Below are 57,671 nucleotides of genomic sequence, written 5' to 3'. Positions count from 1 at the left end.
GCCCGGTCAGGGTGACGTCGACGAGACGGCGGACGGCCGCCTGCGACGGCAGGCGCCCGGCGCCGGACAGGGCGTGCAGGCAGTAGTCGGCCAGCTCTGCGGGGGAGACGTCGTCGCGGACCGCACCGGCCGCGGCCGCCTCCGCGATGACGTCCCGTACCAGGCCGTGCAACTGCCGCTGGGCGTGGACGGCGTGCTGGTCGCCGTGGACGAAGGCGGCGATCTCGCCGTCCTGGCGCCGCTCGTGGGTGAGGTGGGCGTACCCGCGCAGGACCGCTTCGAGCCGGTGCGCGGGGCCGTCCGCGCTGTCGCGGGCGTGGGCGAGCCGGTCCAGGTGGACGGCGACATGGCGCTCGTGCCAGGCGATCAGGATCGACTGGACGTCGGGAAAGTACTTGTACAGCGTCGCGCGCCCGATCCCGGCCTCCTTCGCGATCTGTGACATCGTCACCGCCGCCAGGCCGTGCGCGTCCACCAGGGCCACGGTGGTCTCCAGGATGGCGTCCCGCACGGCGCGGCGGTGCGCGTCCATCGTCTCGTCCCACAGCTTCGGCATGCTCCAAGCATACGCAACGACGGACCCGTGACACTCTGCCTTGACATAGACAATGTGTATCGATAAGTCTGGAGGGGCCGATCCGTACGAAGAAGTGAGGTTCCCGTGTCCGTCGCCGCGCCACCCTGGGACATCGGCAGGCCCCGGCCCGCACTGCTCGCCCTCGCGGAGAGCGGGGCCCTGCGCGGCCGGGTGCTCGACGAGATCCGCGGCCGGCGCACCTCCCTGACCCGCCTCTGACGCGAAAGGAGCGGTCATGCCGACCGCTGAAGCCCGCCTGACGACCGACCGCGCGAGCCGCTACCTCGTCCAACTCTGCCGCCACCTCGGCCAGATGAACCATCCGACCCATCCGGGCCGCATGACCCACCGGCCACCCGGCGGCCACGGCGGAACACCGCCCGCGGCCCCGTACGTCGACCACACCGACACCCACGGCACCGTCCGCTTCCCTGACGGCCGGTGGACCCTCGACGCGACCGCGGACACCCTCACCCTGCGCGTCGACGCCACCGACGAGGCGGCCCTACGGCGCCTCCAGGATGCGATCGCCGCCCGTATCGAGACCATCGGCCGCCGCGACGGCCTCCAGGTGCGTTGGCAGCAGCCAACGGATGAGGGCACGCCGCCGCAGGTGCGGACCTAGCGAGCGCCGTCGGCTGCGGCGCGAGCGCGGGGGCGGTCGGACCGGAGGTCAGCCCTCGTGGCCCAGGCCGCGGTCGGGTGCGCTCATGTCACCCGTGCGGGGCAGGCCGTCGGCGATCCCGTAGCGCAGGTACACCGCGCCCTTCGGGGTGGCCGCGGGCGGCTGGAGGAGGGTGAGGTTCGCGGGCACCTCGCCGCCGTCGAACAGCTTCTTCCCGACGCCCAGCACGATCGGGTGGATCCACAGGTCGAGGCGGTCGAAGAGCTTCTCGCGCAGGAGCGTCTGCACCAGGTCCAGGCTCCCCACGACCTTCACCTGCTGGTGCCGGTCACGGATCTCGCGCACCGCGGCGGGGAGGTCCGGTCCGAGCTGGGTGGACCCGGCCCAGGGGAGGTCGGGCGTGCCGCGGGAGGCCACGTACTTGGGGATGCTGTTGAAGAGGACGCCGAACTCGTCGTCCTGGTGCGGCCAGTACGCGGCGAAGATGTCGTACGTCCGCCGGCCGAGCAGCAGGGCGTCGGTACCCTCGTACGCGGCCTGGATCTGCGCCCCGGCGACGTCGTCGATCAGCGGCGCCTGCCAGCCGCCGAACGGGAAGCCCTCCGGGTCCTCGTCCGGGCCGCCGGGCGCCTGCCCGACGAGGTCCAGGGTCGAGAACATTTCGATGTCGATGAGGCCCATGCCGTACTCCCGGAGAGTGGGTTTTTCTCGGTCGCACGGTAGACCGGCGCACGCCCCGGAACTCATCGGTGCCACGGCACGTCGTTCCGATTCCGTCGGCCGCCTCGCCCGGTACTACCCGTACTACAGGCGTACGGTCATCTCCACGGTCACCGCGTCCCCCGCCGAGATGCCCTGGGCCTTGCGGACGGCGCTCTTGACCGGCAGCAGGTAGCCGCCGTTCTTCGGGAAGAGCGACGTGGTGAAGACGGCGTCGCCGATGCGCGCCTCCACCGGCACGACCCCCCAGCCGTACGTGGCCATCGCCGCCACCTCGCGTACGTCCGCGGCCTGTTCGTCGGGCACGGGCACGAAGTAGAAGGGGGACGGGCCCCGCCACTCGATCACATGGCCTGCAAAGGTGATGTCCATGGAGCTAGCATCCCGTGCCATGGTGAGGCGGGGGCAGTGGGTGGGCGCTGTGGCGGGAGTGGCGGTACTGGCGGCGGTGTGCGCCTCGGGACCGGAACACGCGGCGGCCGCCCGTACGGCGTCGGATGCCGGCCCGTTACCGGCCGACCGCTACCGGTACACACCGGACGACTACCAACAATCCAAGCGGGCAACGGCGTTGCTGGTGCGGCAGTGCATGGCGAAGCGCGGCCACGCGGACTTCCCGCTCGATCCGCGCTACCCCATGGACCCCTTCTCCACCACCGCGGTCGGCACCGACTACGGCGTCCTCGACATGGACGCCGCCCGCCGCTGGGGTTACGGCTGGGACCCGGACAAGAACCTGGACATCCAGCCGAAGGGCCGGCGGATGACCTCGGCGGAGTACGCGGACTTTCCCGCCTGCAACGCCGAGGCGGACCAGCGGCTGATGCGCGGCATCGACGTCAAGCGGGACTGGCTCTACGCCACCACGCGGTCGATCGAGGTCGACAAGGCGGTCAAGCGGGACCCGCGCCTGCGCGCCGCCTGGAACACCTGGTCCCAGTGCCTGGCAGCCCAGGGATTCCCCCGCTACCCCGACCCCGTGGCGGCGTACACCGCCGGCGCCTGGCACCGGGAGAGCGACGGCAACACCCCTCATACGCAACGGGAGCGTGCCACCGCCGTCGCGGACGTCACCTGCAAGCGCCGCCACCACACGGTCGAGATCTGGCAGGACGTACAGGCGCGGCAGCAGACCGCCGACATCGCGGCGCACCGCGACCGCTACGACGCCGGGATGCGGGCGCTGCGCACCTATCGGGCGAACATCGACCAGGTGACGGAGCAGCTCGGCTAGGGCGTGATCCACAGGACATGCCCCAGGGTCCGCCCCAGCCGGTGGCCGGGGCGGAGTTACGATCGCCGGGTGTCCGATGTCGCGGCTGAGCGTGGGGGCGGTCTGCCCGTCACGATCGTGCGCGCCTGCCGCCGGGGGGAGTCGGGCGGGAGTCCGACCGCTGTGCTGGACGACGTACCGGGGATGAGTGACCGGGCGCGGTGCGCGGTGCCCACGCTGGCGGGAACCTCGCACGCCGTCTTCGTCTCGGGGGGTGAGGACGGCGGCGTGGCGATGCGCTTCTTCACCGCCGCCGGGGAACTGCCCGCGTGCGGGCACGGCACGGTCGCGGGTCTGGCGGTGCTGGCCGAGCGCGCCGGGGGCGGGGAGTTCCGTACGACCGTCCGCACGGCCGGGCGGGTGCTCACCGGACGGGCATCCCGGCCCCTCGGGCAACAGGGCGATTTCACGGCCGCGTTCGACCCCGGACCCGTCGAGCTGAGCGCACGCGCGGCGGCCGAACTCACCCCGGTCCTGGAGGCGTTGAAGCTCGGACCGGATCGTGCTCCCGCCGCGATGTGCGTGGCCTCGGTCGGGCGGCCCAGGCTGCTGGTCGAAGTGCCCACTCGGGCCGAACTGGCCGCTCTCGTACCGGACATGGAGCGGCTGCGCGCCGCCTGCGGCCAACTCCGGTTGCTGGGCTGCTACGTCTACAGCGCACCGGCCCCCGACGGGCGGGCCGCCGCGCGGATGTTCGCCCCCTCGATCAGTGTCCCGGAGGACATCGCCAACGCCAACAGCACGGCGTGCCTGGCCGCGTATCTCGCCCGGGTGAGCGGCGCGGCCCGTACCGTCGCGGTCGACATGGGCGACTCCCTGGGCGCGCCCGCCACCGTCACCGCGGCCGCCCACCCGACCGCGTCCGGCATCGCGGTCGAGGTGGGCGGGACGGCGGCGATCGACGGCGTCGTCCGCCTGCGGCCGTGACCCTGCGGGCCTGACGAGCCTGACGAACCTACAGGAGGACCCCCACGTCCACCGGCTCCGGGCATCGGCCAGGATGGGGCCATGTCGATGCCCGCCGATCTTGTGAGCCAACTGCGCGCCGGCGCCCGTGAGCGCCGCGCGACGCGCCCCCGCGGCCCTGAACTCGCGTCCGTGGAGGACCTGCAGGGCCCCGGGGGACTGCCGCTGCGCCGGTACCGGCCCGCTGACGGTCCCCGCCCGCTGGTGGTGTTCCTGCACGGCGGTGGGTTCGTCTTCTGCGACCTCGACACCCACGACCGCACCTGCCGCCGTATCGCCGCCGCCTGCGACGTCGACGTGCTGGCCGTCGACTACCGGCTCGCCCCCGAGCACCCCCATCCGGCCGCCGTCGAGGACGCGACCGCGGTCCTGCGCTGGGCGCGGCCCGCGGCCGTCGCCGGGGACAGCGCGGGCGGGCTGCTCGCCGCGGCGGCCTGTCTGGCGCTGCGCGACGAGGGCGGTCCGCTGCCGGCCGTCCAGGCCCTGATCTGCCCGAACACCGACCTGACGCTCGGCCGTCCGTCCGTCACGGAGAAGGGCACGGGGCACGGCCTGGAGGCCGCCGCCCTCGCGGCCTTCGTCGCGGCGTTCGTCCCCGACCCGGCCGACCGCCCCGCCGCCTCCCCCCTGCACGCCCCCGACCTGTCCGGCCTCCCCACCGCCCTGATCGTCACCGCCGAGCACGACCCCCTCCGCGACGAGGGCGACGCCTACGCCGACCGCCTCGCCGCCTCCGGCGTCACCGTCCGCCACCGCTGCGAACCCGGCCTCGAACACGGCTTCATCCAGGGCATGGACCTCACCGACCCCGCCGCGGCAGCCGCCCACGACCGCATCTTCGCCGACCTCCGCGACCTCATCCCCCGCTGACGCGCACCGCTTCCGTCCGCTTCCGTCCCCGTGCGGCAGGACCGCGGACCTGCGGCACCCTGTCGCGCGTGGCCGAGGGTCGAGCCGTAGGCTGCTGCACATGGCCGATCACCTGACACCCAGCGAAGCGTTCGCCCTGCTGATGGACGGCAACGGGCGGTTCACCGCCGCCGTTCCCGAGCACCCCAACCAGGACGCGGCGCGCCGTGCGCAGGTCGCGCCGGGACAGGACCCCTTCGCGGTGCTGTTCGGGTGCTCGGACTCGCGCCTCGCCGCGGAGATCATCTTCGACCGCGGGCTGGGCGACCTGTTCGTGGTGCGTACCGCCGGTCATGTCCTCGGTGGTGAGGTGCTCGGCAGCATCGAGTACGGCGTCAGCATCCTGGGCTGCCCGCTGGTCGTCGTGCTCGGCCACGACTCCTGCGGCGCCGTCGCGGCCGCACGGGCCGCCGTCGCCGACGGCACCACCGCCGACGGCTACGTCCGCGACGTGATCGAGAAGGTCACCCCCAGCGTGCTGGCCGCCAACGCCGCCGGGCGCACCGAGGACGCGGACTTCATCGCCGCGCAGATAGAGCACACCGTGGACCTGCTCATGGACCGCTCCCGCATCCTGGCCGAGGCCGTCGACGCGGGCCGCACAGCCGTGGTCGGCCTCGCCTACCGCCTCGTCGACGGCACCGCCCAGCTGGTCACCTCCCGCGGCCTGCAACTCCCGACCGCCACGGCCACCGCCACCGCGTCCTGACCCTCACCTTGTAGTCGACGTCTAGCCCGCGGCGGCCCGCTCAGTGCGGGCCGCCCCGCACCCGGATCGCCTATAAGAGAAACTTATGGATTCTCTCATGGCTCCTTGAATTGCTTTGAGAGGCTCGACCCCTGACCATTTCTTCACGGATGTCGGACGGTGAGGGAGCGCGGCGGTGAAGACGATCGGTCTGATCGGGGGCATGAGTTGGGAGTCGACGGCAGAGTACTACCGGCTGCTCAACGAACTCACCCGGGATCGGCTGGGCGGGCTGCACTCGGCCAAGTGCGTGCTGTACTCCGTGGACTTCGCCGAGATCGAGCAACTCCAGGTGCGGGGGAACTGGGCGGCAGCGGGGGACATCCTGGCCGGGGCCGCCCGCTCGCTGGAGCGTGCCGGTGCGGACATGGTGCTGATCTGCACCAACACCATGCACAAGGTCGCCGACCAGGTCGAAGCGGCGGTGTCGGTCCCGCTGCTGCACCTCGCCGACGCCACGGCGCACGCCGTACGCGCCGCGGGCGTCCGGCATGTCGGCCTGCTCGGCACCGCGTTCACGATGGAACAGGACTTCTACCGCGGCCGCCTGGAAGCGCGGGGCCTCGACGTGAGGGTGCCGGACGGCGAAGGGCGCGCGCTGGTGCACCGGGTGATCTACGAGGAGCTGTGCCTCGGCCGGGTGCGGGAGGAGTCCCGCGCGGCCTACCGGCGGATCATCCGGGAGCTCGTCGCCGGGGGAGCCGAAGGCGTCATCCTGGGCTGCACCGAGATCGAGCTTCTCATCGGCCCGGCCGACAGCCCGGTCCCGCTCTTCCCCACCGCCCGCCTCCACGCCGAGGCGGCCGTGGACGCGGCCCTGGCCTGAGCCCGGACCGACGACGGGCGGCCGCCTGCGGGATCAGCTGACACACGCCGCGACGGCGGCGGCGTAGACCCGCTCGGCCGCCGCGTGGCACTCCTGGCTCTGCCTGCTGAACCGCTCCAGGCAGACGCCGCTGTTGACCTCGATCACGGTCAGGTCGCCGCCGTCGGTGGCCACGATGTCGACCGACCCGAACACCAAGCCCAGGGATCGCATCGCGCGTCCTGCCAGGTCGCCGAGTGCGCCGCACAGATCCGGGTCCGTCAGCAGGACCGCGGTCGCCCCGAACTTGAGGTTGTGCCGCCATTCGGACGTGGAGCCCATGCTCCCGGGCTCCTTCGCGGCCCGGTCCGCGGGACGCTTCTCGAAGGCCAGCTCCAGCCGGTCGTCGAGGACGACGACCCGGTACTCGTGCCCGATGGGAACCCAGGGACAGACCGCCAGCGCCGTGTAGCGCGTCGTCAGGGAGGCGAGTACATCGGTCAACTCGAGCCGGGTGGAGGCCCGGTGGACGTCGCGGCCGCCGCTCGCGCTGAGCGGCTTGATCACCAGGGGGAGAGGGACGCCCGCGGCCGTCTCCGCCGCCCGACGGTCCGGGCGCGGGCGCAGCAGGCGGTGCGGCACGTTGGGCACGCCGTCGGATGTCAGCAGTACGGAGGCGGCCACCTTGTCCGTGGCGATCAGTGCCGACGCGGCGTCGTTGAGCGGGAAGTGGTAGCCGACGACAAGGCGCCGACGCCCGCCGTGGCGCAACTCCGCGACCCACTGGCCTGAATGCCACCGCAGTTCGGCACCGCTGAGAGCGGCCGCACGTTCCATGTGCGCCACGAAGTCCGGCCGGAACGGCTCGTTCGCGTCGGACGTGGAGATCAACGACACCTCTGTGGCGCCCATCCGGTTCGTCCTCCTCGCCCGCACCCGTGACTGTCCGGCACCCATGGTGCACGACTGGCCCCTCCCGGCAGGGCATTGCCCGGTGGTGACGCGAGGCGGGCGTCAACCGCGCGCAGCTCGTACGCGGTTGACGCCCGCCGGTGGCGGCCCGGGGAAGGTCAGGCCGGGGTGAGGGAAGGGTGAGGGAGGGGATGGGTCACAGGAAGTCGCCCGCGTGGTGGTGCCGGGTGGGGCGGCCGGAAGCCTGTTCCTGCAGCAGGGCGGTGATCTGGTTGACGTCGTTGAAGATGCTGAGGAAGGCGTCGAGGCTGGGGCTGCTGGCGCCGTTGACGCCGACGAAGAAGGTCAGCAGACGGCCGTCGTCGGTCTGGAGATAGCCCGCCTCGTTCTGGGCGGCGACCTCCAGCTCCTGGTTGAGCAGGTCTTCGCCGATGATGGTGCCGGGCTTCGCGAACACCTTGCCCTTGGCGGGGCAGTCGGTGGTGCAGGAGATGCCGTTCGAGCCGTCCACGCCCAGGATCGGGAGCAGCAGCCGGAAGGCCGTCGCCTTGGGGGTGCGCAGCCAGTAGTCGAGGATCTCGACGAGGCCGTTGGGGGTGATCCGGTCGGCCGCCGTGCCGCCGCGGCCGTCCGAGAGCTGAAACTGCTTCGGGTCGATGTGCGCGACGTTCGCGAGGAAGTCGTGCTCGACCGGGAACGCGTCGAAGCAGTTCTTGCTGCCGACCTCGACGGCCACGTTGCACAGCGCCAGGTTGGCGCCGAGGTTGTGGCTGACCTTGAGGATCAGCTTGGCGTACTGGCTGTACGGCGGGGAGACGTACGCGGCCACGCGCGGGGCGTTGCCGTACGAGGCGGGGAGCTGGTTCTGCGGGTTGGGGCCGGTCGGCCGCGCGGTGACGGTGACGCCGGCGCGGGCCAGCGCCTCGATCAGCGCGGTGCGGCCGAAGGCGTTGGGGTCCTGGATCGGGGAGACCTTCAGCAGCGGCTGCGAGCCCGCCGCGATGGTGCCCGAGAGGTGGATCTTGGTGCCGTCGGGCGAGGTGGTCACCGTGATCGAGGTGGTGCCGCCGGCGGCGACGGTCCGGACGCTGGAGGTCACCTGGTACGGCGCGACCTGGGGGCGCCAGAACAGCTTGGCCGCCTGGCCGGGCGTGGTCGGGGTGCTCAGCAGGTCGATGAGGTTGTCGTTGATGATCATCGGCACGGGCTGCGGGCTCAGGGTCGGGGGCGTGAACAGCCGCGGGTCGATGATGACGTTGCCGTTCACCCGGGTGATGCCCGAGGCGCGGACCTGCGCGGCGATCTGGTTGATGCCGGCGAGCGGGTTCTCGGGGGTGAGGGTGGCGCCGGGAAGCGCGGCCTCGGTGTGGTCGATGTCCGTGTAGTCCACCGAGCCGTCGGGCTTGGTGCGCCCGCCCATGGTCAGGTCGCCCTGGGCGACCAGATCGAGGTTGCCGCGCAGTGTCGAACCGCTGCGGCTGCCGGTCGCCCGCACGGGCGTGGTGAAGCGGTGGTTCCAGCCCAGGGTGTTGAGGGCGGTCGAGATGGTGGCGAGCTTGGTGGTCGAGCCCGGGACGAAGAACTGGTTCGCGAACTGGGAGTGGATCACCCGGCCGGTCGCCGGGTCCGTCTCCAGCACACCCCACTGCGCGTGCTCGTACCCGGGCTTGTGCATGATCGCCTCGATGGCGGGCCCGAGGTCGTCGTCGTGGGCCGCCGCCGTGGGCCCGGCCGCGGCCGTTCCCGCGAGGGCCAGGAGCGTGGTGCCCGCGGTGGCCAAGGCGTACAGCCGGGCACGGATCGTCCGTCTCATACGTACCGCCGATTCTGGTGTCGGGGAAGCGGGGTCGAAGAAGCCGGTGTCCGGGCCCCGATGTGCGGGGGACCGGCTCACCCATGGCCGCTCCAGGCGGCATCGTAGGGATGCAAACGGGACATATTGCCTTGTTGGTGGCGGGGAGTCAGCGCGTTCCGTGAACTTCATCCGGTCGGTGGAGCGCCAGGCCGGCGGTGGTGCCGATCGGCCCTGGCAATCGCGGGGCGCGTGCGTTTCCTACGGGGTGATGCTCAACGCAGGCTGAGCGCCGCATTAGCGCTTCCTAAAGGCGCCGTGGGCGGGCTTCCCCCTGCGAGGGGGAGTCCTAAGATCGTGATCGCCCGGCCGGACCGCGACCGTAGATGTGCAGGAACGGCGATCTTCCCCCGTCGCTCCGGGCCCGAAGCTCCCCGTCGATCCCGGAGGTTCGTTCCGTATGTCTGCCAGCAGCAGTTCGCCCTCGCCAGGGAGACCGCGGCACCGCGGACGGCACCGGTCGCGGCGCCGCGGGCCCGTCGTGGCGGCCCTGGCGGTATGCCTCGCCGGGGTCACCGCGGCGGCCGTCGCCGCGCAGCACGGCGGTGACCCCGCCACCGACCTGGCGGGACACGACTCCCCGGCGTCGACCGGCGCGCCGTTCACGGTCGCGATGAACGACGCGGGCAGCGCCGGTTCCGTACCGACGGCGACGACGCCCACGCGCTCCGCCGCGCCGTCGAGGACCGCGGTCCCGCACCCCGCGCGCCACACCAGCGCCCCCAAGAAGTCCAGCGGCCCGAGCCACGGAGCCACCGCCGGGACGGGCGGGACGGGCACATCGACGGGCGGCGGATCGGGCGGCGGCCCGGTGAACGGCGCGGCCATCGGGTACGACCCCTCGCGCGACTCGGCCGCCGACATCGCCACCGCGATGAAGCAGGCCAAGGCCGACGGCCGCGACGTCCTGCTCGACTTCGGCGCCACCTGGTGCGGCAACTGCCAGGCGATCGACCGCCTCTACGCGGAGTCGTCCGTCAAGAAGGTGCTGGCCGCCCACTACCACCTGGTCCAGATCGACATCGGCGAGAAGAACAACTCGACCAACATGAACCTCCTCAGCCGCTACGACTCCTCCGGCGGTTACGCGCTGCCGGTGATGATCGTGGTGACGCCCAGCGGGACCGTGCGCACGAACACCAACAAGACCGGCCTGCCCGAGCTGTCCACCGGCGGCTTCACCGCCTGGCTGAACACGTGGGCCTGACGATGGCCGCGATGCGGAATGCCGCGATTCGGCTACGGCTGTGGCTCGCGCGCCACCGCCCCGCCGCGGCAGCGCTGACCGCCGCCCTGGCGCTGGGTCTGACGGGGCTGAGCGGCGGCTGCTCCGCCGCCAAGCCGTCGGCCGACCCCTCGGCCCACCCGGCCGGCTCGCCCCAGCCCGCCACCGCCTCCTTCACCGACAGCGGGGTCACCGTCACCCTGCGGCTGGGCCCCTGGCACGCCGGGAGCAGCGTCCTCACCGCCGTCTTCGCGCCCGTACGCGCGGGCTTCCACCTCTACAGCACCTCGCTGCCGCCCAACGGCGTCGACGGCGTCGGCCGCCCCACCGCGATCCAGGTCTCGGGCGCTCTCGCCGCCCAGGGGCAGCTGACCGCCCACGCCGCCACCCGCGCACTCACCCTCACCGGCAGCACGAAGCCTGTGCCCGTCTACCCCGACGGCCCGGTCACCACCACCCTGACGCTCCGTCACCAGAGCGCCGGCCCGGCGGTCGTGGAGGTCAGCTACGCGGCGTGCAGCGTCCGCGAAGGCTGCCTGTTCCCGGTCTCCGGCCACCCCGTACGCCTCAGCGTCACCGACACAGGCGCCACCTTCAGCCCGGCGCCCTGACCGTACGACCGCCTGGTTGTACGACTGCTCCGTGGCCTGCCTGACCCCAGCCGCCTCCCCGGGCATACGCGCAGGGTCCCCGCGGTGGCGGGGACCCTGGCTGTATGACGATGCGGAGGGAGATCAGGCGACGGTGGTGTTCACTTCGCCGGCGCCGCTGTTCGACAGCCACTGGGACCACGACAGGTTGTAGTCCGCGTAGCCGTTGTCGCCGTCGGCCTTGCCGCGCGGGGAGCCGGTGATCGTGACGGGGTCGCCCTGCTTGACGTAGTTGAAGTACCAGATGGCGTCCGCCTTCGACAGGTGCACACAGCCGTGGGAGCCGTAGCTGTGGCCGGGGTACGGGTCACCGTCCGAGTAGTGGATGTACGTGCCCGAGTTGGTCAGGTGGACGTCCCACGGCAGGGTCAGGTCGTAGAAGTTCGGGTTCTTCTTGTCGCAGGTGATGTGGACGCTGCAGGACTTCATCCGGACCTTGGCCTGCTTGTCGATGACTGCCATCGTGCCGTCCCACGAGGGGAAGTCGGGGCTGCCCGCGTCGATCGGGAAGTTCTTGACCACCGTGCCGTTGTGCGTGACCTGCATGGTGTGGTGGGTCACCGACACCTTGGTCTCGTTGTCGTCGCCGATGGTGAACGAGTGGTGGTAGTCGTGCGTGCCGTAGCGGCCGTTGCCGTCGGTGACGTTCGTCAGCGCGGCGTCGATCGACACCTTGGTGCCCGGCTTCCAGTAGTGCTCCGGGCGGAAGTCCACGCGGGTGCTGCTGAACCAGTGCCAGGCGCCGGTGGTCGGCACCGAGGTCGTGATCTTCAGATGCTTCTCGATGGTGGCGCGCCCGGATATCGCCACCGGCTTGCTGAAGAGCACCGAGACCGGCATCACCACACCCACCGTCGTACCGTTGGCCGGCGTGATCGTGTTCAGCAGCATCGGCGGACCGGACGGCGTGGTCGGCTTCGGGCTGGCACTCGCCGACTTCGAGGGCGCGACGCTGCCGCCCTTCCCCGCGTCGCTGGGCGCGGGTGCCGCCCCCGAGGCCGAGGGGCCGCAGGCGCTCGTCGCCGCAGCCACGGCGGTCGCCACCAGCGCCAAACCAATCCCGACCCTGACCCGGCCCATGAGTACTCCACTCGTCTCGTCAACACGTTCCGACAACGGTGACGCTGGTGCGATCATGGCGGTTCCGCGAGCTTGTACCAAATCCGATGATGTGAGCAGCGGCACCTATGTGACGCGCCCGGACGGCCCCGGCAGCGGCCGGAAGCGCGGACCGTGCGCGAGCACTCACCCAGCGTGGCAGCGGCGTGGCGCCGCCGGGGATCCTCGGTGGGGATCGTCGGCTTCGCGCACGGCACAGCGCTCCCGCCGGAAGGGTCCGGCGGGAGCGCTGCCCGGTGACGCACGAGGTCCTGCTACCAGCGGTACCAGCGGTTGCGCCCCCCGCTGGGGTGGGTGCCTCGCATGATGAAGCCGAGCAGCCACACGCACAGGACGATGACGGCCACCCACCACAGAAGATTGAGGGCGAAGCCGGCGCCGAAGAGGAGCAGGGCGAGCAGAAGTACGACGAGTAGCGGTCCCATGGTTATCAACCTCCGAACAGCCGTCTGCCCCCCTTCAGTCGGGACATGCAGCGGTCGATTCACCCCGCCGACGCGGTGTGGGCCAGGATCGCGCGGGTGATCGCCTGCCAGTCGGCGCGGAAGACGCCGTGGCCGGCCCCGTCCAGCGTCAACAGCCGTGCGGCGGGGATCTCTTCGGCCAGGGCCTGGCCGTGCTCCCAGGGGAAGAGCGGGTCCGCGGTGCCGTGGATCACCAGGGTGGGCGCCGCGATCGACGACAGGGGGCCGCGGGGCTGCTCGCCGTCCGGGAGTACGTCGTGGTTCCGTACGGCGGCGAAGTGGCGGGCGCGCGCGATGTCGTCGCGTACGAGCTGCCGGAAGGCCGGTTCGTCGAACGGGCGGTGGCTCCCCGCGAGCACGCGCCAGTAGTCGACCATATAGTCCGTCACGGACGCCGTCCGTGACCAGTCGACGTGTGCGGACGAGACGAAGCGCAGGAACTCCGCGGTCGGCGGCGGCAGTTCGGGCCCTCCGGGCACCGCACGGGAGGTGCTGATCAGCACCAGCGACCGGACCCGTTCGGCATGCCCGAGCGCGGCCGCCTGCGCGAGCGCGCCTCCGGCGGAGACACCCACCAGGTGCGCCTCCGCGACCCCGTACCCGTCCAGCACGCCGACGGCGTCGCCGACCAGGTCCGCACCGGTGTATCCGGGCCTGCCCACCTCGTAACCGGCCGATCGGCCGGTGTCCCTGTGGTCGTACCGCACCACGAACCGACCACCCCCGGCCAGCAGTTGGCAGAACCCCTCCTCCCACCACAGCATCGAGGCCCCCGTGCCCATGATGAGCAGCACCGCCGGGTCCGACGGATCCCCGAAGGACTCGGTCGCCAGCTCCACACCGCCCGTACGGATCATGCGCTCAGCCATCGCAGTGCCTCCTCGCGGCTGCCGGGGCCCTCACGTCCGCCGTCCGACCGTTCAGTGCCCATCATCCGGCACGCGGTGTCCCTCGGGGATCCCGATCACCCGTTGCCGCCCGGGGTACCCGTCGGCCAGGGAGAAGCTTCCGGACCACTGCGTCCAGATCCGGGCACGACCTCCCGGAAGCGAGCACAGTGGACGAACCGTCACCAGAGCATCTCGCTCCGTGATATTCCCAGGTGAAAGCCATTGCCTGACGTGGTCATGGTGATCTACGGTGCTCGCTCATGTGTTCTCGCAGAGACCTGTGGGATCTGCGTGTCTGGGGAGGGTCATGGCGTTGGGTGGGGGTAGACGGGTGCGTTCGCCTCGTGTGCTGGTCGTGTCGCTTGTGTCCGCGCTCGTGGCGGTTGCGCCCGGGGTCGGGGTCCTGGGTGCCGGGCAGGCGGCCGCGGCCGCTCCGGCGGCGACCGCGAAGCCGGCGAAGCCCGGTGGCACCGGGGCGCACAGTACGGCGCTGACGCAGGACGCGGCGGTGACGACGGCCGCGCGGACCGGGCAGACGGTGGAGATCACCTCGCAGCGGACCGAGTCCAGCGAGACGTACGCGACGCCGGACGGCGGTCTGCGGACGGACCAGCACCTGCGGCCGGTGCGCGCACGGGTGGGCGGCGCCTGGAAGGCGATCGACGACACCCTGGTCACCCGACCGGACGGGAGCGTCGGGCCCGCGGTGGCCGCGGTCGGGATGACGCTGTCCGGCGGCGGCTCGGGTCCCCTGGTGACGCTGGAGCAGGACGGGCGGAAGCTCTCGTACGTGTGGCCGTCGGCGCTTCCGGCGCCGCGGCTCAGCGGCGACACCGCCACGTACAAGGACGTGCTGCCGGGCGTCGACCTGCAGATGCGGGCCGACATCGACGGTTTCCACGAACTCGTCGTGGTCAACACGGCCGCCGCCGCGAAGAACCCGAAGCTGGCGAAGCTGGCCTTCGGTGTGCGGACGACCGGCCTGAAGGTGGCCCGCACCGCCGGCGGCGGTCTGCAGGCCACCGACAGCACCGGCGGGGGAGTGGTGTTCGCCGCGCCGCGGCCGATCATGTGGGACTCCGGCACCACCAGTACCGCCACCAAGCCGCAGAACCGGTCCGCGGTCGCGGAGGACGCGAGCCCCGGCGGGAACACCGCGGGCCCGGCGGCCGGCCCCACCGACACCTCGCACGTGGCGCCGATCGCGGTCGGCGTCGGCCGGAGCGCCGGCCAGGGCACCGGGCAGCTGACGCTGACGCCCGACCCCGCCCTGCTGACCGGGACGCACACCAGGTACCCGCTCTACATCGACCCGCAGACGTACACCCCCAAGGCGGGGGACTGGACGATGGTCTCCAAGACCTGGGCGTCCAGCCCGCAGTACCACTTCAACGGCGACCCGGACGCCGGCGTGGGCGACTGCGCCTGGTACTACTGCTCGCCGTACGACGTGAAGCGGCTGTTCTACTCCTTCCCCACCTCGAAGTTCGCGGGCAAGTCGATCATCTCGGCCACCTTCGTCGGGCACGAGACATGGTCGGCCTCGTGCACCGCCAAGCCGATCGAGCTGTGGCGTACCAAGGGCTTCACCTCCGGCTCGACGTGGAACTCCACCTCGGACAACTGGCTGGACAAGCTCGACACGCAGAACGAGGCGCACGGCTGGTCCGGATGCGCCGCCTCCGACGTCGAGTTCAACGCCACGAGCGGGGTGAAGTACGCGGCCTCGCACGACTCCTCGACGACCACCTTCGGTCTCCAGGCGGGCGACGAAGGTGACCCGTACGGCTGGAAGCGGTTCTCCAACGACGCGTATCTGCGGGTGCACTACAACATGCCCCCCAAGCAGATCGCCATGTCGCAGCTGTCGATGAGCCCGGGCGGGACGTGCCACGCGCCGTCCAAGGCGGTACGCATCCGCACGCTGCCCTCGCTCACGGCCGGCAACGTCACCGACCCCGACGGCGACCAGGTGAGCGTGCAGTTCGCGCTGTCGTGGGACGCCGGTGACGGCAAGGGCGTCACCACCCAGTGGACCTCGGCCAAGATCGGGCCGAAGAAGTCCGGGTCGACCTTCACCACCAAGCTGACCTCGACGCTGTCGAACGGCAAGGTGATCCCGAAGAACAAGACGATCAACTGGTACGTCCGCTCGGTCGACTACGACCAGGGCACGTACTACAGCTACTCCCCGTGGTCGTGGTCCGGTTCGGCGACGGCCTGCTACTGGGTGTACGACACGAGCGTGCCGGCCGGCCCGGTGATCGGCTCGGGCGACTACCCGGCGGTGGACGACAGCAACCCCAACGACCCGTCGTACGACGGTGTCGGCCGCGACGGCACCTTCTCCTTCGACTCGGCCTCCTCGGATGTGGTCAAGTACTGCTACGGAGTCAACGCCGACCCGGTGTGCGACACCGACCACACGGTGACCACGACCGGTGGCGCGGCGAAGCCGGTGACCTTCCGGCCGACCCGGGCTGGCACCAATTTCCTCTACGCGCAGGCCTTCGACAGCGCGGGCAACGGCAGTGAGCCGGAGGTGTACGAGTTCCGGGTCAAGGAAGGACAACCGGCGCGGGCGGAATGGCAGTTGGACGACGCGACGGGCGCCACTGCGGCCGTCGGCACCGCGGGCGACCGCACCCTGGACGTCGTCGGCTCACCGACCCTCGGCGCGCCGGGCAAGGTGGGCACCGGGATCGACTTCAACGGCACCGACTCCTACCTGCAGTCCGACATCCCGACCGTGCACACCAACATCAGCGTGACGGTGGCCGCCTGGGTGAAGCTCGACCGCATGCCGACGACCGCGGCGATCGTGGCCGCCCAGCCGGGCAACGATGCACCCGGCTTCGAGCTGTACTACTCGCAGGGCTACGACCGGTGGGTGTTCAACCAGTACAGCTCGGACTCGGCCTCCGCCACCCCGGTGCGGGCGATGTCCTCCACCGCGGGCGGGGTCACGCCGGGGCAGTGGTACCACCTCGCCGGTGAGTTCGACGCGGTGAACCATGTGCTGTCGCTGTACGTCAACGGCACCCTGGTGGGGTCGACCCCGTACAGCACGGCGTGGGACGCGCGGCGCGGTCTGCAGATCGGCGCGGGCAACTACTCGGGCACGGCGGCGAGTTTCTTCCCCGGCACCATCGACGACGTCCGGATCTACGACAAGGCGCTGGTGCCCGGCGACGTGGCGCACCTGTACAACGGTGAGCCGATCGGCACCGGCCGCCCGGCGCGCGCGGTCTTCCCGCTGGACGAGCAGGCCACGCAGGACGACGGCACCGCGACCACCGAGGTCCACGGGCGGGCCGACGTGGAGCCGGCCGTCTTCCACGGCGGGGTCACGGCGGGAACACCTGGCGCACAGGACAAGGCGCTGACGTTCGACGGCACCACGGGCTATGCGGCCACGAAGTCCTCGCACGTCAACAACGAGCACAGTTTCTCGGTGGTGGGCTGGGCGAAGTTGTCCGCCAAACCGACCCATGGGGCCGTCATCGCGGCGCAGACCGGCACCTATCGCCCGGGCTTCGAGCTGTACTACTCGGCCACCTACGGCTGGGCGTTCGACGGCTACACCTCGGACTCCGACAGCGCGACGATCGTCCGCGCCGCCCAGGGAGACACCACCCACTCGCCGGCCGGCGTGTGGACACAGGTCCTGGGCTCGTACGACGCGAACACCGACGACATGCGGCTGTACGTCAACGGTGCCTGGGTGTCCACGACGACGTTCGCCTCGCCGTTCTACGGCGGCGGCCCGACGCAGATCGGCGCGTCGTCCTTCGACGGCGTCGCGGCCAGCTTCTTCCCCGGCCAGATCGACGACGTGCAGATGTACGACCGCGCGCTGTCGGCGCCGGAAGCCGCGGCGATGTACCACAACCAGCTGCAGGTCGAGGGCCGTTGGACGGTGGACAGCGCCTCGGGCACTCCGCAGGTCTCGCCGGACGCACTGCCCACGGCCGCCGACCAGCACCCGCTGACCCTGGGCAGCGGCGCGCAGATCGACGCCACCGGCGCGAACAACATGGTCGGGGCCGGCGCCCTGGTGCTCAACGGCACCTCCGCCGGCTACGCGTCGACCAGCAGCTCGCCGATCCACACCAACACCAGTTTCACCGTCAGCGCGTGGGTGTCCACCCCCGCACGCCCGACGAAACCGGTGACGGTGATGAGCATGGCCGGGGCGAACGCCAACGGATTCGCGGTGCGGTACGTGCCCGACTCCACCGACCCGGCGAACGCGGGCAGTTGGCAGCTCCAGATGGCCAACGCCGACAGCACCACGGCGACCGTCTCGGCGGCCTCGGACTCCAGCTTCCAGAGCAACGGGGCCTGGGACCACCTGACCGTGGTCTATGACCTGATGGCCGGTCAGATGCGGCTGTACGTCAACGCCCAGCTGCAGCAGACGCTGTGCTCCGACAGCGACGACGACGGCATCCCCGACGACCCGGCGTGCACGGAGTCGGTGTCGTGGAACTCCTCGGTGCTGCCGTTCGACGCGACCAAGGGCCTGCAACTCGGCCGCATCAAGACCGGTGCGTCGACCTGGGGCGAGTACTGGCCCGGTGTGATCGACGACGTGTGGGTCTTCGCCGGAGTGGCCTCCGACACCCAGATCGCCTCGCTGGCCAGCGGGGTGGACCTGGACACCACCGCCGGTCCCTGACCCGGCGGCACCCGGGGCGGCGCGCAGGTCACCGCGCGCCGCCCCGCGACACGGCATGTCATCAGGTGACCGATCGGACGACGAGGGCGGGCGGACCGCGGCGCGGCTGTGCGCCGCGGCCTTCTTGAGGGATGGGGACGGAACGCGCGTGATACGAGGACGCACCTCTTCTGGTGGGGCACGGGGCAGACTCTCGCTGCTGGTCAGCGGCTTGCTGGTGGCCGGTGTGCTGCAGGCGGCCGCCGTGCCGGTGGCGCGGGCGGACGACATGCCGGGCAAGCCCTCCGCGGGCAAGCCGGTCGCCGGGCACTCCGGCACCGCCACGGTGGCGCGGGCGCGGGACGGGCTCGCCCACCACCCGGCGCTCGCCGCCGAGCAGACCTGGAACCGGCCGGGCAGCGCCACCGTGACGCTGCCCGCCGCGCACACCCAGGGCGCCGCGGCGCACGCCGGAAGCCTTCCGGTGAGCCTGACCGTGCCCGCCGCCCCGAAGACCGGGAAGGCCCCGAAGGCGGCGCCGCTCGGCGGACCGGCCACCGTACGGGTCCTGGACCGGAAGAGCGCCCGCGCCGCCGGGGTCGACGGCCTGCTGTTCACGGTCACCCCGCAGCGGGGTGCCACCGGCGACACCGTCGGTGTGCGGGTGGACGCCAGTGACTACGCGCGGGCCTACGGCGGGTCGTACGCCGCCCGGCTGCGTCTGGTGCGGCTGCCGGCCTGTGCGCTGACCACGCCCACCAGGACGGGGTGCACCACCGCCACCGCGCTGCCCGCCACGAACGACGCGGCCACGCACACGCTGTCGGCCGCGGCCGTCCCGCTGGCGGCCACCGGCTCCGCCGCCGCGACGACGGTGCTGGCCGCGACCGCGGGCACCTCCAGCGACCACGGCGACTACACCGCGACCTCGCTCGCGCCCTCCTCGACCTGGAACGTCGGCCTCAACAACGGCGCGTTCACCTGGTCGTACGACATGCCCGCACCGGCCGTGCCCGGCGCGTTCGGCCCCAAGGTGACGCTCTCCTACGACTCCGGCCAGGTCGACGGGCGCACCAGCGCCACCAACAACCAGGCGTCCTGGGCGGGTGACGGCTTCGATCTGTCGCCCGGCTACATCGAGCGCAGCTACAAACCGTGCGCTGACGAGGGCGTCAAGGACTCCAGCGGCAACAAGGTCGGCGACCTGTGCTGGTCCTACGACAACGCCACGATCTCCTTCGAGGGCCACTCCGGTCAGCTGGTCGCCACCGGCGCCAACTCCTTCCGGATCGAGGGTGACGACGGCACCAAGGTCGACCGGATCTACGGCAGTGCCGGTGACGTGCGCGGCAACGGTGCCCACAACGACGAGTACTGGCGGGTGACGATGACCGACGGCACCCAGCACTACTTCGGTTACAACCGCCTGCCCGGCTACGCCGGCGGCAAGGCGACCACGAACTCCGCCTGGAACGTGCCCGTCTTCGGCAACAACGCCGACGAGCAGTGCCACGGCTCCACCTTCGCCACCTCGTGGTGCCAGCAGGGCTGGCGGTGGAACCTCGACTACTCCGTCGACCCCCACGGCAACGCCATCGCGTACTACTACAACAAGGAGACGAACTACTACGGCCGCGACAACACCGCGGCCGACGCCACCGTGTACGACCGCGGCGGCTCCCTGGACCACATCGACTACGGCCTGAAGTCCACCACGGTGTACTCGGCGAAGGCCCTGGGCCAGGTCCAGTTCACCAGCGCCGAGCGCTGCCTGGAGACCACCTCCGGCACTTGCGACGCCTCGAAGATCGACACCAACTCCACGTACTGGTACGACACTCCGTGGGACCTCAACTGCAAGTCCACCGGTGACTGCGACACCTTCGGGCCGTCGTTCTGGACCCGCGAGCAGCTCACCTCGGTGAACACCCAGGTGCTGAAGTCCGACGGCACGTACGCGCCGGTGGACACCTGGAACCTGGCCCACCAGTGGGGCATGGCCGACATCGACTACCAGCTGGAACTGGCCTCCATCCAGCACGTCGGCAAGGCCGACACGCCCGAGGGCGCCCCCGACCTGACCCTGCCCAAGGTCACCTTCGGCTACGACCAGCGCACCAACCGGCTGAACATCCCCGGCGACAACACCTCGCCGTTCGTCAAGGAACGCCTGTCGACGATCGACGACGAGACCGGCGGACAGACCGACGTCACGTACTCCACCGCGGCGTGCGACGCCGCCCACCTGCCGACACCGGACTCCAACACCACACTCTGCTACCCGCAGTACTTCACCAAGCAGGGCGCCGAGGACCCGTCCCTGCAGTGGTTCAACAAGTACGTGGTGAACCAGGTCATCCGTACCGACCGCACCACCAAGTCCCCCGACGAGGTGACGAGGTACGACTACCTCGGCGGGGCCGCCTGGCACTGGGACTCCGACGACGGCATCACCAAGGAGAAGTACAAGACCTGGTCCACCTACCGGGGATACGCCCATGTGCGGGTCGAGACCGGCGGTGAGGACCCGGTCGGCATGCTGTCGCAGACCGACCACTACTTCCTGCGCGGCATGGACGGCGACAAGACCTCCGGCGGCACCCGCGCCGTGACCGTCTCCGACGACAACGGCGGCACCATCACCGACGACAACGCGCTGGCCGGGCGGGAGTACAGGACGGAGACGTACGCGGCGCCGGGCGGCAAGGTCCTGGCCAAGACCGTCAGCACGCCCTGGCACCACCAGACCGCGTCGGTCACCCGCAGCTGGGGCACCATTGCCGCCGACCTTACCGGGACCGCGGAGACACGGTCGTGGACGTCGCTGGACGACGGCGCCGGGTCGTCGTGGCGGACCACCGACGTCACCCACACCTTCGAGAACACCGCGGGCCGGGTACTGACCACCGACGACCACGGCGACATCTCCACCGCCACCGACGACCGGTGCACCAGGACCAGCTACGTGGACAACACCACCGCCTGGATCCTGGACGACCCGTCGCGGGTGCTGACCCTGTCGGTGTCCTGCACGGCCACCCCCGACTACGCCAAGGACGTCCTGTCCGACACCCGTACCGCCTACGACGGACTGGCCTACGGGGCCGCGCCGACGGCCGGTGAGGCGACGCACACCGCGACGCTCAAGTCCAACGACGGCACCACCATCACCTACCTGGAGTCCGGCGCGGGCTACGACACCTACGGGCGCAAGACCTCGACCACCGACCTGACCGGCAACGTCACCGCGACCGAGACCGGCGCCCCGCAGCGCACGGACCGCACCGACGGACGGACCACCACGACGGCCTTCGCGCCGACCACCGGCTTCCCGACGACACTGACGGTCACCACGCCGCCCGCCACGCCGGCCAACTCGGCCACCGCGCAGACCACCACGACGACCCTGGAGCCCGTACGCGGCCTCGCGGTCACCGTGGTGGACACCAACGGCAAGCGCACCGACACCACCTATGACGCGCTCGGCCGCAAGCTGAAGGTCTGGCTGCCCGACCGGGCGAAAGCCGGCCAGACGCCCAACGACTCCTTCGCGTACACCGTCACCGACGGCCAGCCGGTGACGGTGGCCACCACCACCCTGGCCGGGACGGGCACCGCGACCTCGTACACCCTCTACGACGGGTTCCTGCGGGTCCGGCAGGCACAGGCCCCCGGACCGCAGAACGGCATGCTGGTCAGTGACACCTTCTACGACTCCCGCGGTCTGACCGCGAAGTCGTTCGCCACGTACTACGCCGCCAAGGCACCGTCGACGGTGCTGTTCACGCTGGACGACGCCTCGTCGGTGGAGACGCAGACCTGGAACACCTACGACGGCCTCGGCCGTGTCGTGCAGAGCCAGAAGGTGGCGGGCAACGGCGACGGCGGCCAGGTGCTCGGCACCACCACGACCGTCTACGGCGGCGACCGCACCACGGTGACGCCGCCTCAGGGGGGCACGCCGACCACCACCCTCGTCGACGCCCGCGGCAAGACCGTGGAGCTGGACCAGTACCACGCGGCCACGCCCACGGGCGGCTACGACAAGACGCTGTACACCTACACCCCGGCCGGCGACCTGTGGACGCTGACCAACCCCGCGGGCACCATCTGGTCCTACACCTACGACCAGCGCGGCAACCAGCTCACGGCGGTCGACCCGGACAAGGGCACCACCAGCTCCCACTACGACGACCGCGGCCAGCTGCTGTACACCACCGACCAGCGGGGCAAGAGCATCGCCCACGTCTACGACGGACTCGGCCGGGAGACCGAGACACATGACGGGACCGACGCGAGCGGACCGCTGCTGACCAAGCACGTCTACGACCCGACCGGTTTCAAGGGCCAGGTGGCCTCCGCCACCCGCTACGCCGGCGGTGCCACGGGCTCGGCCTACACGGTGGCCTACCAGCTGTACGACAACCTCTACCGGGCACACCGCACCACCACGACCATCCCGGCCGCCGAGGGCGCGCTCGCGGGCTCGTACCAGGGCAACGTGCAGTACAACGCGGACGGCACCACGCAGTCCGTCGGCTACCCGGCGGCCGGCGGCCTCGCCGCCGAGGCCGTCACCCCCACCTACGACGCGCTGCTGCGCCCGGTGACGGTGTCGGGGTCCGGCGGTGCCACGTACACCACCGGCACGGTGTACAGCAACATCGGTCAGGCGCTGCAGTACACCTACCAGGCGCCGGGCAAGAAGATGACCCAGGTCACCAACACCTACGAGTGGGGTACTCAGCGGCTGTCCAACTCCCGTGTCGACCGCCAGGACGTGGCGGGTACCGACAGGTCCGCCACCTACGGCTACGACCAGGCCGGTGACATCACCTCACTCACGGACGTCTCCCGCGACGGCACCGACGCCCAGTGCTTCCAGCGCGACTACCTCGGCCGGGTGACCGAGGCATGGGCGCAGGGCACGGCGGGCTGCGCGTCCACCCCGTCGGCCGCGAGCATGGGCGGTCCGGCCCCGTACTGGCAGTCCTTCGGCTACGACCTGGCCGGTGACCGCACCAAGGAGACCGACCACTCCACGGCCGGGTCCGCCCAGGACACCGTCCACGACTACGCCTACCCGCCCGCCACGAGCCCGCAGCCGCACGGCGTCACCCAGGTGACGACCACCGGGCCCGGCGGCACCTCGCAGGACTCGTACACCTACGACAAGGACGGCGACACCCAGACCCGCACCCTGGGGGGCGCGCCGCAGCAGACCTTCGTCTGGGACGGCGAGGGCCACCTGGCCCAGATGACCGCCCCTGACGGCAGCGGCGGCACCAAGACCACCTCCTACGTCTATGACGCCGACGGCAACCGGCTCGTCACCCGTACCGACGCCGCCGCCACGCTGAACCTCGGCGGCACCGAGGTCACCGTCGCGGCCGGCTCCAGCACCCCGCACGCCACCCGCTACTACGACCTGGGCGACGGCAACGAGGCGGTGCGCAACGACGACAACTCGGTGTACTTCCTCCTGGCCGACAGCCAGGACACCGGCCAGCTGGAGGTCAACAGCGCGGACCTGACGATGCAGGAGCGCCGCACCACCCCGTTCGGCGGCACTCGCGGCACGACGCCATCGGGCTGGTCGGGCGACAAGGGCTTCGTCGGGGGCACCAACGACCCCGGCACCGGCCTGACCCATCTGGGCGCCCGCGACTACGACACGACCACCGGCCGCTTCCTGTCGGTCGACCCCGACCTCGACAGTTCCGACCCGCAGTCGCTCAACGGCTACGCCTACGGGGGCAACGACCCCGTCAGCAACTCCGACCCGACCGGCCTGTACACCTGCCGCAACGGCCACGAGGGCTGCGACGAGCACGGCAACGCGTGCGGCTCCGACTGCAGCGCCTGGGCGACGCAGACCGGTGACTGCGTGCACACCGAGTGCAGCAACAGCAAGGTCAACCAGAACCCCGACGTGAGCCTGAAGAAGCAGCGGCAGGTCTCCTACGAGGCGCACCACTGCAGCGACCTGTGCGACACCCTGGGCTTCTCCGGACCGTCGGATCCCGAGTACCAGCAGCTGCTGGAGTCGGTCTACGGGCAGTCCAAGGAACGTGCGATCGACAACTCCAACGCGTCCCTGAAGGCCCAGTACTGGAACACCCACTTCCACCCGCGCTACGACTACACGACCTCGGAGTACATCGGCCCGAACAGCCTCGGCGACCCGCAGGGCGTCATGTGGTTCTTCGAGCACCATCCGCACGACGTGTTCCCGTTCAAGGTCACCGGCTGCGGGTCGTTCGTGAACGGCGCGGTCTGCGTCCTCCATCCAGGGGACTCCGAACTGCACGGCCTGGGCAACCTCGCCGGCGGACCGGGAAAGGTGCGGGTGTCCATGAAGACCAACACCTCATTCACCTTCACGGTCATCGCCAAGGGGTACTTCGACCAACCCGGTTCGCAGATCACGTTCTCCATCTCCTCCCGCAAGAACGGCCTCTACCTCACCCAGCACGGCTGGACCACCGGCTCCAGCTATCTCGGCTGGCTGGGGACGAAGCTGGGCTTCGCCAAGAAGACCTGGCAGCAGCAGGCCCGCAACCTGCGCAGCGCCCTGGACCAGGGCGAGAACATCATGAGCCCGACCTACGGCATGGGCGACTGAGCGGCATCCCGTACCACGGATGAGAGCGCGCGGTGGGGTCGGGGAGCCCACCGCGCGCTGCTGTGCCGCGGCCCTCGCGGAGGCGCTGCCACACCTCCGGCGAATGCGCAACGCGCAGGGGCGGACACGTGAAGTTACGTACCTCGATGCGTAGTTCCACCGAAGCTGCGGCGCGGCGGGGCGGGGGAGAGTGCCTGCAACAGGTGCCGGACCCCAACAGAAGGACGACATGTTGAGGCAATCGACCGGGACGCAGACCGCCGACCTGCCGGGCCGCTCGTGACGGCCCCGGGTCTCAGTTCGACTCGACCGCTCGACCGCGCCGCGCCCGTACGTACGGGTGAGCGCATCGGCGCCGCACCGCCGTCCAGTTCCTGGCTCGACCCGGTGGGGACCGCGGGTCTGGTCGACAGCCGGACCTTCGAGGTCCCGATCGCCCTGCTGCGGGCCGCCGACTCCCCGCGCCTGAAGGGCGCCGACGGCGGGCACACCCGGCTGCTGGCGGAGACCGACGCCGAGCTGCCGCCGATCCTGGTCTGCCGTGGCACGATGCGGGTGATCGACGGGATGCACCGGCTGGAGGCGGCCCTCATGCGCGGCGCCGAGACGATCAGGGTGCGGTACGTCGACGGCGACCCGGACGCGGTGTTCGTGCTCGCCGTGGAGTCCAACGTCCGCCACGGATTACCACTGACGCTCGCTGACCGCAAGGCGGCGGCGGCGCGCATCGTCCGCTCCCATCCGCACTGGTCGGACCGGGCGGTGGCGGCCAAGACGGGTCTGGCGCACAAGACGGTGGGCGCGATCCGGCGCCGGTCAAGTGGGGAAATTCCCCAGTTGGGTGAGCGCGTCGGCCAGGACGGGCGGGTGCGCAAGGTGCGGGTGAGCGCGCCCGCGCAGCTGGAGGACGGGCGGCCCGGCCGTACGGGCGAGTTCGGTGTGTCGCCGGACGGCGGCGGACCGGCGGGGTCCGAGACGCGCTCCACCGAGGCGCAGGCGCAGGTCCGCGGGCGATCGGTCAAGATGGTGTCCGCCACGGCCGACGCCAACGCGGTGCTGCGGCTGCTGAGTTCGGACCCGTCGCTGCGGTACACCGACGCCGGCCGCACCGTCCTGCGGATCCTGCAGGCGCATGTGTGCGCCACCGACCGCTGGGACCAGCTCGCCGCGGCGATGCCCGAGCATCTGCTGGACCTGCTGGCCGAGCTGATGCGCAAGTGCATCGACGACTACCACGAGTTCGCCGCGCAGTTGCAGCGGCGTTCGAGCCCGTGACCGGCCGCCCGGGCGGGCAGGCCCTACGGCCGCGCCGCGTGGGCGGCGACCAGGTCGAGCCACCCGCTGAAGATCCGGCGCGCGAACCGCTCCATCCGCACGCTCTGCTCCCGCAGTTGGGCGGCGGTGCTGCTCGGGCCGTCGGCGCCCCTGCTGCCGATCAGCTCGGCGGCGCAGTCCGGCACGTTCAGCCACTCGTCGAGCAGTTCCGGGTCGACTTCGAGGTGGAACTGGACCCCGTAGGCGCGGTCGCCGACCCGGAACGCCTCGTTCGGGCAGCCGGGGGAGGTGGCCAACGCGGTCGCGTGGTGCGGGCGTTGGGCGTTCTCGCCGTGCCACTGGAAGACCGGCAGTGTCCGCGGCAGGCCGCCGAACAGCGGGTCACGGAAAGCGGGGGAGTCGAATTGCACCGTGTGTATTCCGTACACCGCTTCCGCCGGCGCGACCGCGGCGCCGAAACTGGCGGCGAGTAGCTGCGCCCCCAGGCAGACGCCGAAATACGGCGACCCGGCGCGGACGGCGCGCCGGATGTATTCCTGCTCGGGGCGCAGCCACGGAAGATCGTCGTTGACGCTCATGGGACCGCCCATGGCCAGAACCGCGTCGACGTCTTCCGGAAAGCTTTCCCCCCGGTCCACGCGTACGGTGACCTGCTCCATTCCGCGCTCGGCGACAAGGCGGCCGAAGAGGCCCGGCTTCTCCCATGAGGCGTGCTGCAGAACCAGGACCCGGGCCGGGGCCCCGGAGTGACGCCGCTCGTCATTCGACACGGTGTGGAGTCCCTTTTCTCGAAATCATCGACCACGAATACCGTCCGGGCTGGTGCCGGGCGGGGTCGGCCGCGGACCACCCTGACGAGGCGACCGCCGTGCGGTCAAGGCGAATTCCCGTTCCCCGGCGGCGGCTTCGGGTGACATTGACCGCGCGGTTCGGCGCTGGCACCATCATTTCGTTCGCAGGCCAGCGCTCGAACAATTCTCGGTTATCGGCCCTTCGCGGACCCCACACCACGCCAATCCGGCAGAACGGTGACTCACTTGACGTACGTGATTGCGGAGCCGTGTGTCGACATCAGGGACAAGGCCTGCCTCGACGTGTGCCCGGTCGACTGCATCTATGAGGGCGCCAGGTCGCTCTACATCAATCCCGAGGAATGCATAGACTGCCACGCCTGCGAGCCGGTCTGTCCGGTCGAGGCCATTTACCCGGACCACGAACTGCCCGACCGGTGGTCGGAGTACGCGGATATCAACCGCTCGTTCTTCGTCGAGGTCACCGACCTCGGAAATCCCGGCGGCGCCTCCACGGTCCCGCAGCAGACCGTCGACCACCCCGTCGTAGCGGCCCTGGCCCGGCGGGAGCCGACCAAGGACTAGGGCCTGGTGGTCCGCTCGGCCCCGGTCGTCAGCGCTCGTCCCACGGCTCGAAAGGATGCTCAGAATGCAGGACATGAAGTGGAAGGAAGAGGGCTATCCGGCGCGGTTGGAGGAGCGGCTACCGGATGACGTCGTGCGGTGTCATCTCAGCCCCCGCAACTGCAAGATCCGGCCCGGCCAGCACGGCTTCTGCATGGTGCGCGCCAACCGGGACGGGCGGCTGGTGAGCCTGAACTACGGCCGCTCGGTGCACGCCACGGAAGAGACGATCGAGACCGAGGCCGTCTTCCACTACGAGCCCGGCGCCCGGATCCTGTCGATGGGCAACATCGGCTGCATGCTCAACTGCGACTACTGCCACAACTGGAAGACCTCGCAGGCCCGTTACGTGGCGGACAAGGACGTCTTCTACTACACGCCCGAGCAGGTCGTCGACATCGCCAGGCGGCACCAGATCGATGTCATCTCCTGGACCTACAACGACCCGGTCGTCTGGCACGAGTTCGTCGTGGAGACCGCCAAGCTGGCGCAGGAAGCCGGGATCGTCAACCTCTACAAGTCGGCCTTCTTCATCTCCCCCGAGGCCATCGAGGAACTGATCCCGGTCATCGACATCTTCTCGATCTCGATCAAGTCGATCGACCCGAAGTACTACCGCAAGATCACCAAGGGCTGGCTGGAGCCGGTGCTCGACGGGACCGAGCAGGTCTACCGCGCGGGCAAGCACGTCGAGGTCTCGACGCTGATGGTGACCGACCTGAGCGACAACGAGAAGACGGCCGCGGACGTGGCCAGCTTCGTACTCGACCGGCTCGGCCCCGAAGTGCCCACGCACTACGTGCGCTTCCACCCGGACTACAAGATGACCGACACCATCCGCACCCCGATCGACCGGCTGGAGGCCGCCCGCCAGGTGGGCCTCGACATGGGCCTGCGCCACGTCTACCTGGGCAACGTCTACGACACCGAGTCGGTCAACACCCGGTGCTACAGCTGCGGGCAGCTCCAGGTCACCCGCTACGGCCTCAACGCCCGCATCCTGGGCGTGACCATGGCGGGGCTGTGCACCCAGTGCGGCGCCGACGCCAACATCAAGCGGATCCCCAAGGGCGTGCGCCGGCCCGCCGTCGTCCAGGACCTGCCCGCGGACGTGAAGTTCGACACCGCCACCTTCGACTGGTACGGCGATGTGCGCGCCCTGCACGTCCAGGTCCGCAACGACTCGGCCCAGGAGCAGCAGGTCTACTACCGGCGCAACCTCAGCGACACCCGCAGCAGCGAGTGGTCGGTGCTCGACCTGCAGCCGAACGAGAGCTACCGCTTCATCGCCGCCAAGTCGGAGGCCGAGGAGGCGGGCGTGGCCGTGGCGGTCCCGCCGAACTGCACCTCCTCGCTGCACCAGGTCTTCGACCGGGCGCACTTCCCGACGACCGAGGCGGACAGCGGTTCGCTGAACGCCGACGTCACCCCGCTGCCGCTGTTCGTGCCGCAGCGCTGACCGGAGGGGACTCCCATGACCGAGGAAGACAGCGCCGGGCAGGTGCCGGACGTGGTGACCGTCCGCGGCGCCGACGTCAAGGGCCGTGAAGCGTTCGAGAACCTCAACCGGCGCGTACTGGCCCACAACGACAAACTCATGCTGGTCGAGCACGTGATGGAGAAGGACTCCGTCTTCCCGCTGCACAGCCACCCGCACGAGCAGTTGGCCTATCTGCTCTCCGGGCACATCAGAGTGCGCGCGGGCGACGAGGAGTTCGAGGCCGTCGCCGGGGACAGCTTCGTGGTCCGGGGCGACGTGGAGCACCAAGTGCACGCCCTGGAGCGGTCGGTGGCGCTGGACATCTTCACGCCGTACCGCGAGGACTACGTCGAATGGCGTGACAGCAGTTCCTGATTCCGAGGAGAACAGACCGGCGGCGCCGTGCCGGGCCCGGGGACGCGTGGTCCCCGGAGCCCGGCGCGGCCCGGGCGGCGACAGCACCGCCGTGCGCCGCGCCGCCGGTCCTACGAGCCCTGAAAGGTCGTGGCCACGTTGACGAGCGTGTTCGAGGACCAGCGGCGGACCGGCGGGGACCGGGCCGACCAGCCGCTGGCGATGGTGATCGGCCCGACGCGGCCCGCGCCGTCGGTACTGGCACGGCTGGACAGCCCCGCACCGCCGCTCACCGATCCCGGCTTCATCGCCGAGTTCGGCTACTGCCTGGCCGCACTGCGCGAACTCGCGGGCGCCGAGCGGGCGCGGGCCGTGGTGACGCCCGGCAGCGGCACCAACGGAATGGAGAGCCTGGCGGCGAGCCTGCTGCGGCCGGGCGTCCCGGTGCTGGTGGCCTCCACCGGGATGTGGGGCGACCGGTGGCGGGAGATCTGCCTGCGCCACGGCATCCCGGCGTACGGACCGAAGGCACCGGTCGGCCGGGCGCCCGACATCGGCACCCTGGACGAACTACTCTCCCGCCGGCCCTACCAGGCCCTGCTGGTCGCCCATGTGGACTCCAGCAGCGCGGTACGCGCCGACCTGGCGGAGCTGGCCCGGCTGGCCCACGGGCACGGCGCGCTGCTGCTGGCGGACGGCGTCTCGGCGATCGGCGCCGAGCGGGTCGAGTTCGACGCCTGGGATCTGGACGGCTACCTCGGCGCGCCGCCCAAGGGCCTTGCCGCCCCCGCGGGCCTGGCCTTCCACCTGCTGGGCGAGCGGGCGCGGCAGGTGCTGCGCACACGGAGCTGGCAGCCGTCGACGTACTCGCTCGACCTGGCCCCCTGGCTGCCGGTCATGGCCGCCACCGAGCGCGGCGAGTCCGGCTACTTCCAGTCGCCCGCGGGGTCGTTGGTGCTCGCGCTGGCCGAAGCCCTGCGGCTGGCGCTGGCCGAGGGCCGGGACGCCCGCGTCGAGCGGCACGCCGCGCTGCGCGACCTGCTGCACACCGGGCTGACCGCACTCGGCATCGGCCTGCTCGTACCGGATCCCGCCGAGCGCGCCAACGGCGTCACGGTGGCGGCGGTCCCGGCAGGACTGGATCCGGCGCGGTTCCTCGGCGCGGTGGCCGAGCAGGGCGTGATCCTGCCCGCCGGGACACTGCCCGCGACGGGGCAGCGCACCTTCCGTATCGGACACCTCGGCACCGTGGACGAGGCCGACATCCAGCGCACGCTCGGCGCCGTGGAGGCCGCGCTGCTCGCCCTCGGGAGCCCGGCATGACGGCCCGCACCCTCGCCGCCCGCCTGACCGCCTTCGGCGCCGCGCCGGAGGTGACCGAGTGCGCCCTGCCGGAGCCGGACTCCGGCGACGTCCTGGTCGAGATGCACTACGCGAGCCTCAACCCGGTCGACACCTATGTCATCGCGGGCGCCGTGGGCGCGGAGGCGAGCCTGCCGCGCACGGTCGGGGTCGAGGGCGCGGGCCTGTGCGGCGGCCGTCCGGTCGTGGTGCACGGCGGCGGCCTGGGCATCGTCAGGGACGGCACCTGGTCCGCTCGGGTGATCGCGCCCGCCGACGCCGTCGTGCCGGTGCCGGACGGGCTGAGCCTCACCGCGGCCGCCACGGCGGCGGTGGCCGGAGCGACCGCGATCCGGGTGACCAGGGACGTCGGCGAGGTCGGCCCACTGGACCGGGTTCTGGTGCTCGGCGCGTCGGGCGGCGTCGGCCAGGCGGTGGTCAGCCGCTGTGTCGACGAGGGCGCCCAGGTCTGGGCGCAGACCGCCGACGCCGCCAAGGCGCCGGGGATCGCCGCCCTGGGAGCCACCCCGATCGTGGCGGGCACGGCCGCGCAGCTCCTGGAAGAGGCGGACTCGGTGGTGCCGACCCTGGTCTTCGACGCCCTCGGGCGTTCCTTCACCGGCGCCGCCGTGGAACTCCTCGCCGATCACGGCCGGTTGGTCAGCTACGGTGTCTCGGCCGGCCCCGACGTCACCGTCTCGATGCGGTCGGTCTACCGCAAGAACCTCCGGCTCCTCGGCTACGGCGGCCTGACCGCCTCGCCGCGGGAACGACGCGCGGGCATCGAAGCCGCGCTGGCCGCGCTGAACAGCCGCGCCATGACGGTCCCGATCCACCAGATCCACCCGCTGGACGAGGTCGCGGCGGCCCTGAAGGCGCTGAGCGACCGGGCCGCGACGGGCAAGATCCTGCTGGATCTGCGTGCGGGTGCGCGGAGTTGACGGTGGGCCGCGGCGGACCGCCGCCGCGGCTCAGCTCAGCAGCCCGCACCGCCCGAAGGCGTCGGCGGCGCGGGCCGACGCGAACACACCGTTGCGCTCGAACAGGCGCAGCATGGCGCCCGCCGCCGCGCGCATGTCGGCGTGCACCCGGTCATCGGGGTATGTCTCCTCGATGACCGCCAGTGCGGCATCGGGGTCGAGCTCCGCCGGTTCGAGGATGCCGACCATGGCAGCCAGATCCGGCTTGAGGAATGCCACCGCGAATTCCGGCAGCAGCGCCCCCATCGTTTCCCGCTGCGACGCCGTGAGCTGAGGCCAGGCGTATTCGAAGAACCGGGTGAAGTAGGCGTGGTGCCGCCCCTCGTCCTCGGCGTGGTCGGCGACCGTCTCGCGTACGGCGGTGAACACCGCCTGGTCCCGGGGAACAGCGCCGAGGATGCCGGATATCAGGGTTTCCGAGACCGTGGTGAAGAAGACGTCCGCCAAGGGCCGCAGCGATGTGTCGAGTTCGGCTTTGATCTCACTCAGCCGGGCCATGAAATACGGATCCCCGAGCGTTTTCGGCCGCAGGCCGGTGGCGGCGACGAGCTGTCGCTGCAAATCGTCGGAGAACTGCGCGTGCCACACCTCGTCGGTGCATATCTTGTAGGAGTCGCTGAGCATTTCCTCGGGCAGGTCGAAACCGCTGCGCCGCCGGCTGATGAGCTGGGTGGTCGGGGTGACCACGAGCTGTTCGAGGTCGGCGGTGAAGTCCAGGTAGACATGCAGCCGCCGCAGCAGGATCGCGCTGATCACCGACTCGCTCTGCTCCCTGACCAGGGGGTGGTAGAGCAGCGGGACCAACCCGGGCGGGAACGGGACCTTGCCCTGCTCGACCTCCTCCAGGATCCGGCGCGGCTTCACCCGGACGCTCGACCTCTCCTCCCACCGGGAGAAGGCGGAGCGGTAGTCCTCGGACGGGCGGGAACGGGAAGGCAATGTGGTCATCCTCTCGAATCGCCCCGGCTTCGGGGAAGCGGTACCGGACTGATGACCACCGCAGCTTGCGGCCCGGTCGGTGTACTCGGCAAGGGAACCCCGCGAGGGAACTCGGCGAGGGAACTCGGTGAGCGGCCCGGCTGTGGACGGCGGCGCCGCGATCCGGGCATCCTGTGCTTCCCAGCGTGCCGTCCGCGGACTTTGACAGAGGAATCGGTGAGAATGAGCGAGACCACACCTCGGGAATGGCCCGTCGACCAGTCGATCGTCGACAGACTTCAGGACGCGTACACCGGAGCGCTCACGGACATTCTCGACGGGCTCGGTTATGTGAAGCAGAGCCTGTCCGGGAATTTCCTCTTCCGGGATCCGACGATGCGGATGGTCGGGCCGGTCTATCCGGTGGAATGCACGCCGAATCCGCTCGCGGTGTCCCACGGCAAGTCCGCCAGGGGCCTGTTCGAGATGCTCGACTCGGTGCCCGGCGGCCACATCGTCGTCGTCCAGATGAACGGGATCGACGCCTCCGTCTTCGGTGACCTGTCCATCACCGCCCTGCAGTCCCGGGAGGCGGCGGGCGCGCTGGTCGACGGCGGCACCCGCGACCTGCACGCCCTGCACGAGATGGGCTTCCCGGTGATGTCCCGGTTCGTCCGGCCGCAGGGGTTCATCCAGCGCGGCGACTGGGTGAGTTGGGGCCAGGAGCCGGTGCTGATCGAGGGCGTACGGTTCACCCCCGGCGACTACGTGGTCGCCGACGGCTCGGGCGTGGTGGTGGTACCGAAGGAGGTCGCCGCCCAGGTCGCGGAGCAGGTCTCCGGGATCTCGGTCAAGGAGGAGGCCACCCGTGACGCGATGCGCTCCGGAATGTCCCCGCTGGAGGCGTTCGAGCGCTACATGGTCAAGGGCGAGGCCCGGGAGATCCAGGCACCGGTGCGCACATCCGCCGACTCGGGCTGCTGCAAGGAGCGCAAGGCCGCACAGGAGCGGGCGGGCGGCGGCGCCGCACGGACCGAGGTGGCGCTGACGACCCGCGCTACCGGGCCGGGCAGCGGTGCCACCACCCGGACCTCCGCGAGCGCCCGGATCGAAGAGGGCGACGTGACCCGCAGCGTCAGCATCCAGCAGCTGGAGGAGCGCGGCGTGGATGTGGTCGCGCTGCGCGAGAAGCTGATCGACAACGCGGCCGCCGAGTTCACCACGTACTACTACTACACGGTGCTGCGGCACTTCCTCGCGGGCAAGGAGGACTACAAGGCGATCTGCGAGGACGCCCGCCTGGAGGACCGCTCCCACTTCGAGTTGATCTCCCCCCGGATCTACGAGCTGGGCGGCACGCTGCCGTTCGACATCAGGGACCTCGCGGACCGGTCCGGCTGCGGGGACGCGTACCTGCCCAACACCAACGACGGCCGCCTCACATGGGGGTTGGAGGACGGGCCGAGCCCGGCGAACGCGGTGGAGATCCTGACCGTGCTGCTGGAGGCCGAGCGCTGCGCGGTCCGCTCCTGGTGGGAGATCTGCGACATGACGCTGGGCAAGGACCCGCGGACCCACGAACTGGCGATGCGCATCCTGAACGAGGAGATCGAGCATGAGGCCTGGTTCATCGAACTCCTCGCCATGGAACGGGACGGACAGGCCCGCCCGTCCGGGCACTTCAAGCGCGGCACCGTCGGCGACGCCCCGTGGAGCCGGAACCGCCCGTTCGACCACTCCTGAAGCCGAACTCGCACCAGAACCCGAACCCGCATCCGAACTCCGCCCGGGTGCGGCGGAGGTGGAGATCAGGATCGAGTACGAGGGCAGGGTCGTCACGATCCGGGCCGGGCGCGACGAGTTCCTGCTCGACGCCGCGGCCCGGCACGGCCTCTGGCTTCCCCGCACCTGCCGCCAGGGCCTGTGCACGACCTGCGCGGCGCGGATCACCCGGGGCCGGACGGAACACTCCGCCGCCCGGCGGTTCTTCGCGGCGGACGAGTCGGCCGGCTTCGCCCTGCTCTGCTCGGCGCGGCCGCTGACCGACCTCACCGTGGTCGCGGGCGAGCGCACCGCGTTCCGCGACCACCGCATCCGCAACGGGCTGCCGGTGCCACGCGCCTGAGGCGGTTGCCCTTGAGCCCTCAAAACGGTTGCCCGGGTCGTGCCCGCGGAACCCTCACGGCATCGGCTTTCCCACCGGACATCGGATTGGACGATCGCGCCATGCGACTCTTCATCGCCGGACGCTTCTGCGTCTCCGTCGAGGACCTCGACTTCCTCAACCCCAACAAGCTCGAAGACGGCCGGGAGTGCGGGTCCCGGCTCGAACTGCGCCTCGTGCGGCCCGACACCGAGCCGGGCTCGATCTATGTGTCCCGGGCGCTCGCCGTCGACCGGGCGGTGTGCCGCTTCGACCTGCTGGAGACGGCTCCGCACGCCCAGGACCGCATGCACTGGCATCCGCACATGCCGGGCGGAGAGGGCCGTAAGCGCTCGCTCGACCCGGAGCTGAGCAGCGACCCGCTGGGCTGGCTCGGCCGTCAACTGCGGGACGCGGTCAGCCTGCTCGGTCCCGCGGGCGTGCCCGAGCCCGAGCAGTACGCGCCCGACGCGCTGGCACTGGCCGCGATCGCGGACGAGATCGTCGAGGCCGCCGCGGCGAGCCTGGCCCGTACCCGGCGGCCCTGGCAGCCCGTGGCGGCCCGGGACGAGCGCGGCATGGCCGTGGCCGGCTGACCTCGTGGCATCCGACGCTCCGCTCAGCGTGCTGGTCGTCGGCGCGGGTGCCACCGGTGGCCACTTCGGCGGCCGGCTGGCACTCGCCGGCCGCCAGGTGGCCTTCCTCGTCCGGCCCGACAGGGCACGGCAGTTGCGCCGCGACGGCCTGGTACTCCACGGGCCGCGCGGCGTACAACGGATCGAACCCGTACTGGTCACGGCCCGAGATCCGGTCGAGCCGCCCGACCTGATCCTGCTCGCGGTCAAGGCGTACGCGCTCGGCCGGGCGGTCGAGGACCTGTCGCCCGCCGTCGGGCCGCGGACGCTCCTCCTCCCGCTGCTCAACGGGATGCGCCATGTGGAGGTGCTCGCGGCGCGCTTCGGCGAGGACGCGGTCCTCGGCGGCGTCTGCCGGGTGTCGGCGGCGCTCGATCCGGACGGCGCGGTACGGCAGCACACCGACGAGGCGGTGCTGGAGTACGGGCCGTGCGGGGCGCGGGAACCGGCGGGTCTGGGGCGGGTGCACGCGGGGCTCCGCAACGCCGGGTTCGACGCCCTCCCGGCCGACGACATCCGGGCGTCGATGTGGCGCAAGTGGGCGCTGGTCGCCGCCATCGGCGCGGTGACCTGCCTGATGCGCGGCGTGATCGGCGAGGTGGTCGCGGCACCGGGCGGCCGTCGCTTCGCCGAACAGGTGGCCGCGGAGTGCGCGGCCGTCGCGGCCGCCTGCGGTGTGCCGCTGGGCGCCGGGGGACTGCGGCAGGTGACCGAGGCCGTCACGCAGGAGGGTTCGCAGCGGGCCTCGTCGTTGTACCGGGACCTGCTGAGGGGCGGTCCCACGGAGGCCGACCACATCATCGGCGACCTGGTCGTACGTGCCGAAGAGCGGGGCGTGGACGTCCCGTTGCTGCGGCTGGCGCATCTGCATCTGAGGGTCGGTCAGAGACCGTCCGGCTGACGGCTGATCGGACGGTCCCGTCCGCCCGGCCGCGGGAGAGGAAGAGGACCTGATGGCAGCGGAGACGATCGGCGACCGCGACCGTGAACGGGAGCGCCACCGCGCACGCGCCGGGGGAGGCGGAGGGGAGCGCGGCGCACCGCGCGCTCCCCGGCTGCGGTTCGCGTCCGGACTGGTCATGGTCGGCCCGGCGTTCGCCGCGGCGGTCGCGTACGTCGACCCTGGCAACTTCGCGACCGACTTCGCCGCCGGGACGGACTTCGGGCCACGCCTGCTCTGGGTGGTGGCCGTGGCCAACGCCTTCGGCATGCTCGTGCAGATCCTGGCGGCCAAACTCGGCCTGGCCACCGGCCGCAACCTCGCCGAACTGTGCCGCGAGCGGTACCCCGCTCCTGTGGTGCTCGGCCTGTGGCTGGTGGCGGAGTGCGTCGCGATGGCCACCGACCTGGCCGAGGTGATCGGCGGCGCCGTCGCCCTCCAACTCCTCTTCCACCTGCCGCTGCTCGTCGGCGGCGTCCTCACCACCGCCTGCTCCTTCCTGCTGCTGGCCGGTGAGCACCGGAACAGGCGCCGCTTCGAGGCGGTGGTGGCGGGCTGCCTGGCCGTGGTCCTGGCCGGACTGGCCGTGGAGCTGGCCCGGGCCGGAACCGGACCGGGAGGTGCGGTGGCCGCGGGCCTGGTACCGCACGCGCCCGGTTCGGCGGCCCTGGTGGTCGCGGGCGGAATCGTGGGGGCGACCGTGATGCCCCATGTGGTGTTCCTGCACTCCGACTTGTCCGCGCGGCACCGGGCGGAGCTGCCAGGGACGTGGGAGACCAAGGAGACCGAGCAGACCGTGGAGACCACGGACACCGCGGAGTCGCCGAAGCCCGCGCTCGCGCGCCTACGGCGGCAGGTCCGTATCGACGTCTTCGTCGCGCTCGGCATCGCCGGACTGGCGAACATGGCGATGCTGGTACTCGGGACGAGGCTGTCCCACGCCGGTCCTACGGCCGCCGCCACCCTGCAGAGCATCCACAGCGCCCTGGGCACCGACGTCGGCAAGGGGGCGGCCCTGGGATTCGCCGTCGCGCTGCTCGCCGCGGGCCTGGCCTCGACCTCGGTCGGCACCTACGCCGGGCAGGTCATCATGGCCGGGCTGACCGGCCGGACCCTCCCGCTCACCCTGCGCCGCCTGATCACCGCGCTGCCCGCGCTCGGGGTGCTGCTGACCGGGACCGATCCGACGGCGGCGCTCATCTGGTCCCAGGTGATCCTGTCGTTCGGTATCCCGTTCGTCCTGGTGCCGCTCATCTCGTGCACCCGCGACCCGTCCCTCATGGGTCCGCTGGTCAACACCCGGGCGGTCTCCGCGATCGCCATGGCCGTCGCGGGCGTCATCCTGGTCCAGAACACCTGGCTGCTGGCCACGATGGTCCAGGCACGGTTCCGGTGACCGGGCGGCGCACACTCTTTGCCCCGCCCGGTCCGAACGTACGTCACATGCGGTCACACGGACGCGAGTTCACCTTCAGGTCGGGGCAGGGACCGGTCCAGGTCCGGCATCCCGAGATTGCGCATGCGCAGCACCCGCCCGTTCGCCCACATGCACGGCTGGATGAGCGTGTCCACCAGGCCCAGGAAGCAGAGCGTGCCGACGCCGACGGGTCCGCCCATGAGCCAGCCGGACACCAGGAGCGTGCCTTCCAGCGTCATCTTCGAGATCCACAGCGGCCAGTGCCACTTGTCGACCATCGCGATCGCCACGAGGTCCATGGCCCGTATCCCGACCCCGCTCATGATGATCAGCGCGGAGGCGTAGGCGCACAGCACGGTCGCCAGCAGCATGTCGGCCACGTGCGAGAAGGGCAGGAAACGCGCCGGGTCGACCGCCCGCAGACGCAGCACATCGATGATGCTCCCGCACAGGAAGAACGTGACGAGCGGGGTGACCACCGGGCGACGGCGGTACCACGCGGCCCAGACGCCGATGCAGAGCACCGCGATGACGGACTGCCCCACACCGATGGTCAGCGGCACGTGCTTGAGCAGCCCGAGGGAGAAGACGTCGAGCGGATCCGTGCCGAGTGAGGCGTAGATGAAGAGATAGCCTCCGAACGAGAAAATCACGCAGCCTGTCAGCCAGATACCGATGTGCCGGGCCGCGTAAGGCAATCTTCGGCGGACGGTGCCGCCGGGAATGCGCGCGTTTTTTTCCATGATGATCCACCTCTCGGTTCGTGAAAACTCGGGAGTGGGTGACATTCCCCGCGACGAAGAAAAGGCAGGGGCCCTTTTCGCCACTTTATATATCGACCGGGTACGGCGAAAGCGCGTCGCCCCGGGGGGAGTCGGCAGGCGAATTTCCGCCATGCTCGCGGGCGTACTCACCCTTCCTTGACCGCGGGTTCACGCATCCGGATCGTGGGGCACCCGCGGGGCGGTGACCGGACCGGCCCCGACCTTCTCCGATCGCGAGGACCGATGTCGCAGAGCGTCGCTGACAGCAGGATCCACCCGTGGTTCGGCGGCCCGCTCGATCCGCCGAAGGCCACGGCCGAGGACATCCGCACGGTGCAGCGGCACGAGATCCGCGACATCGGCCACCCGGACTCGGAGTACCTGCCGGGCGCACCGTTCCTGCTGCCCCGCTCCTCCTACGCCGAGTTGTTCCGGGCCACCGACACCATGGCGGGGCTGCTGCACCGCGCCGCCCTCGAAGCCGGGCCGACCACCGCGGAGCGCATGGCGGTCTTCCGCGCCACCGACCAGGACTACCCGCTGTTCCTCGCCGACCCCCTGATCGAGGAGCGCTACGCCTCCTGCCTGGTCCGCCCCGACATCGTCATCGGCCCGACCGGACCGCAGTTCCTGGAGCTCAACATCAGCGGCGGGTTCGCCGGGACCGTGGAGAGCCACTGCGGCTACGCCGCCTGGCGGGCGCTCTACGGCGGCGGCGCCGGGGGAGAGCTGCCGTTCAGCCACTACGAGCCGTTCGCCGCCCGCGCCGACCTCTTCGACACCGTCTGCGCCGAACTCGCCCTGCCGCGCCGGCTCGCCTGGGTCGGCACGGTACGCGAGTCCACCGTGCCCACCGATCGGACGCGGTACTTCGACCTGGAGACGGACTACCTCAACAGCCGTGGATTCGAGGCCCGTTACGTCGAGGTGGCGGACGCCGACGAGCTGTGGGACTGTGCTCCGCGGGACCGGTACCCGCTGGGGCTGCGCCACTTCAACGTGGCGGACCTGGCGACGCTGGGGATCGGCATCGAGCCGGTCCGCCGGGCGCTGGACGCCGGCTGCCTGCTGCTGTCCACCCAGACCTCCGGGTTCCTGGGCAACAAGATGGCGCTGGGCCTGCTGTCCGAGGGGCGGCCGTGGATGAGCGCCGCCGAACACGCCTTCGTCGAGCGGTACTTGCCGTGGACCCGCGTCCTGACCGACCGCCGTACGCACGTGGGCGGCACCGAGGTGCAGCTCCTTCGCTACGCGATCGACCACCAGGAGGACCTGGTCGTCAAACGGGGGATCGGCAGCAACGGCCGGCAGGTCGTCATCGGCCGGGAGACCGAAGCGGGGATGTGGCGGGAGACCGTCGAGTCGGCCGCCGCGGCGGGCACCTCGGTGGTGCAGCGATTCGTGGAGGCCCAGCCCGCTCTGCAGCCGGTGCTGACCGACGCGCTCGACGCCCCCGAAGTGGTGCCGGTGACCCCGGTGGTCAGCCCGATGCTCTTCGGCCGCCGCCCCGCGGGCATGCTCATCCGCTTCTTCGCCGACGACTCCGCCGGGATCATCAGCGTCGCCTCGCGCTCGGCCATGTTCAACGTGGTCGTGACGCAGTGAGATCCGGCTGATTCAGGTGTCCTTTCCGGACCGCGGTGCTCTACGATGACCCCGCCGGGGTGGCGGAATAGGAAGACGCACCCGCATACGAAGCGGGCGGACCACGGTCCTTTGGGGGTTCGAATCCCTCACCCGGCGCGCCACGATATTCTGCCGAGCGCGCTTTCCGCTCGGTTTGCTCAACGATTGCGTGTGCGCGGTGAACCGGCACGCGGCACCACGAGGGGGAATTATCCGTACGTTCGCCGCAGCGGCGAAAGCAGAGCTCATCGAGACCCTGAACGCCCAGGACCGGGCGGCCAGAGCACTCATATGGGCCACGATCGTCACCTGCCTCGGCGCGGGACTCAACTACGCGGTCGCCGCCATCTACTTCTCCACGGTGATCGGCCTGTCCGCCGCGCAGATCGGCACCGGGCTGGCCTGCGCGGGCGTGGCCGGGATCGGCGGGGGCTACCTCGGCGGCCACGTGGCCGCCAGGATCGGCTCCCGCCGCACCCTGGTCCTGAGCCTCCCCGTGCTGGGCCTGGTGATCTGCGCCTACGTCCTCGCCACCGACATGGTCGCCTTCACCGTGCTCGCGTCCGCCGTCTCGGTCCTCAGATACGCCAACACCACCGCGCGGGCCACGATGATCGCCTCGGGCTTCTCGGGACCCGAACGGGTCCAACTCCGGGCCCGGATGCGGGTGGTGACCAATGTGGCGACCGGCGCGGGAGTGCTGCTGGCCGGGATCGTCCTCGCCTTCGGCACCACACCCGCGCTCAAGGCGGCCATCGTCGCCGTCGGCGTACTGACGGCGTTGAGCGCGCTGCCCCTGATGTCACGTCAGGCCGGAGCCAGGTTCGTGGACCACCAGGCCGCGCCCGCGCACGCCGCCGGGGAGAGCGCCGCCCCCGACCGGGGCCGGTCGCCGTTCGCCGACGTCCGGTACCTCACGCTGTCCCTGCTGGTCGGCGTCAACGCCATCTACTTCACGCTGCTCGACTTCGGCATCCCCCTGTGGGTCAGCCAGCACACCCACGCACCGGTCGCGCTCATCTCGGTGCTGCTCGCCTCGAACACGGTCGTCATCGTGCTCCTCCAGGTCGCCGCGTCGAAGGGCACCGACGAGGTCAGGCTGGCCGGCCGCAGCGCGTTCCGCGGCGCCGCCCTCATCGCGGCCGCCTGCGCGCTCTGCGCGCTGACCGGGGGTCTGGGCGCCGTGCTCGCCTCCGGGCTGCTGCTCGTCGCGGTCGTGTCGATGTCCGCGGGCGAGGCGTACAGCGAGGCGGGCGCCTGGGGCCTGACGATGGAGCTGGCCGACCCGCGGAACCAGGCCCGCTACCAGGGGGTGGCCGAGATGGCCTACGCCGCCGGCCAGACCCTCGGCCCGCTCGCCTTCGCCGCCACCGCCATCGCGCACGGAGGCTGGGGCTGGGCGATGCTGGCCGTGATGTTCCTGGCCTGCGGGGCCGGTCTCCACCTGCTCGCCCGCAACGCGGTCGCGCCCGGCACACCGCCCCTCCAGCCGACGCCCGAGCCGGTGTCCCCGGCCAACTAGGATCTGTCGGCTCTAGAATTCACAGCCCAGCGCGGTCAGCCGGCGTCGCTCGCCGAGGCTCTGCAACTCGCCCACCCGGTACAGGGTGTCCGCGCCGGGGCCGCGGAAGTGGACGAGGCCGTGGAGGGGGACCAGCGTGCACCCGCGGGCCCGCTTGGCCTCGGAGGTGGACATGCCGTACCAGATCCTGGATATCCCGTGCCGGGCGGACCAGGCCGGGATCTCCTGGTAGGCCAGCACGAAGTAGCAGTAGCGGCTGGCCGGGTCGGCGTCGTCGAAACCGACCGAGCGGCCGTAGATCTCCTGGCGCTCCCGGTCGTGGAGGCACATCGCGAACCCGACCAGCCGGCCGTCGCGTTCGGCGCGGAAGACGAGGCTGTGGTCGCCCACGGTCTCGCGCAGGTCGGCGAACTCCGCCCGGGTCAGCGCCTCCGCGTCGGGCATGTCGTGCTTGGTCCGCAACCGCGCCTGGAACTCGGCGAGTTGGTCGCTGATCGACTCCGGTCCCGACTGCACCGTGGTGCGCAGTCCGCTCTCCCGGTACAGCTTCATCTCCCGGCGCAGCCCGCGCCTGCGGTTGCTGGACATCGTCTGGAGATACGCGTCGTAGCTGTCGGCGGGAACGGGCGTCTGCACGGCGTCGGCGCCCAGCAGCACCTGGTGGTACCCCTCGTCGGCGGCGGCCGAGCGCATCATGCGTTCCTCCGCCGCGGTGAGGCTGAGAATCCCGTAGCCGCGGCAGCCGAGTTCGGCGGCGGCGGTCGCCAGCAGCCGGGGCAGCGCCCGCATGACCTCGTCCGGCGGGACCGGTGACTCCAGGGCGAAGCGGACGCCGTGGTCGGAGCCGCGAGCACCGAGCGCGACCGCCGGGTACTGGTCGGCGCGCAGGTCGTCCAGTTCCGGCAGGTGCTTCTCGTACCAGGTCCGCTCCGGCTCGGAGAGCCTGGTCACGTCGCCGAAGGAGCGCTCGTCACCGATGATGCCCGGAATCCGGTGGAAGAAGGGCCCGCGGTCGGCGGTGCACACCATCAGCGGGGCGACCGCGCACGGCGTCCCGTGTTCGTCCTCGATCACCAGGAACCTCAGCTCCCGGCCGTTGGCCCGCGCGGTGAAACGCAGCCAGGACTCCCCGCTCCAGAAGGTGTTGCCGCGCAGCGGGACCCGCGGGACCTCCGAGTGATCGGCGACCCTGCCCGCCAAGGTGAACTGCCCCATGGCCCGCACCCTATAGGGCAGGCGCAGTAGGGGAGTTGGGCATGTCATCAGATCCGGCCAGCCCGTCATCCCCGGTTCCGGGACCGTGCAGCAGATCGCCGGTGGGGCGGCGGACCGCGCCCGGGCGGGAGGCGGTCCAGATCGTCCGCTGCGCCACGGCGACGGCCAGTTCACAACTCCAGTAGCCCCGCAGGAACTCGGCGTCGTTCGGCTTCCCCCCGGTCGTCGACAGGAGCGAGGTGACGGTCTGCCGGCCGCCCGGCTCCAGCACCACCTCGTGGAGTGCGGGCTCGATGACATAGCCGAACTGCCGGGCGCGGCGCACGGTGATGCCCGCCCAGCCGCGTACCCGCCGGTCCTCGGGATTGTGCAGCTCCAGCGTCACCGGCCGCGCCTGTCCTGGGCGCAGCACCGGATCGAGGTGCAGGGTCGGCGCGGGAATCCGCGCCGGGCGGTCCCCAATGGTGCCGCACGTACGGCAGATGCCGATCCGGCGTTCGGCCGCGGGCACCGGCTGCGACCTGACCACCCGGCCCAGCACCTGGTCGCCGCAGTACGGGCAGGCGGAGTCGACGAAGTGCTCGGCCACCGTGAACGTGCCGTCCTCGAACAGGCACTGCTCGTGGAAGGTGAAGCCGCGCTGCGACGCGGCGCGCTCCACGTAGTGGCGGCACAGATCACGGTCGATCGCGTGCACGGCCGCCTCGGCCGCCTCCGCCCTGCGGTCGGCCTCGGCGCAGGCCCGTACGTCGTAGCGCGCCTTCGTGGCCTGCCGGACCAGGTAGGCCGCCGTGGAACGCCACTCCTGCTCCTGGTTCTTCAGCTTCGGCTGGTACGCGCGCAGCAGCCTGGCGTACGCCTGGTGGGTGGTCATCGCGGAGGCCACCGCGGCCGCGGCGTCGGCGCCGGGCCTGCGCAGGTCCAGCCGTACGGTGAGGTCCGCGTCCTCCAGCCGCCGCGGGCCGTAGAGGTAGACGGTCGCGCCGCCGGCGGGGGTGGGCACGGCGGCGAAGTACAGCTCCGGGAGCCGCGCGTCGGTGCTGGTGCCGTCCTCGACGACACGGACCTGCAGGGCGTCGTCGAACCGCGGCAGATCGATCGTCAGATACTCGGCGTGCACACCGCGGAACTCGGCCCGTACTCCGTCCGCCGTCTCGGTGCACCGCCGCTCGCCGCGGTCCCGAGGGGGATCGAACAACACGCGGTCGCCCTCGCCGAGCACCTGGTAGCTCGGCGCGTCGGGGCCGAGGAACGGCAGGGCCGCGTTGAGCACCCGGACCGCCTCACCGATCGGCAGCCCGCCGCGCAGCAGCCGGTAGAGGAACAGGAACTCGATCGGCGAGCCCATCACCACCCCGGAGGCGGTCACCACGGCACTGGCCCCGCCCTCCTGGGCGCTGAAGGCCAGCGAGAACTCCGGCGCGAACAGCCCGCGGTCTCCCAGCCGAAGGATGTTGCAGCCCCCCATCACCAGGGTGTGCGCGCCGAGTTCCTGCACCTGCACCAGGCCGCCCGGCTTCACGCAGCCGCCGTCGACGACACAGCTCGGCACGAAGGCGTCGGGCGCGGCGCCGCCGTACTCCAGGGACCGTCCGCACAGTCCGTCCCGCCCCAGATGGAACAGGTCCTCCCGGCTGTGGCCCCACATCATCAGCAACTCGGGCGCCGGGGCGGCGCGCACCGCGTCCCCGTCCAGCTTCTCCTCCACCAGGCAGGTCAGCACCTCGTCGTCGCCGACACCCGTCATCCGCTCGGCGAACAGCCCGAGAGCGGTACGTGTCCGGGCCGCCCGGTGCCGCTGGTGGGCCGCGACGACGCGGCTGAGGATGGGCAGCGTCCGGGCGGTCAGATAGCTCAGCGGCCGGGCGGGCAGGCCGATCGCGGCCAACTCCGATCCGGCGGCCCGGAACGACAGCGCGTCCTCCAGCGCCTGCTGCACGTCCCTGGTCAGCCGCTGCGGCGGCGCGCACACGGTGAGGGGTCCGCTGCCGCGGGCGGCCGCGGTCAGCAGATCCGCGACGTCGTCGTACCACGCGAAGGTCCGGCCGTCCGCGTGCGCGTGCAGCATGGCGGGGAGCGCCCAGTCCGCGTCCCCGAACCCGAGAACGGTCCCGGTCCCGGGGTGACCCGGAGCGCGCGGGGGCGCGCCGCGCCACCGCATCACGTCCGCCGCGCGGCAGTCGGCCACCGGGGGCCAGGGCTGCCTGGGCGGCGGAGCATCGCCACGCTCCGAACCGTCCGCGGTCTGTTCGGTGTTGGCTTCCGGTGGCGGGAGCAGGGACGTGCGCGGGTGCAGGACGGGGAAGTCCAGCATTGGACCGGCGCCGCCCAACTCCGAGAGCAGGGCGCCGACTTCCCGCGCGTACTCCCCGACGGTCTCGACAATGGTGGCGCGCACGGGCGGGTCAGCCCCTTCCGGGTCGATGGCCGAATTCAGGTGCGGTGGAGCGCGAGCAGTAGCCGGTGAACGGCGAGAAGCGGGAGCGGCGGGCAACGGGCAACGGGCTACATCCGCTCCGGTGCCTCGATGCCGAGCAGGCTCAGGCCCTGCGCGAGCACCCGGGCGGTCAGCGCGCACAGCGCCAGCCGCCCGTCGCGCACCCGCTGCTCGGCCCGCACCACCGGGCAGTTCTCGTAGAACGCGGTGAACAGCGCGGCGAGGCGGGCGAGATACCCGCAGAGGCGGTGCGGCTGGAGTGAGGTCTCCAGGTCGCTCACCAGAGCCTCGAAGCCGAGCAGGGCGAGGACGAGCGCGTGCTCCTGCGGTGTGCCCACCTCGATCGCCCCGCAGGCGGCGGCGGGAGTGGTGCCCGCCCTGCGGAAGACCGCGTGGATGCGGGCGTGCGCGTACTGCAGGTACGGGGCGGTGCCGCCGTCGAAGGAGATCATCCGCTCGTGGTCGAACACGTAGTCCCTGGCGCGGTCGGTCGACAGGTCGGCGTACTTCACGGCGCCGATGCCGACGGACCGGGCGATACGCAGCACCTCCTCGGATCCCAGGCCGGGGTGGGCGCTGCGCACGCGCGCGGCGGCCCGCCGGACGGCCTCGTCGAGGAGGTCGGCCAGCCTGAGCGGCGTCCCGGCCCGGCTGGCGAGGACCTTCCCGTCCTCACCGAGGACCGAGCCGAAGCCGACGTGCTCGACCCGTACGGACGGCGCGGTCCAACCGGCCTCCCGGGCGGTCGCGAAGACCATACGGAGGTGGACCCGCTGCGGCAGGCCGACGACGTAGAGCAGCCGGGTGCCCCGCAGCTCCCGCAGCCGGTGCCGGAGGGCGGCCAGATCCGTCGCCACGTAGCCGAAGCCGCCGTCGGCCTTGCGGACGATCAGCGGCAGCGGCTCGCCCTCCCGGTTGGTGTACCCGGCGGGGAACACACACATGGCGCCGTCGCTCTCGCTGAGCAGCCCGGCGTCTCCCAACTCCTCTACCACGTCGGCGAGTTGGTCGTGGTAGGCGCTCTCCCCGGCGATGTCCGCCGCCGTCAGCCGGACGCCGAGCAGGTCGTACACGCTCTGGAAGGAGGACGTGGACCGGTCGACCAGGATCTTCCACAGCCGCAGGGTCGACTCGTCGCCGCTCTGCAGCAGGACCACCCGCTGCCGGGCGCGCGCCGCGAAGGCCGCGTCGCCGTCGAACCGCACGCGGGCGGCCCGGTAGAGGTCGCCGAGGTCGCCGTACTCACCGAGGTCGCCGTACTCGCCGGGGCCGGGTTCGTGCGCGGCCGCGCCCTCTCCCCGGTCCAGCAGGTGCTCGATCAGCATCCCGAACGGCGTTCCCCACTCGCCGATGTGGTTCTGCCGGATGACCGTGTGCCCCCGCCATTCGAGCAGCCGGACGAGGCAGTCGCCGATGACCGTCGAGCGCAGATGGCCGACGTGCATCTCCTTGGCCGCGTTCGGGCCCGAGTAGTCGACCACCACGGTGTCGGGCGCCGACGCGGTCGGCACACCCAGGCGCGGGTCGGCGCTCATCGCCGTGGCCAGCCGCCCGGCCACGTCGTCGCGCACCACCAGGTTGATGAAGCCGGGCCCGGCGACCTCGGCAGCGGAGCACAGGTCGCCGATCTCCAGCCGCCGCACCACCTCCGCCGCCAACTCGCGCGGTGCGCGGCCCCGTTGATGAGCCGCGACCGCCCCGTCCGCCTGGAGGTCCGCCCGCCGTGACGGGCGCAGCAGGGGGTCCACCGGCTCCCCGGCGGCGGAGCGGAAGGCGGCGGCGAGACGCGCGTCGAGTGCGCGGTGGAGGTGGGCCATGGGTCCAAGGGAGGGAGTCGGGTGAAGGGGATCCGGCGTCGTCCTCGCTGCCGGCTGGGCGATGCCCGCTGTCAGAAGAGGTACCGGGGAGCCCGGCTGTCGGCGTTCCCGGCCTGGGCCAGATGCGCGGCCACCTCCGTACGCAGCCGGGCGATCACCGAGGCGCCGACCAGCTTCTCGATCCCGCGCAGGCTCTCGGAGGTGTCCGCCTCCATACGGGAGACGACGGCGTCGCCGTGCTCGGTGAGCTGCCCGTCGCATTCGCGCAGCAGCTCCAGCCCCACGCTCATGCAGACGAGCCAGGTCGCGACCCGCTGGTTGCCCGCCTCCGCGGCCGGATAGGTGTCGAAGATCCGGCCGAACAGGGCGCTCAGCTGGGCGAAGACGTAGATCGCGTGGAGCAGCCCCTCGGCCGTACGGCGCTGGCTGCGCCACGGCGAGAGCACGCCCGCGGACGGGTTCGCCAGCAGCGGGAAGGCGGCGTCCAGGGTGAACAGCCGCAGGTGGTGGAACTCGTGGCAGACCAGGTCGATGAACTCGCCGGGGCTGGTGACACTGGCGAACACGACGCCGGGCAGCTGCCGGTGGCTGAGGCTCTGCCGGGCGACCCCGGGTCGGCCGGCCAGCGGCACGATGCTGAATCCGGGCGACCGCAGCTGCTCCAGGAACTCCGGGGCGGTCCGGTCCAGCACTCTGACCGCCTCATGGACGCAGGCCAGCTCCGACGGGGACAGGCGGGCCGACAGCGGTGTGACGTCGGTCCCGGCCACCGCGGCGATCGCGGTCCCATGGGTGACGAACCGCAGTCCGTCGACCAGTTCATCCGTGATCCGGGCCTCGACCCCGCTGGGCACGGAGGTGTCGTCCGCGAGCAGCAGCCGCCCCTCGGCACCGACACCGAGGTGTACGGTCCCGGCGCCCCGCATTGTGACCCGTACGCCTTCGGGGCCTGCCTCGATCAGCGACTTCTGCCGCGTGCCCTGCGCGGGCAGGAGGGTGATGCCGGAGGACGGGAAATGGACGTGCGCGACCTCGCGCGCGTACGGAACGCCGGACGCGCACGCCACCTCGGCGAGGAACGCGGGATCGACGCGCGGCGACGGCTCGTCCGTGCCGCCCTGCCCGGCGCGCGCGGCGGTCTCGAAGTGGATTCCGGCACGCCCGGGAGCGGCGTTCACGAGCTCCGGCAGCGACGTCGTACGCGGGCCGCCGTCCGTATGCGCCAGCGCGGCGGCCACCGACGCGTCGGCTTCCAGCCTTTCACCCTCCAGCAGGGAGATCAGCTTGTCAGGTCCCAGGGCGAAGGCAGAATCCGCGACAGTTTGCACACTGTCATCCACCTGTGGCATTTGTATCTCCTTGCTCAAGCCGCGACAAATCTGCTGGACACTGGTGTTCTTTTCCGCACACGTGCAGAGAGGAAGGGAGACGCGGGCGTCAATGGACAGGGTCCGCGTGGCTCGGGCCAGGCAAAAATCCCGTCCCTCGAACGACCGCGTCTCCCCCCATCGACAACCGCCCCGAACGGGGCGACGGCCGGGCCGCCGAGGGCGTCCTGTCTACGACAGGCGGTGAGCCGACGGAGTCCCGTCCGGTGACATCACGCTGCCCTTACGGGGCCTTACTCGGCGGTGGCGCCGACAGCCCAGTACTGGCTGTTCGGCTGAGCCGCGTCCTCGACCTCCCAGTACATGCTGTTGGGACGGGCCGCGTCCTCGACCTCCCAGTACATGCTGTTCGGGCGAGCGGCGTCCTCGACCTCCCAGTACATGCTGTTGGGACGAGCGGCGTCCTCGACCTCCCAGTACATGCTGTTCGGACGGGCCCCGTCCTGGACCTCCCAGTACATGCTGGTCGGCCTGGTGCTCTCGAGAGCCTGCATCTGGCATACCTCCATTGCTGCTGGCATTTCTTCTGGGGGCATTCAGCGCCCTGCTCAAAGTAGGGTCCGGCCGAGAAATGCGTCAACGAAAGCGGGAATGCCGATCGGCGCTCTCGACGCCGACGGGAATCGGCCTATGATGAGATGGCCGAGCGGTGCGTCCCGGACCGCCGGCGAAGGGTTTATAGGCGTACGACGATCAGGGCGATATCGTCGCGGCCGCCACCGGTCACGCCGAGGCGGGTGAGCATCATGTCGGCGAGGCGCTGCGGGCTCAGACCGCTGTAGTGGGCGAGGGCGTCGGTGAGCCGGTGCAGGCCGGTGTCGATGTCCTCGCCGCGGCGTTCGATGAGGCCGTCGGTGTAGAGGATGAGCGTGTCGCCGGAGGTGTACGGCAGGGCGGCCTGCGGGCGCGAGACGTGCTGCGGCCGCGCGCCCAGGGGCGGGTCGGTGGCATGGCCCAGGAGATCGTGGGTGCCGTCGGGGTGCACCAGCACGGGGGGCGGGTGCCCGGCGCTGCTGTAGGTGATCTGCCGGCTGCGGGTGTCGATCACGGCCTGGAACGCGGTGGTGGTGAGCGCTCCCTCCACGGACCGGGCGTACAGCCCCAGCACCTCCAGGGCCGCCGCGGGCCCGTCGACGGCTCTGACCGCGGCGCTCAGCGCACTGCGCAGCATGCCCATGACCGCGGCGGCGGGCAGGCCGTGGCCGACGACGTCACCGACCGCGACCGCGAACCTGTCGCCGGACAGATCGACCACGTCGTACCAGTCGCCGCACACGTTCAGTGACCCGACGGCGGGGAGATAGCGCACCACCACCTCCTCGTGCCGTGCCAGGTCCGGTGAGTGCAGCATCGCCTCCTGCAGGGTGACGGCGACTTCGCGCTCGCGCGTGTGGGCCTCGCGCAACTCCTCGTTCAGCCGCTGGAGTTCGCGTGCCCGGGCGTACAACTCCGCCTCCATCGCGCCCCGCTCGCTGACCGTGCCGCGGCCGGCCGGAAGGTGACCGGAGTGGGACAGCACGAACGCGGTCACGTCCTCCACCCGGTGGATGATCCATGCCACCTGTCCGTCGGGCGCGAGTACGGGCGCGTTGATCGGGGACCACCAGCGCTTCTCGAACGCCCCCGGCCGCCCCGCGATGGGGATGTCGTACTTCTGCACCGCCATCGTGTCCGGCGCCTTCGAGCGCAGCACCCGGTGGAGCGACGCGTCCAGATTCCGCACCCCGTCCGCGTCGGGGTCCGCGGGATTGTCCGGGAAGGCGTCGAACAGATACTGTCCGACGAGGTTGTCCCTGGTACGGGCCGTCGCCCTCAGGTACGCCTCGTTGACGTCGACGATCACCAGGTCAGGGCCCAGCACCAGATAGGGACTGGGCGTGGCCGCGAACAACGCCTGGTAGTCGATCGTGCTTGTCACCGGCTCAGCCTTTGCGGTGCGCTTTCCTGTCATTTTACGTAGTCGGTCCGATGTGTGCCTTTCCTGGCCCGCTCCCCTCCTCGCCTTCGAAGCAAAGGCAACGGCGGGGATCGAATCGCTGCATCGAGGGTCAGTGGAGGTGCAGGGTGAGGATCAGCCAGGGCATGGCCGCGGTGCCGTGCGCCTCGCAGTGGTCGTTCGCCGACGCGATGGCGCGGTACGCCGTCGCGAGCGTGGGGCTGGACAACTGGGGTCCGGTGATCGGCGCCCAGGGTGTGTCGAGCTGGGCGCCGGTGCCGTCGGGAGTGCTCACGGCGGCGAAGAGGTAGTCGCCCGCGGGGCAGAGGGCCAGGTCGCCGCTGGCGAGGGGCTCGCTCTCCTTGTTGTAGCCGTTGTCCGAGTACATGCCGCCATGGGGTCCCGCGCTGGTGACGCCGTCGAACGCGTCGACGGTGACATGGGCGTCGGTGGTCCTGGGCCAGTGGACGGTGATCACGTCCAGGGTGTCCAGGGGGCGGGCGTGCATCAGGGCGAAGAGGTAGAGCTTGTGGCGCTTGTCGGCGGACTCGACCTTCCCGGCGGGCCGGTAGCGATTGCCGGCCGTGTCGGTGACGGAGACCGTGTCCGGGCCGGTGCCGGTGAGCGCGACGGTGACGATCAGGGCCCCGTCCCGGGCGACCGGGCGCAGCACCTGGAGGTCGTCCCCGGTGGTCGACGCCTGGCCGGGAGCGGTGTCGTAACTGGCGACCCAGACGCCGGAGACGGCCCGGCCCGTGGTGTGCGAAGGAGCCGGGGTGTGCCGGGACGCCGGAGGAGTGGCGGGCAGCGGGCCGCGGTAGCAGGACTGGGCGTTGACCGTCAGCAGGGCGGCGAGTAGCAGGGCGTAGCTGACGGTATGTCGTCTCCGCCGGGCACCCGTCCGTGCCGTCGGCGGTGTCGCGGGTGCCGGGACCACCGCGGGGCCGCGGTCCTCGGCGCCGGCGGGCTCCGCCGCCGTCACGGGAGCGGCGACCGACGAGGCGATCGACGCGGCGACCCGCTCGGCGGCGGGCTCCGCGACGGGCTCGGTCACGGCGGGGCGGAGCCGTGCTGCCGGTGACCCCTGCCGGGCGAGCAGCAGGAGTTCCTCGCGGTCGTCGTCGCGCAGCCCCAGCGCGGTAGCGAGCATGCGGACCGTCTCCCGGCGCGGCCGGGCCACTCTGCCGTGCTCCAGATCCCGGATCGCCCGCACGCTCAGCCCCGAGCGCTCGGCGAGTTCCTCCTGCGTCAGGGCCGCTCCACCGCGCCGCGCGCGCAACAGCTCCCCGAACCCGCCCTCGCTCATCAGGCCCCCCCCGGGATGACTTGCACCTGCGCAGGCGAGTACACCACAGAGTTTCTGCCGGGGAAACTGCCGGTTCTTCTTCCGGTCGTACTTCCTGGTCACCCCCTCGGTGGCTGCGCAGGATCGGTGACGGACCGGAGCGCCGCGCCTCCGGCCGCCGATCTCCGCCGACCACGGACGTCCTCTCGCGCCGCGGTCGTCCGCACCCTCACGCTCCGACAAGGAGGGCACCTATGCGCACCGAGGCAGGCCGGGCCGGGGTGTCGCCGGGAGTGTGGTGGCCCATGCCCAGCCCGCCCACCCCTCCGGGCCCGCCCCGGCCCGCTCGTCCGCGCCCCCGGCGGCCGACGCACATCGGTGGTTGAGAAAATATGTAGGTCGGTCTATTTTGGCGGCATGGGACAGAAGGGCGCCGAGACGCGCGACCGACTGCTGGACGCGACGCAGGAGTTGATGGAGGGCGGGGGGTACTTCGGGACCGGTCTCAACCAGGTGATCGCGGCCAGTGGCGCGCCGCGTGGGTCGGTCTACTTCCACTTCCCCGGCGGCAAGGACCAGTTGGTCGGCGAGTCCGTCCGGCAGGCGGGGCGGGTGATGGAGGAGGCCATGGAGAGGTTGGCCGAATCCGAGCCGCGGGCGGGGGAGTTCGTCGGGGGAGTGCTGCGGCACCTGGGCGACCGGCTGGAGGAGTCGGGCTGGCGCAAGGGGTGCCCGGTGGCGAGCGTGGCGCTGGACACCGCCGCCGACAACGACCCGCTGCAGGAAGCGTGTTCGGATGTCTACGCCTCGTGGGAGGCGGCTCTGCGCGCCCGGCTGGAGGGCCGTGCCGACGCCGACGACCTCGCGGTGACGATCCTGGCCCTGATCGAGGGCGCGCTCCTGCTGGCGCGGGCGCACCGCAGCAGGAGGCCGCTGGACAGCGTGGCCCGCCAGATCGGCGTCCTGCTGAGCTGACACGGCCCCCGGGCCACACCCCGGGGGCCTTCGTACGCCCTGAAAATATGTAGACCGATCTATTAAGGAGATCCATGGACGCGATCGTCTTCGGCGCGACCGGCTTCATCGGCCGTTCCCTCGTCGCCGAACTGCTCACCCGGGGGCAGCGGGTGGCAGCCGCCGTACGCGAGGACACCCTCACGCCCTGGCTGGTCTCCCAGGGGGTGGACACCGCCGGTCTCGACCTCGTCGCCGCCGACATCACGCGTCCGCTGTCCGGCCTTCCCGAGGCGCGGGACGTCTACAACACCGCCGGGCGCTACGCCTTCGGCCTCGACGTGGCGCAGGCCCGGGCGGTCAATGTCACCGGGGCGCTCCACGTGCTCGAATGGGCCGCCGCACTGCCCGGGCTGCGCCGGCTGGTGCACCTCAGCGGCTACCGGGTGAGCGGGAAGGAGGGCCGCCCCGACTACGCCCGCCTCGGCGCGTACGAGGCGTCGAAGGTCGAGGGCGATCTCGCGGTGCGCGCCCGGGCACATGAGCTGGATGTCCCGCTCACCCTCGTCAACCCCAGCAGTGTCATCGGGCCGGGCCAGTACATCGGTCTCGCCTCGCTCGTCGAGGACCTGTGGCACGGGCGGCTCCCCGCGGTGCCCGGCGGCCGGGACACCTTCGTACCGATCACCACCATCGACCACCTCGCCCGGTTCCTCGCCGAGGTCCCCACCTCGCCCGCGGGCGAGCACTACTGGGTGCTCGACGACGCGACTCCCCGCCTGCCCGAGCTGATCGCCCTGCTCGCCGACCACACGGGCGTGCGGGCACCTCGCAGGACCGTGCCCGTCGCACTGATACGGCGCCTGCCGCGCGGGCTGACCGGCGCCGATCCCGAGACGCTGTCGTTCCTGTCGGCCGACCGCTACCCGACTGCCTCGGCCGACGCCTTCGCCGCCGCCACCGGGCTGGAGACGCCGCCGGCCGCCGACGCCCTGCGCGCGTGGGCCGACGACCTGGTCGCCGCCCGCTTCGGCACGGCGTCACCCTGGCTGACCCCGTACGGCTACACCTCCGTGGCGGGCAGCCGCACCTGGGTGACCGGCGACCGCCTGCACCCCGCCCATGTCCTGCTGCACGGGCTGCCGATGAACGCCGACCTCTGGGCTCCGCTGGCTCCCCACCTCCCCGGCCCGGTGCTGGCCCCCGACCTGCCCGGTCTCGGCCGTTCCGCCGCCACCACCCAGGGAGTGGACGCCTGGTTGGCCGAACTGCTCGGCCCGGTACGGACCCGCCCCACGCTGGTCGCCCACTCCGCGGCCTGCGGACCGGCGCTGCGCTACGCCGTCGACCGTCCGGACCGGGTCAGCGGGCTCGTCCTGGTCTCCCCGTCCTTCCTCCAGGCACCGGCCGCACGGATGGCCCGGTCGGGCCTGGCCGCCCCGATGATGCGCCGCATGTCCGCCGCCCGGCTGGCCCGCACGCTCGGCGTCCCCGAAGGACCGGAGGTGGTGAGCGCCGCGGCCGATCTGCGCCGTCCCGGTACGGCCCGCCGGGTCACCGCGGCCCTGCGTACCGACGTCGCCGAGCGCGGGCGGTCCCGGGCGCTGCTGGACCGGGTGACCGTCCCGGTCCTGATCGTCGTGGGCGCGGCCGACCCGCTGGTCACGGCCGTCGGCCACCCGGTGGCCGAGGTCCCCGGAGCCGGGCACTACCCCCAACTCATCGATCCCGCCCAGGTCGCCCGCCATCTGGGGGCCGTACCGGTCCCCGGCTGACCTCCCGTCAGGAGGAAGCCGGGGACCGGTCCCTCACGGCGTCCAGGCCGGTCCCTGTCCGGTCCAGCTGACGACGAACACGACGTCGTCGAGGGCCTGTTCGGTGAACAGGGCCGCGGCCTCGGGGCCGAAGGAGAGCCGCCAGTCGCCGGACGGGCCGATGCCGCACAGCGGGACCCACGCGGGGGCGTTGCCGCGGCGGGTGCTGGCGATGCCGTCGGTGGTGGTGGCCGGGCCGCCGGCGGCGCCGCGGGTGAGGGTGACCACCGTGGGCGGCACCGGGCCGGTGCCCGACAGCTGTACGGCGACGGCCGCGGTGGTCATGTCCTCGATGCCCAGCGGGAGATCGATGTCCCGCAGCGGGATCGTCACCGAACGGTCGGCGGGATCGGCCGGGTTGTTGAGGTCGTACCACTGGTCGGGGAAGTCCCTGGCCAGGCTGAAGGCGCAGTCGGCGCCGCGGCCGCGGTCCGCGTTGAGCCGGTCGACGAGCCGCCCCCGGTAGGTGTCGTCGTGGGCGGCCGTGTAGTCGATGGTGACCAGCAGGTCCACGATGCCGCCGAAGTCGAACGGGTTGGCCGCGGGCGGGAGTTGGAACTCCCAGGTGGTGTCCACCCCGCTGGACTCGAAGGGCAGCAGCATGTCGGGCTGGGCGTCCAGCTCGAAGACGCCGCCCGCGTTGACCGGTGAGGTCAGCGCCACGAAGCCCGGATCGCTGCGGACCACCACGTCCTGGAAGGTGCCGTCCGCCGCGGTCGTCACCCGGGAGATGCCGTTGGAGAACAAGGTGGCGCGGATGCCCCGGTCCGGCGGCACCAGGGCGACCAGGCTGATGCGCACCTGGCGGATCAACCGCAGGTAGTGACCGGGGAAGTCGGCGTCGAACAGCGACATCGGGGTGGCGAAGGCGAGCGTGCCGGTGCGGCGGAACTCCAGGAACTCCACCGGCATCAGGCGGGCCAGCGAGAACGTCTGGGACAGGTTGAGCCGCCTGCGCGCCGAGCTGAAGGCGTACTCGTCGAGCCGGGCCAGATCCTCGGTGAGCTGCTCGGCGCCGGTCAGCCCGTGGCGGTCGGGCGCGGCGTTGGCGGTCATCTCGGCCGGCGCCTGGCCGTAGTCCTGCCGGATCAGCGCCCGGGCCGGTTCGGCCCGCTCGAAGGCGAGTTGGGCCTGGGCGAGCCGGGCGGTGGCGGTGGCCTGCTGGAGGAAGTAGCGGTACACCCCGCCCAGGGTGTCGCTCATCCACAGGTACAGGTCGGCATTGGTGAACTGCCCGCTGAGGAACGTCAGCGTGTCCCGCGCCTGGTCGTGCGACAGGGAGGCGACGGCTTCCTCCTGGACGGCGACGGTGACCTGGTCCCGGGCGGTCGCCACCTGCGCCGCGGCCACGAGGGAGTCCTGCTGCGCGGAGACGAGTTGCAGCCGCCACTCGTCCTTGCGCTGCTCGATGCCCGCCCGGAGCTGGTTGGCCTGCATCTGCGCCTCGAGCTTGTTCTGGGAGTGCTCGAACCAGTCCCTGGTACCCGTGGCCAGCGCGATCCCCGCGGAGAGCGCCGCGACCGCGCCCCCGCTGAAGATCTCGCTGGTGATGCTGGCGGCGGCCGACGCGGCCTGCATGACCCCGATCGCCGCGTTCGCGTCGGAGACGCGGTTCTTGGCGTCCCGCATGTCGTCGTACTCGCCGAGCAGGTCGCTCTCGTAGCGGTTGGGCGGCGCCGCGATGGCGTCGGCGTACGACCTGGCCATGGTGTCGGCCTTGGTCTGCTGCGCGGCGGCCGCGGTCACCGCGTCGTCGGCCTCGCCGACCCGGCTCGCCGCCACCGTGGCCTGCGCCGCGGTCAGGTCGATGGCCTTCAGGGCGTCGTAGACCCGCAGCGTGCGGTCGTCGTACTTCTCCAGCGCGGCCAGGTACCCGGCCTCCATCTGGGCGGCCTGCGCGGCGAGTTGCCTGGCCCGCTCCAGCAGCGTCTTGAAGCGGTACGGGGTCGGCTGGACCACCGTGGCGGCGCCGGTCCCCCGGGTGCGGGGCATACCCGCGATGTTGCGGCCCTGCCGGAGCTTGGCCAGCTGCATCTCCGCCCGCGCCCGCAGGGTCTGCGACTCGGGGACGGCCAGGGCCGGTTCGCCGAAGTTCACCGGCTGCCGCGGCACCAGGGCCGCCACGCCGAGCAGTCGGCGCGCCGTGACGTACAGGGTGCGGGCGTGCGCCACCGACTCGTCGGTCTCCCGGGCGAACTCCGCGTCGGCGTAGTCCAGATGGCACCGGATGATCGACAGCAGCGTGTACCGCGTGTACGGCGCCGGCCGGTGGGCCGCGGCCGACTCCACCAGCGTGAACGGGTTGAGCCCCGCCGTCCAGCCGGGCGGGAAGGTCAGATCGGGCGCGGCGAGCGTCTCGGAGTTGATCCGGCTGTAGACGGAGACCGGGGCGGCCCGGTCGTACGGGTACACGATCCAGTACCAGTCGAGCGCGGCCCGGTAGTCCCCGGCCGCCTGCAACCGCTGCGCGAGCAGCATCGGGACGGCCCAGTACACCTCCCGGTTGTCCGCGTGGTCCACCGCCTCCCTGGCCGCCGACTGCGCCGCCAGCTTGGCCTGGTGGTCGTCCCTGCGCTGCGGGTCGAGGTAGGTGGTGTACGGGGCGGGCAGCGTCACCTTCTTCACCGCGAGATACGCCGCCGCCTGGGCCGCGGCCGTGGTGGCGGTGAAGGTGGTGCCCGGTGCGGTCACCGCCGCGAACAGCGTGTCCAGCGCGGTCGGTGTGGCCGCGCCCGGCACCAGCAGGGTCGGGTCGAGGTTCCGCTCGGGGAACAGGAAGGCCGTGGTGGCCGCCTGCCAGGTGCCGTACTCGCCCATCCAGGCCCAGGCGGCGTTGAAGGTGTCGACGCCGTTCTTCAGCGACCAGCCCGCCGCCGGATGGTCCGACGACACCTCGCCCGACCTCTTCGCGGACAGCAGGGACTGCACGCTCTCGATCGCCTGCCCGGTGCGGGTGGTGCGCAGCGTGCCGCCCGCCAGGACGTCGACGAAGAAC

At 71.6% G+C, this 57,671-nt stretch carries 45 protein-coding genes and 1 tRNA gene (2 of these 46 cut by a window edge); 27 read left to right on the top strand and 19 right to left on the bottom strand.

The features are described 5' to 3' along the window. Nucleotides 1-556: the 5' portion of a TetR/AcrR family transcriptional regulator gene (locus AB0M29_RS05410; protein WP_365379235.1), read on the bottom strand. Its footprint begins 17 nt before the window's first position; only the first 556 of its 573 coding nucleotides appear in the window; its start codon is at nt 554-556; its stop codon lies beyond the left edge, outside the window. Between the two features lie 105 nt (nt 557-661). Here AB0M29_RS05410 and AB0M29_RS05405 point away from each other — a divergent pair, with 105 nt between their 5' ends. Both AB0M29_RS05405 and AB0M29_RS05400 read left to right on the top strand, forming a co-directional pair. Further along, nucleotides 662-796, top strand: a complete 135-nt coding sequence (locus AB0M29_RS05405) for a hypothetical protein (RefSeq protein WP_365379232.1) — start codon at nt 662-664, stop codon at nt 794-796. A gap of 16 nt (nt 797-812) precedes the next feature. Next, nucleotides 813-1,202, top strand: coding sequence for a DUF2218 domain-containing protein (locus tag AB0M29_RS05400; protein WP_365379230.1), 390 nt, complete (start codon nt 813-815; stop codon nt 1,200-1,202). 48 nt (nt 1,203-1,250) lie between these two features. On the opposite strand, the gene AB0M29_RS05395 is transcribed toward AB0M29_RS05400, so the two are convergent. Both AB0M29_RS05395 and AB0M29_RS05390 read right to left on the bottom strand, forming a co-directional pair. Then, complete coding sequence (locus AB0M29_RS05395; RefSeq protein WP_365379228.1) at nt 1,251-1,883, bottom strand: dihydrofolate reductase family protein; 633 nt, start codon at nt 1,881-1,883, stop codon at nt 1,251-1,253. 123 nt (nt 1,884-2,006) lie between these two features. After that, entirely contained in the window at nt 2,007-2,294 is a 288-nt protein-coding gene (locus AB0M29_RS05390; RefSeq protein ID WP_365379225.1) for a DUF1905 domain-containing protein, read from the bottom strand. Here AB0M29_RS05390 and AB0M29_RS05385 point away from each other — a divergent pair. The 5 genes from AB0M29_RS05385 to AB0M29_RS05365 all read left to right on the top strand — a co-directional run bounded on the left by AB0M29_RS05385 (nt 2,293) and on the right by AB0M29_RS05365 (nt 6,644). Then, complete coding sequence (locus AB0M29_RS05385; protein WP_365379223.1) at nt 2,293-3,156, top strand: hypothetical protein; 864 nt, start codon at nt 2,293-2,295, stop codon at nt 3,154-3,156. The genes AB0M29_RS05390 and AB0M29_RS05385 overlap by 2 nt on opposite strands. A 69-nt stretch (nt 3,157-3,225) precedes the next feature. Continuing rightward, the gene (locus AB0M29_RS05380; protein WP_365379220.1) at nt 3,226-4,122 is read left to right on the top strand and encodes a PhzF family phenazine biosynthesis protein; all 897 of its coding nucleotides are present in this window, start codon (nt 3,226-3,228) and stop codon (nt 4,120-4,122) included. An 81-nt stretch (nt 4,123-4,203) separates the two neighbouring features. Continuing rightward, nucleotides 4,204-5,031 (top strand): alpha/beta hydrolase, encoded by an 828-nt coding sequence (locus tag AB0M29_RS05375; RefSeq protein ID WP_365379218.1) that lies wholly within the window; start codon nt 4,204-4,206, stop codon nt 5,029-5,031. 100 nt (nt 5,032-5,131) lie between these two features. Beyond that, nucleotides 5,132-5,779, top strand: a complete 648-nt coding sequence (locus tag AB0M29_RS05370) for a carbonic anhydrase (RefSeq protein WP_365379216.1) — start codon at nt 5,132-5,134, stop codon at nt 5,777-5,779. Between the two features lie 175 nt (nt 5,780-5,954). Continuing rightward, nucleotides 5,955-6,644, top strand: a complete 690-nt coding sequence (locus tag AB0M29_RS05365; RefSeq protein WP_365379213.1) for an aspartate/glutamate racemase family protein — start codon at nt 5,955-5,957, stop codon at nt 6,642-6,644. A 33-nt stretch (nt 6,645-6,677) separates the two neighbouring features. On the opposite strand, the gene AB0M29_RS05360 is transcribed toward AB0M29_RS05365, so the two are convergent. Further along, nucleotides 6,678-7,535: a hypothetical protein gene (locus AB0M29_RS05360; protein ID WP_365379210.1), complete on the bottom strand. Its 858-nt coding sequence runs from the start codon at nt 7,533-7,535 to the stop codon at nt 6,678-6,680. A 196-nt stretch (nt 7,536-7,731) separates the two neighbouring features. Next, nucleotides 7,732-9,348, bottom strand: a complete 1,617-nt coding sequence (gene dacB, locus AB0M29_RS05355) for a D-alanyl-D-alanine carboxypeptidase/D-alanyl-D-alanine-endopeptidase (protein WP_365379208.1) — start codon at nt 9,346-9,348, stop codon at nt 7,732-7,734. Between the two features lie 439 nt (nt 9,349-9,787). On the opposite strand from dacB, the gene AB0M29_RS05350 reads away from it, so the two are divergent. Both AB0M29_RS05350 and AB0M29_RS05345 read left to right on the top strand, forming a co-directional pair. Then, the gene (locus AB0M29_RS05350) at nt 9,788-10,594 is read left to right on the top strand and encodes a thioredoxin family protein (RefSeq protein ID WP_365379206.1); all 807 of its coding nucleotides are present in this window, start codon (nt 9,788-9,790) and stop codon (nt 10,592-10,594) included. Between the two features lie 11 nt (nt 10,595-10,605). Then, on the top strand, nt 10,606-11,223 hold the full coding sequence (locus AB0M29_RS05345) for a hypothetical protein (protein ID WP_365379204.1): 618 nt from the start codon (nt 10,606-10,608) through the stop codon (nt 11,221-11,223). A gap of 123 nt (nt 11,224-11,346) precedes the next feature. On the opposite strand, the gene AB0M29_RS05340 is transcribed toward AB0M29_RS05345, so the two are convergent. From AB0M29_RS05340 to AB0M29_RS05330, 3 genes are all read right to left on the bottom strand, one after another. Then, complete coding sequence (locus AB0M29_RS05340) at nt 11,347-12,342, bottom strand: Ig-like domain-containing protein (RefSeq protein WP_365379201.1); 996 nt, start codon at nt 12,340-12,342, stop codon at nt 11,347-11,349. 293 nt (nt 12,343-12,635) lie between these two features. Next, nucleotides 12,636-12,806 (bottom strand): hydrophobic protein, encoded by a 171-nt coding sequence (locus tag AB0M29_RS05335; RefSeq protein ID WP_365379199.1) that lies wholly within the window; start codon nt 12,804-12,806, stop codon nt 12,636-12,638. A gap of 59 nt (nt 12,807-12,865) precedes the next feature. Continuing rightward, complete coding sequence (locus tag AB0M29_RS05330) at nt 12,866-13,714, bottom strand: alpha/beta fold hydrolase (RefSeq protein ID WP_365379196.1); 849 nt, start codon at nt 13,712-13,714, stop codon at nt 12,866-12,868. A 376-nt stretch (nt 13,715-14,090) separates the two neighbouring features. On the opposite strand from AB0M29_RS05330, the gene AB0M29_RS05325 reads away from it, so the two are divergent. The 3 genes from AB0M29_RS05325 to AB0M29_RS05315 all read left to right on the top strand — a co-directional run bounded on the left by AB0M29_RS05325 (nt 14,091) and on the right by AB0M29_RS05315 (nt 26,295). Then, complete coding sequence (locus AB0M29_RS05325; RefSeq protein WP_365379193.1) at nt 14,091-18,416, top strand: LamG domain-containing protein; 4,326 nt, start codon at nt 14,091-14,093, stop codon at nt 18,414-18,416. 148 nt (nt 18,417-18,564) lie between these two features. Then, nucleotides 18,565-25,020, top strand: coding sequence for an RHS repeat-associated core domain-containing protein (locus AB0M29_RS05320; protein ID WP_365379191.1), 6,456 nt, complete (start codon nt 18,565-18,567; stop codon nt 25,018-25,020). A gap of 279 nt (nt 25,021-25,299) precedes the next feature. Further along, complete coding sequence (locus AB0M29_RS05315; protein WP_365379188.1) at nt 25,300-26,295, top strand: ParB/RepB/Spo0J family partition protein; 996 nt, start codon at nt 25,300-25,302, stop codon at nt 26,293-26,295. A 23-nt stretch (nt 26,296-26,318) separates the two neighbouring features. Here the strand turns inward: AB0M29_RS05315 and AB0M29_RS05310 are convergent, their stop codons facing one another. Then, entirely contained in the window at nt 26,319-27,065 is a 747-nt protein-coding gene (locus AB0M29_RS05310) for a type 1 glutamine amidotransferase (RefSeq protein ID WP_365379185.1), read from the bottom strand. Between the two features lie 267 nt (nt 27,066-27,332). Between AB0M29_RS05310 and fdxA the strand changes: the two genes are divergently transcribed. From fdxA to AB0M29_RS05285, 5 genes are all read left to right on the top strand, one after another. Then, on the top strand, nt 27,333-27,671 hold the full coding sequence (gene fdxA, locus AB0M29_RS05305; protein ID WP_365379183.1) for a ferredoxin: 339 nt from the start codon (nt 27,333-27,335) through the stop codon (nt 27,669-27,671). Nucleotides 27,672-27,744: 73 nt separating this feature from the next. Next, on the top strand, nt 27,745-29,169 hold the full coding sequence (gene amrS / locus AB0M29_RS05300) for an AmmeMemoRadiSam system radical SAM enzyme (protein WP_365379180.1): 1,425 nt from the start codon (nt 27,745-27,747) through the stop codon (nt 29,167-29,169). 15 nt (nt 29,170-29,184) lie between these two features. Further along, nucleotides 29,185-29,565 carry a cupin domain-containing protein gene (locus AB0M29_RS05295; protein WP_365379178.1) on the top strand — a complete coding sequence of 127 codons (381 nt, stop codon included), beginning with the start codon at nt 29,185-29,187 and terminating at the stop codon, nt 29,563-29,565. Between the two features lie 147 nt (nt 29,566-29,712). Beyond that, nucleotides 29,713-30,867: an aminotransferase class V-fold PLP-dependent enzyme gene (locus AB0M29_RS05290; protein WP_365379176.1), complete on the top strand. Its 1,155-nt coding sequence runs from the start codon at nt 29,713-29,715 to the stop codon at nt 30,865-30,867. Next, nucleotides 30,864-31,826, top strand: a complete 963-nt coding sequence (locus AB0M29_RS05285) for a zinc-binding alcohol dehydrogenase family protein (protein ID WP_365379174.1) — start codon at nt 30,864-30,866, stop codon at nt 31,824-31,826. Before AB0M29_RS05290 ends, AB0M29_RS05285 begins: the two co-directional genes overlap by 4 nt. 30 nt (nt 31,827-31,856) lie before the next feature. Here AB0M29_RS05285 and AB0M29_RS05280 read toward each other — a convergent pair whose 3' ends face one another. Beyond that, on the bottom strand, nt 31,857-32,804 hold the full coding sequence (locus AB0M29_RS05280; protein WP_365379171.1) for a diiron oxygenase: 948 nt from the start codon (nt 32,802-32,804) through the stop codon (nt 31,857-31,859). 222 nt (nt 32,805-33,026) lie between these two features. Here AB0M29_RS05280 and AB0M29_RS05275 point away from each other — a divergent pair, with 222 nt between their 5' ends. The 5 genes from AB0M29_RS05275 to AB0M29_RS05255 all read left to right on the top strand — a co-directional run bounded on the left by AB0M29_RS05275 (nt 33,027) and on the right by AB0M29_RS05255 (nt 37,897). Then, nucleotides 33,027-34,526 (top strand): ferritin-like domain-containing protein, encoded by a 1,500-nt coding sequence (locus tag AB0M29_RS05275; protein WP_365379169.1) that lies wholly within the window; start codon nt 33,027-33,029, stop codon nt 34,524-34,526. Between the two features lie 58 nt (nt 34,527-34,584). After that, on the top strand, nt 34,585-34,908 hold the full coding sequence (locus AB0M29_RS05270) for a 2Fe-2S iron-sulfur cluster-binding protein (protein ID WP_365379167.1): 324 nt from the start codon (nt 34,585-34,587) through the stop codon (nt 34,906-34,908). A 101-nt stretch (nt 34,909-35,009) separates the two neighbouring features. Beyond that, nucleotides 35,010-35,522 carry a hypothetical protein gene (locus tag AB0M29_RS05265; RefSeq protein WP_365379164.1) on the top strand — a complete coding sequence of 171 codons (513 nt, stop codon included), beginning with the start codon at nt 35,010-35,012 and terminating at the stop codon, nt 35,520-35,522. Nucleotides 35,523-35,526: 4 nt separating this feature from the next. Beyond that, on the top strand, nt 35,527-36,462 hold the full coding sequence (locus tag AB0M29_RS05260) for a 2-dehydropantoate 2-reductase (protein WP_365379161.1): 936 nt from the start codon (nt 35,527-35,529) through the stop codon (nt 36,460-36,462). A gap of 52 nt (nt 36,463-36,514) precedes the next feature. Continuing rightward, nucleotides 36,515-37,897: an Nramp family divalent metal transporter gene (locus AB0M29_RS05255; RefSeq protein ID WP_365379158.1), complete on the top strand. Its 1,383-nt coding sequence runs from the start codon at nt 36,515-36,517 to the stop codon at nt 37,895-37,897. Between the two features lie 53 nt (nt 37,898-37,950). Here the strand turns inward: AB0M29_RS05255 and AB0M29_RS05250 are convergent, their stop codons facing one another. After that, nucleotides 37,951-38,661, bottom strand: a complete 711-nt coding sequence (locus AB0M29_RS05250) for a hypothetical protein (RefSeq protein ID WP_365379156.1) — start codon at nt 38,659-38,661, stop codon at nt 37,951-37,953. Nucleotides 38,662-38,925: 264 nt separating this feature from the next. On the opposite strand from AB0M29_RS05250, the gene AB0M29_RS05245 reads away from it, so the two are divergent. From AB0M29_RS05245 to AB0M29_RS05235, 3 genes are all read left to right on the top strand, one after another. Continuing rightward, a complete protein-coding gene (locus tag AB0M29_RS05245; RefSeq protein ID WP_365379153.1) occupies nt 38,926-40,287 on the top strand; it encodes a hypothetical protein in 1,362 nt (453 codons plus the stop codon). A 52-nt stretch (nt 40,288-40,339) separates the two neighbouring features. Next, nucleotides 40,340-40,426: transfer RNA gene (locus tag AB0M29_RS05240), tRNA-Arg, on the top strand. Between the two features lie 60 nt (nt 40,427-40,486). Beyond that, entirely contained in the window at nt 40,487-41,830 is a 1,344-nt protein-coding gene (locus AB0M29_RS05235; protein WP_365379150.1) for an MFS transporter, read from the top strand. 12 nt (nt 41,831-41,842) lie between these two features. On the opposite strand, the gene AB0M29_RS05230 is transcribed toward AB0M29_RS05235, so the two are convergent. From AB0M29_RS05230 to AB0M29_RS05200, 7 genes are all read right to left on the bottom strand, one after another. After that, nucleotides 41,843-43,045 (bottom strand): GNAT family N-acetyltransferase, encoded by a 1,203-nt coding sequence (locus AB0M29_RS05230; protein ID WP_365379146.1) that lies wholly within the window; start codon nt 43,043-43,045, stop codon nt 41,843-41,845. Between the two features lie 10 nt (nt 43,046-43,055). After that, nucleotides 43,056-45,443 (bottom strand): hypothetical protein, encoded by a 2,388-nt coding sequence (locus AB0M29_RS05225; RefSeq protein WP_365379143.1) that lies wholly within the window; start codon nt 45,441-45,443, stop codon nt 43,056-43,058. Nucleotides 45,444-45,550: 107 nt separating this feature from the next. Further along, entirely contained in the window at nt 45,551-47,299 is a 1,749-nt protein-coding gene (gene argS, locus AB0M29_RS05220) for an arginine--tRNA ligase (RefSeq protein WP_365379141.1), read from the bottom strand. 71 nt (nt 47,300-47,370) lie between these two features. After that, nucleotides 47,371-48,648, bottom strand: a complete 1,278-nt coding sequence (locus tag AB0M29_RS05215) for an HEXXH motif-containing putative peptide modification protein (protein WP_365379138.1) — start codon at nt 48,646-48,648, stop codon at nt 47,371-47,373. 272 nt (nt 48,649-48,920) lie between these two features. Beyond that, the gene (locus AB0M29_RS05210; protein WP_365379135.1) at nt 48,921-49,181 is read right to left on the bottom strand and encodes a hypothetical protein; all 261 of its coding nucleotides are present in this window, start codon (nt 49,179-49,181) and stop codon (nt 48,921-48,923) included. A 182-nt stretch (nt 49,182-49,363) separates the two neighbouring features. Continuing rightward, nucleotides 49,364-50,605, bottom strand: a complete 1,242-nt coding sequence (locus AB0M29_RS05205; protein ID WP_365379132.1) for a SpoIIE family protein phosphatase — start codon at nt 50,603-50,605, stop codon at nt 49,364-49,366. Between the two features lie 130 nt (nt 50,606-50,735). Then, nucleotides 50,736-51,929 (bottom strand): helix-turn-helix transcriptional regulator, encoded by a 1,194-nt coding sequence (locus AB0M29_RS05200; protein ID WP_365379129.1) that lies wholly within the window; start codon nt 51,927-51,929, stop codon nt 50,736-50,738. A 396-nt stretch (nt 51,930-52,325) separates the two neighbouring features. Here AB0M29_RS05200 and AB0M29_RS05195 point away from each other — a divergent pair, with 396 nt between their 5' ends. Next, entirely contained in the window at nt 52,326-52,883 is a 558-nt protein-coding gene (locus AB0M29_RS05195) for a TetR/AcrR family transcriptional regulator (RefSeq protein WP_365379126.1), read from the top strand. Nucleotides 52,884-52,957: 74 nt separating this feature from the next. Further along, nucleotides 52,958-54,637, top strand: a complete 1,680-nt coding sequence (locus tag AB0M29_RS05190; RefSeq protein WP_365379124.1) for an alpha/beta fold hydrolase — start codon at nt 52,958-52,960, stop codon at nt 54,635-54,637. A 33-nt stretch (nt 54,638-54,670) separates the two neighbouring features. Here AB0M29_RS05190 and AB0M29_RS05185 read toward each other — a convergent pair whose 3' ends face one another. Then, on the bottom strand, nt 54,671-57,671 hold the 3' portion of the coding sequence (locus tag AB0M29_RS05185; RefSeq protein WP_365379121.1) for a neuraminidase-like domain-containing protein. 2,345 nt of this gene lie beyond the right edge of the window; only the last 3,001 of its 5,346 coding nucleotides appear in the window; its start codon lies beyond the right edge, outside the window; it ends in the stop codon at nt 54,671-54,673.

It is taken from the genome of Streptomyces sp. NPDC051976, assembly GCF_040680795.1.
In the GTDB taxonomy this organism is placed as follows: Bacteria; Actinomycetota; Actinomycetes; order Streptomycetales; family Streptomycetaceae; genus Actinacidiphila.
The sequence above is the reverse complement of the archived record's forward strand: the minus strand, read 5'-3'. Positions and strand labels throughout refer to the sequence as shown.

Coding starts and splice junctions, on each gene's coding strand:
- AB0M29_RS05400 (WP_365379230.1), top strand. CDS start 813: ATGCCGACCGCTGAAGCCCGCCTGACGACCGACCGCGCGAGCCGCTAC.
- AB0M29_RS05395 (WP_365379228.1), bottom strand. CDS start 1,883: ATGGGCCTCATCGACATCGAAATGTTCTCGACCCTGGACCTCGTCGGG.
- AB0M29_RS05385 (WP_365379223.1), top strand. CDS start 2,293: ATGGAGCTAGCATCCCGTGCCATGGTGAGGCGGGGGCAGTGGGTGGGC.
- AB0M29_RS05390 (WP_365379225.1), bottom strand. CDS start 2,294: ATGGACATCACCTTTGCAGGCCATGTGATCGAGTGGCGGGGCCCGTCC.
- AB0M29_RS05375 (WP_365379218.1), top strand. CDS start 4,204: ATGTCGATGCCCGCCGATCTTGTGAGCCAACTGCGCGCCGGCGCCCGT.
- AB0M29_RS05370 (WP_365379216.1), top strand. CDS start 5,132: ATGGCCGATCACCTGACACCCAGCGAAGCGTTCGCCCTGCTGATGGAC.
- AB0M29_RS05360 (WP_365379210.1), bottom strand. CDS start 7,535: ATGGGCGCCACAGAGGTGTCGTTGATCTCCACGTCCGACGCGAACGAG.
- dacB (WP_365379208.1), bottom strand. CDS start 9,348: ATGAGACGGACGATCCGTGCCCGGCTGTACGCCTTGGCCACCGCGGGC.
- AB0M29_RS05350 (WP_365379206.1), top strand. CDS start 9,788: ATGTCTGCCAGCAGCAGTTCGCCCTCGCCAGGGAGACCGCGGCACCGC.
- AB0M29_RS05345 (WP_365379204.1), top strand. CDS start 10,606: ATGCGGAATGCCGCGATTCGGCTACGGCTGTGGCTCGCGCGCCACCGC.
- AB0M29_RS05340 (WP_365379201.1), bottom strand. CDS start 12,342: ATGGGCCGGGTCAGGGTCGGGATTGGTTTGGCGCTGGTGGCGACCGCC.
- AB0M29_RS05335 (WP_365379199.1), bottom strand. CDS start 12,806: ATGGGACCGCTACTCGTCGTACTTCTGCTCGCCCTGCTCCTCTTCGGC.
- AB0M29_RS05330 (WP_365379196.1), bottom strand. CDS start 13,714: ATGGCTGAGCGCATGATCCGTACGGGCGGTGTGGAGCTGGCGACCGAG.
- amrS (WP_365379180.1), top strand. CDS start 27,745: ATGAAGTGGAAGGAAGAGGGCTATCCGGCGCGGTTGGAGGAGCGGCTA.
- AB0M29_RS05295 (WP_365379178.1), top strand. CDS start 29,185: ATGACCGAGGAAGACAGCGCCGGGCAGGTGCCGGACGTGGTGACCGTC.
- AB0M29_RS05285 (WP_365379174.1), top strand. CDS start 30,864: ATGACGGCCCGCACCCTCGCCGCCCGCCTGACCGCCTTCGGCGCCGCG.
- AB0M29_RS05275 (WP_365379169.1), top strand. CDS start 33,027: ATGAGCGAGACCACACCTCGGGAATGGCCCGTCGACCAGTCGATCGTC.
- AB0M29_RS05265 (WP_365379164.1), top strand. CDS start 35,010: ATGCGACTCTTCATCGCCGGACGCTTCTGCGTCTCCGTCGAGGACCTC.
- AB0M29_RS05255 (WP_365379158.1), top strand. CDS start 36,515: ATGGCAGCGGAGACGATCGGCGACCGCGACCGTGAACGGGAGCGCCAC.
- AB0M29_RS05250 (WP_365379156.1), bottom strand. CDS start 38,661: ATGGAAAAAAACGCGCGCATTCCCGGCGGCACCGTCCGCCGAAGATTG.
- AB0M29_RS05245 (WP_365379153.1), top strand. CDS start 38,926: ATGTCGCAGAGCGTCGCTGACAGCAGGATCCACCCGTGGTTCGGCGGC.
- AB0M29_RS05230 (WP_365379146.1), bottom strand. CDS start 43,045: ATGGGGCAGTTCACCTTGGCGGGCAGGGTCGCCGATCACTCGGAGGTC.
- argS (WP_365379141.1), bottom strand. CDS start 47,299: ATGGCCCACCTCCACCGCGCACTCGACGCGCGTCTCGCCGCCGCCTTC.
- AB0M29_RS05215 (WP_365379138.1), bottom strand. CDS start 48,648: ATGCCACAGGTGGATGACAGTGTGCAAACTGTCGCGGATTCTGCCTTC.
- AB0M29_RS05210 (WP_365379135.1), bottom strand. CDS start 49,181: ATGCAGGCTCTCGAGAGCACCAGGCCGACCAGCATGTACTGGGAGGTC.
- AB0M29_RS05200 (WP_365379129.1), bottom strand. CDS start 51,929: ATGAGCGAGGGCGGGTTCGGGGAGCTGTTGCGCGCGCGGCGCGGTGGA.
- AB0M29_RS05195 (WP_365379126.1), top strand. CDS start 52,326: ATGGGACAGAAGGGCGCCGAGACGCGCGACCGACTGCTGGACGCGACG.
- AB0M29_RS05190 (WP_365379124.1), top strand. CDS start 52,958: ATGGACGCGATCGTCTTCGGCGCGACCGGCTTCATCGGCCGTTCCCTC.